The organism is Arthrobacter ginsengisoli, from assembly GCF_031456935.1.
GTDB lineage: Bacteria > Actinomycetota > Actinomycetes > Actinomycetales > Micrococcaceae > Arthrobacter > Arthrobacter ginsengisoli.
On record NZ_JAVDVQ010000014.1, the window covers coordinates 56144 to 99867 of the forward strand.

The 43724-nt window shown below is 67.8% G+C and carries 42 protein-coding genes and 1 pseudogene (1 of these 43 cut by a window edge); 16 read left to right on the forward strand and 27 right to left on the reverse strand.

Features of this window, described 5'->3' with window-relative positions:
- Both J2X01_RS15400 and J2X01_RS15405 read left to right on the forward strand, forming a co-directional pair.
- Positions 1-249 (forward strand): annotated as a pseudogene (locus J2X01_RS15400) (Gfo/Idh/MocA family protein); its annotated part reaches 63 nt to the left of the window's first position; the annotation flags it as partial.
- A gap of 3 nt (positions 250-252) precedes the next feature.
- The gene (locus tag J2X01_RS15405; RefSeq protein WP_310059341.1) at positions 253-942 is read left to right on the forward strand and encodes a Gfo/Idh/MocA family oxidoreductase; all 690 of its coding nucleotides are present in this window, start codon (positions 253-255) and stop codon (positions 940-942) included.
- 63 nt (positions 943-1005) lie between these two features.
- Here the strand turns inward: J2X01_RS15405 and tgt are convergent, their stop codons facing one another.
- From tgt to J2X01_RS15435, 6 genes are all read right to left on the reverse strand, one after another.
- Positions 1006-2304: a tRNA guanosine(34) transglycosylase Tgt gene (gene tgt, locus J2X01_RS15410; RefSeq protein WP_310059214.1), complete on the reverse strand. Its 1299-nt coding sequence runs from the start codon at positions 2302-2304 to the stop codon at positions 1006-1008.
- A gap of 33 nt (positions 2305-2337) precedes the next feature.
- Positions 2338-3063, reverse strand: a complete 726-nt coding sequence (locus J2X01_RS15415) for an SRPBCC family protein (protein ID WP_310059216.1) — start codon at positions 3061-3063, stop codon at positions 2338-2340.
- A gap of 48 nt (positions 3064-3111) precedes the next feature.
- On the reverse strand, positions 3112-4155 hold the full coding sequence (locus J2X01_RS15420; RefSeq protein WP_310059219.1) for a DUF6707 family protein: 1044 nt from the start codon (positions 4153-4155) through the stop codon (positions 3112-3114).
- A gap of 119 nt (positions 4156-4274) precedes the next feature.
- Positions 4275-4814, reverse strand: a complete 540-nt coding sequence (locus tag J2X01_RS15425) for an NUDIX hydrolase family protein (protein WP_310059223.1) — start codon at positions 4812-4814, stop codon at positions 4275-4277.
- A 43-nt stretch (positions 4815-4857) separates the two neighbouring features.
- The gene (locus tag J2X01_RS15430) at positions 4858-5532 is read right to left on the reverse strand and encodes an RraA family protein (protein ID WP_310059226.1); all 675 of its coding nucleotides are present in this window, start codon (positions 5530-5532) and stop codon (positions 4858-4860) included.
- Between the two features lie 77 nt (positions 5533-5609).
- Entirely contained in the window at positions 5610-6794 is a 1185-nt protein-coding gene (locus tag J2X01_RS15435) for a PucR family transcriptional regulator (RefSeq protein WP_310059230.1), read from the reverse strand.
- 187 nt (positions 6795-6981) lie between these two features.
- Here J2X01_RS15435 and J2X01_RS15440 point away from each other — a divergent pair, with 187 nt between their 5' ends.
- From J2X01_RS15440 to J2X01_RS15460, 5 genes are read left to right on the forward strand one after another with little or no spacing between them, the layout of a single operon-like run.
- The gene (locus tag J2X01_RS15440) at positions 6982-8319 is read left to right on the forward strand and encodes an MFS transporter (RefSeq protein WP_310059233.1); all 1338 of its coding nucleotides are present in this window, start codon (positions 6982-6984) and stop codon (positions 8317-8319) included.
- Complete coding sequence (locus J2X01_RS15445; RefSeq protein WP_310059236.1) at positions 8316-9941, forward strand: thiamine pyrophosphate-dependent enzyme; 1626 nt, start codon at positions 8316-8318, stop codon at positions 9939-9941. The genes J2X01_RS15440 and J2X01_RS15445 overlap by 4 nt, the downstream gene beginning before the upstream one ends.
- Before the next feature lie 12 nt (positions 9942-9953).
- Positions 9954-11375: a gamma-aminobutyraldehyde dehydrogenase gene (locus tag J2X01_RS15450; protein WP_310059239.1), complete on the forward strand. Its 1422-nt coding sequence runs from the start codon at positions 9954-9956 to the stop codon at positions 11373-11375.
- A 19-nt stretch (positions 11376-11394) separates the two neighbouring features.
- On the forward strand, positions 11395-13146 hold the full coding sequence (locus tag J2X01_RS15455; RefSeq protein WP_310059242.1) for an amidohydrolase: 1752 nt from the start codon (positions 11395-11397) through the stop codon (positions 13144-13146).
- 9 nt (positions 13147-13155) lie between these two features.
- The gene (locus J2X01_RS15460; protein ID WP_310059248.1) at positions 13156-14418 is read left to right on the forward strand and encodes a M20 family metallo-hydrolase; all 1263 of its coding nucleotides are present in this window, start codon (positions 13156-13158) and stop codon (positions 14416-14418) included.
- Between the two features lie 30 nt (positions 14419-14448).
- Here J2X01_RS15460 and J2X01_RS15465 read toward each other — a convergent pair whose 3' ends face one another.
- Complete coding sequence (locus tag J2X01_RS15465) at positions 14449-15234, reverse strand: VOC family protein (RefSeq protein ID WP_310059251.1); 786 nt, start codon at positions 15232-15234, stop codon at positions 14449-14451.
- A 90-nt stretch (positions 15235-15324) separates the two neighbouring features.
- On the opposite strand from J2X01_RS15465, the gene J2X01_RS15470 reads away from it, so the two are divergent.
- Positions 15325-15924, forward strand: coding sequence for a YdeI/OmpD-associated family protein (locus tag J2X01_RS15470; RefSeq protein ID WP_310059255.1), 600 nt, complete (start codon positions 15325-15327; stop codon positions 15922-15924).
- Between the two features lie 55 nt (positions 15925-15979).
- On the opposite strand, the gene J2X01_RS15475 is transcribed toward J2X01_RS15470, so the two are convergent.
- From J2X01_RS15475 to J2X01_RS15490, 4 genes are all read right to left on the reverse strand, one after another.
- The gene (locus J2X01_RS15475) at positions 15980-17161 is read right to left on the reverse strand and encodes an ABC transporter ATP-binding protein (RefSeq protein WP_310059258.1); all 1182 of its coding nucleotides are present in this window, start codon (positions 17159-17161) and stop codon (positions 15980-15982) included.
- Positions 17158-18750, reverse strand: coding sequence for an ABC transporter permease (locus J2X01_RS15480; protein WP_310059261.1), 1593 nt, complete (start codon positions 18748-18750; stop codon positions 17158-17160). The genes J2X01_RS15475 and J2X01_RS15480 overlap by 4 nt, the downstream gene beginning before the upstream one ends.
- 4 nt (positions 18751-18754) lie before the next feature.
- Positions 18755-19810: an iron ABC transporter substrate-binding protein gene (locus J2X01_RS15485; protein WP_310059264.1), complete on the reverse strand. Its 1056-nt coding sequence runs from the start codon at positions 19808-19810 to the stop codon at positions 18755-18757.
- A 163-nt stretch (positions 19811-19973) separates the two neighbouring features.
- Entirely contained in the window at positions 19974-21206 is a 1233-nt protein-coding gene (locus tag J2X01_RS15490) for a glycoside hydrolase family 76 protein (RefSeq protein ID WP_310059267.1), read from the reverse strand.
- A 134-nt stretch (positions 21207-21340) separates the two neighbouring features.
- Here J2X01_RS15490 and J2X01_RS15495 point away from each other — a divergent pair, with 134 nt between their 5' ends.
- Both J2X01_RS15495 and J2X01_RS15500 read left to right on the forward strand, forming a co-directional pair.
- Positions 21341-22171, forward strand: a complete 831-nt coding sequence (locus J2X01_RS15495) for an SDR family NAD(P)-dependent oxidoreductase (protein ID WP_310059271.1) — start codon at positions 21341-21343, stop codon at positions 22169-22171.
- Between the two features lie 83 nt (positions 22172-22254).
- Positions 22255-23394, forward strand: coding sequence for an acyl-CoA dehydrogenase family protein (locus tag J2X01_RS15500; RefSeq protein ID WP_310059342.1), 1140 nt, complete (start codon positions 22255-22257; stop codon positions 23392-23394).
- On the opposite strand, the gene J2X01_RS15505 is transcribed toward J2X01_RS15500, so the two are convergent.
- Positions 23391-24233 carry a DUF1684 domain-containing protein gene (locus tag J2X01_RS15505; RefSeq protein ID WP_310059273.1) on the reverse strand — a complete coding sequence of 281 codons (843 nt, stop codon included), beginning with the start codon at positions 24231-24233 and terminating at the stop codon, positions 23391-23393. The genes J2X01_RS15500 and J2X01_RS15505 overlap by 4 nt on opposite strands.
- Positions 24230-24841: a TetR/AcrR family transcriptional regulator gene (locus tag J2X01_RS15510; RefSeq protein ID WP_310059275.1), complete on the reverse strand. Its 612-nt coding sequence runs from the start codon at positions 24839-24841 to the stop codon at positions 24230-24232. The genes J2X01_RS15505 and J2X01_RS15510 overlap by 4 nt, the downstream gene beginning before the upstream one ends.
- 146 nt (positions 24842-24987) lie before the next feature.
- On the opposite strand from J2X01_RS15510, the gene J2X01_RS15515 reads away from it, so the two are divergent.
- The 4 genes from J2X01_RS15515 to J2X01_RS15530 all read left to right on the forward strand — a co-directional run bounded on the left by J2X01_RS15515 (position 24988) and on the right by J2X01_RS15530 (position 29459).
- On the forward strand, positions 24988-25668 hold the full coding sequence (locus J2X01_RS15515) for an NADPH-dependent F420 reductase (RefSeq protein ID WP_310059278.1): 681 nt from the start codon (positions 24988-24990) through the stop codon (positions 25666-25668).
- A gap of 149 nt (positions 25669-25817) precedes the next feature.
- Positions 25818-26144 (forward strand): hypothetical protein, encoded by a 327-nt coding sequence (locus tag J2X01_RS15520; RefSeq protein WP_310059281.1) that lies wholly within the window; start codon positions 25818-25820, stop codon positions 26142-26144.
- Between the two features lie 112 nt (positions 26145-26256).
- Positions 26257-29076, forward strand: a complete 2820-nt coding sequence (ppc, locus tag J2X01_RS15525; RefSeq protein ID WP_310059284.1) for a phosphoenolpyruvate carboxylase — start codon at positions 26257-26259, stop codon at positions 29074-29076.
- Positions 29077-29129: 53 nt separating this feature from the next.
- Positions 29130-29459: a GNAT family N-acetyltransferase gene (locus J2X01_RS15530; RefSeq protein WP_310059287.1), complete on the forward strand. Its 330-nt coding sequence runs from the start codon at positions 29130-29132 to the stop codon at positions 29457-29459.
- A 148-nt stretch (positions 29460-29607) separates the two neighbouring features.
- Here the strand turns inward: J2X01_RS15530 and J2X01_RS15535 are convergent, their stop codons facing one another.
- The 3 genes from J2X01_RS15535 to J2X01_RS15545 are packed head-to-tail and all read right to left on the reverse strand — an operon-like array spanning position 29608 to position 32606.
- Positions 29608-30366, reverse strand: coding sequence for an ABC transporter ATP-binding protein (locus J2X01_RS15535; RefSeq protein ID WP_310059289.1), 759 nt, complete (start codon positions 30364-30366; stop codon positions 29608-29610).
- A complete protein-coding gene (locus J2X01_RS15540; RefSeq protein ID WP_310059292.1) occupies positions 30359-31465 on the reverse strand; it encodes a FecCD family ABC transporter permease in 1107 nt (368 codons plus the stop codon). The genes J2X01_RS15535 and J2X01_RS15540 overlap by 8 nt, the downstream gene beginning before the upstream one ends.
- Positions 31455-32606 carry an ABC transporter substrate-binding protein gene (locus J2X01_RS15545; protein ID WP_310059295.1) on the reverse strand — a complete coding sequence of 384 codons (1152 nt, stop codon included), beginning with the start codon at positions 32604-32606 and terminating at the stop codon, positions 31455-31457. Before J2X01_RS15545 ends, J2X01_RS15540 begins: the two co-directional genes overlap by 11 nt.
- 141 nt (positions 32607-32747) lie before the next feature.
- On the opposite strand from J2X01_RS15545, the gene J2X01_RS15550 reads away from it, so the two are divergent.
- Complete coding sequence (locus J2X01_RS15550; protein WP_310059298.1) at positions 32748-33521, forward strand: DUF6390 family protein; 774 nt, start codon at positions 32748-32750, stop codon at positions 33519-33521.
- 35 nt (positions 33522-33556) lie between these two features.
- Here the strand turns inward: J2X01_RS15550 and J2X01_RS15555 are convergent, their stop codons facing one another.
- Genes J2X01_RS15555 through J2X01_RS15600 form a run of 11 tightly spaced genes read right to left on the reverse strand, consistent with a single transcriptional unit; the run spans position 33557 to position 42327 of the window.
- Entirely contained in the window at positions 33557-33814 is a 258-nt protein-coding gene (locus tag J2X01_RS15555) for a HypC/HybG/HupF family hydrogenase formation chaperone (protein WP_310059301.1), read from the reverse strand.
- Positions 33815-33866: 52 nt separating this feature from the next.
- Positions 33867-34421 carry a hydrogenase maturation protease gene (locus J2X01_RS15560; protein ID WP_310059304.1) on the reverse strand — a complete coding sequence of 185 codons (555 nt, stop codon included), beginning with the start codon at positions 34419-34421 and terminating at the stop codon, positions 33867-33869.
- The gene (locus J2X01_RS22055) at positions 34418-34537 is read right to left on the reverse strand and encodes a DUF6893 family small protein (protein ID WP_374724981.1); all 120 of its coding nucleotides are present in this window, start codon (positions 34535-34537) and stop codon (positions 34418-34420) included. The genes J2X01_RS15560 and J2X01_RS22055 overlap by 4 nt, the downstream gene beginning before the upstream one ends.
- Positions 34534-35928, reverse strand: a complete 1395-nt coding sequence (locus tag J2X01_RS15565; RefSeq protein ID WP_310059308.1) for a hypothetical protein — start codon at positions 35926-35928, stop codon at positions 34534-34536. Before J2X01_RS15565 ends, J2X01_RS22055 begins: the two co-directional genes overlap by 4 nt.
- Entirely contained in the window at positions 35925-36581 is a 657-nt protein-coding gene (locus tag J2X01_RS15570) for a DUF6084 family protein (RefSeq protein WP_310059311.1), read from the reverse strand. The genes J2X01_RS15565 and J2X01_RS15570 overlap by 4 nt, the downstream gene beginning before the upstream one ends.
- Positions 36578-37285, reverse strand: coding sequence for a DUF5947 family protein (locus J2X01_RS15575; RefSeq protein WP_310059313.1), 708 nt, complete (start codon positions 37283-37285; stop codon positions 36578-36580). Before J2X01_RS15575 ends, J2X01_RS15570 begins: the two co-directional genes overlap by 4 nt.
- 1 nt (position 37286) lies before the next feature.
- On the reverse strand, positions 37287-38252 hold the full coding sequence (locus J2X01_RS15580) for a NifU family protein (RefSeq protein WP_310059317.1): 966 nt from the start codon (positions 38250-38252) through the stop codon (positions 37287-37289).
- A 5-nt stretch (positions 38253-38257) separates the two neighbouring features.
- The gene (locus tag J2X01_RS15585; protein WP_310059321.1) at positions 38258-40051 is read right to left on the reverse strand and encodes a nickel-dependent hydrogenase large subunit; all 1794 of its coding nucleotides are present in this window, start codon (positions 40049-40051) and stop codon (positions 38258-38260) included.
- 26 nt (positions 40052-40077) lie between these two features.
- Positions 40078-41136 (reverse strand): NADH-quinone oxidoreductase subunit B family protein, encoded by a 1059-nt coding sequence (locus tag J2X01_RS15590; protein ID WP_310059323.1) that lies wholly within the window; start codon positions 41134-41136, stop codon positions 40078-40080.
- Between the two features lie 21 nt (positions 41137-41157).
- Entirely contained in the window at positions 41158-41994 is an 837-nt protein-coding gene (gene hypB / locus J2X01_RS15595; protein WP_310059325.1) for a hydrogenase nickel incorporation protein HypB, read from the reverse strand.
- A 3-nt stretch (positions 41995-41997) separates the two neighbouring features.
- Positions 41998-42327: a hydrogenase maturation nickel metallochaperone HypA/HybF gene (locus J2X01_RS15600; protein ID WP_310059328.1), complete on the reverse strand. Its 330-nt coding sequence runs from the start codon at positions 42325-42327 to the stop codon at positions 41998-42000.
- Between the two features lie 136 nt (positions 42328-42463).
- Here J2X01_RS15600 and nicT point away from each other — a divergent pair, with 136 nt between their 5' ends.
- Positions 42464-43597 carry a Nickel transporter NicT gene (nicT, locus tag J2X01_RS15605; protein WP_510183410.1) on the forward strand — a complete coding sequence of 378 codons (1134 nt, stop codon included), beginning with the start codon at positions 42464-42466 and terminating at the stop codon, positions 43595-43597.
- Positions 43598-43724: the final 127 nt, after the last annotated feature.

A 43724-nucleotide genomic window follows, 5' to 3' on the forward strand; every position in this document is an offset into this window, starting at 1 on the left:
CGGTCGCCAGGCAAACGCGTCGAGGTTGCCGCAGATTTCCCTGGGCTTCCCGTCTATGGGAGCCTTGCGGAGATGCTCGACGCCGGGGTGGACGCCGTGACCATCACGACGCCCCCGCACACGCGCCGGGAGCTGGTGCTGGCGGCCATTGCGGGCGGCGTCCACGTCGTGGCGGACAAACCGTTCGGCCCCGATGCGGCCGCAGGCCGGGAGCTTGCCGACGCGGCCGAGCGGGCCGGAGTGGTGCTGAACGTGTACCACAACCGCCGCCGGGACGCCGATATCCTCACGCTCGCCGGTGTCATTGCGTCGGGCGAACTCGGGGACGTGTGGCGGGTCCACTCGATCATGGACCAGGACGGTGCCACCACCCTCGAGACCGGCGCCACCGGCGGGCTCCTGCGCGATCTGGGCAGCCATCTGGTGGACCAGATGCTCTGGCTGTTGGGCCCGGCAACCCACGTCCACGGCGCCCTTGACTGGACAGACCGCTTCGGCGAAACCACCGACTGTGGCTTTTTCCTGACACTAAGGCACGCGTCCGGCGCCGTCTCCACGGTCTCGGCCAGCAAACTCAACCACTCCGCCACCCGTGAACTGCGCGCCTACGGCAGCGAAGGCAACTACCTTGCCTCGGGCGCCGACGTCCAGGCCGAGGCCCTGCGCGCAGGCCGCCGCCCGGCCGGGGAACCGACCACGTGGGGGATCGACGCCCGGGAAAACTGGGGGACGCTCGCCGTCGCCGGCGGCCGCTCACTGGTGGCCTGGGAGCAGGGCAATTATGCCGGGTTCTACACCGAGTTCGCCCGCGCCATCCGGGGCGGAGGACCCGGACCGGTGCCCGCCGCCGAGGGGATACGGACGCTGGAGGTCCTCGACGCCGCCCGGCGCAGCGCGCTGGAGAACACGGTTGTGGAGCTGGGCGGACAGGACCCGGTGTAGCGGGCGCCGTCGTCCGGTGCGAAACACACGAGGGCGCCGGAAACCTCGACGGCCGGGACGCTCCTAGGAGTAGTACTGGCCCAGGGTCTCGGCCTTGAACTCGAAGAAGTTGCCGGCCTCGATGGCGAGCCGGGCGTCGTCGACCAATTTCACAACGAAGCGCTCATTGTGGATCGAGATCAGCGTCGCCGAGACCATTTCCTTCGCCTTGAACAGGTGGTGGATGTAGGCCCGGGAGTAGTTCAGGCAGGCGTAGCAGTCGCAGCCCTCCTGCAGCGGGCCGAAGTCGCGCTTGTACATGGCGCCAGAGAGGTTATACCGGCCGGTGGGGTGGTAGAACGCCGAATTGCGGGCTACCCGGGTGGGGGAGACGCAGTCGAAGGTGTCCGCGCCGTTCTCGATCGCCGTGAAGATGTCGTCCGGCTCGGAAATGCCGAGCAGGTGCCGGGGTTTGTTCTCCGGCAGTTCCTCGTTGCACCAGCGCACGATCGTCCCGAGGTTTTCCTTCTCGAGGGCCCCGCCGATGCCGAAGCCGTCGAAGTTCATCGCGCCGAGGTCCCGGCAGGCCTTGCGGCGAAGGTCCTCGTAGTGCGCGCCCTGAATGACCCCGAAGAGCGCCTGGTAGGGCTTGCCGGCGCGTTCTTTGGTGAGCCTGAAGTGCTCGGTGATGCAGCGCTCGGCCCAGCGGCGGGTGCGTTCCAGCGACTCCTCCTGGTAGCCGCGGGAGTTCTGCAGCGTGGTGAGTTCGTCGAACGCGAACATAATGTCCGCGCCGATCTGGTGCTGGACGTTCATGGAGATCTCGGGGCTGAAGCGGTGCCGGTCGCCGTTGAGGTGGCTCTTGAACCACACGCCCTCCTCGTCCACGTGTGCCAGGCGTTCCTTGCCGGGGGCGACGGCGTCGTCCGGCCCTGAACTGTCCACCGACTTCATGTCGATGACCTTTTTGAAACCCGAGCCCAGGCTCATGACCTGGAACCCGCCGGAATCGGTGAACGTGGGCCCGCGCCAGTTCATGAACGCGCCCAGCCCGCCGGCCTCGTCCAGGATGTCGGCGCCCGGCTGCAGGTACAGGTGGTAGGCGTTGGCCAGCACAGCCTGCGCGCCGAGTTCGGCAATGGATTCCGGCAGCACGGATTTGACCGTGGCCTTGGTGCCGACGGCGATGAACGCCGGGGTCTGGATCTCCCCGTGCGGCGTGGCGATGGTGCCGGTCCGGCCCAGGAACTCCCCGCCGTTTGCGGCCACCTGCGCGGACGACGGTGAGCAGCTTTCGCTCAGGCGTTTGCCCACGCGGAAGGAAAACTCCGACTGCTGTGCCGGTAGCGGCGATGACACGGGTGATTCAGGATTGGCTGGCACCGTTCAAGTGTGCCAGTTAACAGCTTGCAACCCTTAGTGCAGCGGATCGGATGTGGGGTAGTTCTCAGCCCGCCACTTGTCCCAGTAGTTGCGGATGGACTCCAGTTGGTGCGCCCCGAGGTCGTAGGTCGAGACGATGACCAGGGACCCGCCTTCGGGCCGGATCTCCTTGATGGCCGGCTGGTCGGCCACGATCACCAGGCCCTCGCCGTGCTCCGCGTAGTGGTGGACCGTCAGGCCGACCTGGTGGTTGCTCCGGAACCAGACCCTGCCGGAGACTTGCTCGCCCGTGGCCAGGGTGAGCGAGTAGGGTTCGCCGGGCTTCGGAACGTCCGACAGTCCCAGCTGTTCGATGGCGGACCCCTCATTTCCGGGTACGGAGAAGAAGAAGGTCCGTCGCTTGCCGTGCGGATGCCGTTCCAGGGCGAACCGGAGTTGCTGGAGGAAGGTCAGCCAGCCCTGGGTGATGTCCTCGTCCCAGGCCGCCCACTCGGAATTGTGATCCACGGCGGCCCTCGTCACGCTGACTTCCGTGCCGGTCGGGACCGGTTTCAAGGTGAAGACGTCCCCTCCGTCGACCACCAGTGACGTGTGGTCGGCGCCTTCGACTACATTGGGGCTGAAGTAGATCTCGTTGATCTCGGCCGCCTGGTCGTCGGCTTCCCAGCCGTGCCATTGGGCAACTTTGGCGGGCTCGCGCAGCATCGTCCAAACGTGCTGCGCGTCGGAGTTGATCACAACGCTCAGATTGTTCGTCATGGGGTGAATCTACAACGCCCGGCCGCGACGGGGTAGGGGCCAAACGCCTCAGGAGCGGACGGACTCGAGTTCGTTGCCGATCCGGCGGTCCAGCTCCGGGGCGCCGATGGTTTCCGAGCCGCCGTGGGCGCGGAGGAACAGCAGTGCCTCGAGCCGCAGGAGCCGCCACTCGCGTTCCGCATCCGGGTTCGAGTTGTCCATCGAGCGGAAGATTTCCTTGTCGTACAGGTTCGGTTCGTTCAGCGACCGCTGCCGGACCTTGGCGTTGATCCGGGCCTTGAACTCATCCGTCTCCATGGCTTCGGGGGCGCGGAGGAACTTCTCGTAGACCGCAGCCCGTTCCTCCTGCCCGAGCTGCCGGCAGATATAACTGGACAGGGCGAGGGAGGCCTCCACCGACGCCCAGCGGCCGCGGTTGCCGTCGAACGGCAGCACGTTCAGCAGGTCGGCAACGGCGAGGGCGTTTTCGGCGTCCTTGAGGATGATGAACAGCTCCTGCGCCAGGTCCCGGAGGTCCTTGAGGCAGCTGCCGGACTTCGTGTTGATGCCCTTGGCCAGCCGTTCGCTGAGCAGCAGCACCCCCACCGAGCTCGGGTGTGCCTCCGCGGCGGCGTGCACCACGGACTCGGGCGTGCCCTCAAGGGCGGGGATCAGGGCCAGGTCCGCCTCGCTGGGACCGCTCACCGCGGGCGGCGCGGGCGGCAGGGGAGGGACGACGACGGCGGCGGGCGCCGAGGCGCCGTCGTTGGTGGCTTCGCCCCCGTCCCGCCCGTTGGCTTCGCTCCGGAAACGGTCCTCCTCCGCGGCCGGTTCGACGAGCTGCAGCGGGGGGCCGGCGTCCCCGGACGCGGGTTCTTCAGCCCCGGCGGCCGTTTCCAGAACCAGGACGGTGGAGGCAGCCGCGATCCGGAGTCCGCCGCCGCCGGTGAGGGTCGCCAGGACGACGGCGGGAGTGCCAAAATCGTCGGTTTCGACGGCGACGCGCTGGATTTCAGCGGAACGGTTGCCATCGGGCAGGAGCAGATGATCGCCGCTCTGCAGAGCTCCAGCCTGCTGTTCGATGTAGTTCGGGGCGGCTGGTGGGTGGGTCATCGGGAGTCCTTAAATTCTTTTACGGTCCGCCCAACAGTCTACAAAGGCATGCGTGCGAAGTCGGGGACGCAGCGCAACCCCCGGGCGTTCCCGGGCATTTCAGGCTGGCCCGGTGCCGGTCAGTTCCCGACGCCGGCGAAGGCGAGGGCCTGGCGGATCAGGGCGCCGCGGCCGCCGCTGAATTCCAGCTGGACATCCGAGCTCATGACTTCCTGCGGCGTCATCCAGGTCAGCTCCAGGGCGTCCTGGCGCGGGGAGCATTCTCCGGTGACCGGGATGATGTACGCCAGCGCGACGGCGTGCTGGCGATCGTCGGTGAACCCGGTGTGCGACGGGGACGGGAAGTACTCGGCCACCGTGAACGGCACCGGGCTGATGGGCAGCTGGGGGAAGGCCAGCGGGCCGAGGTCCTTCTCCATGTGGCGCAGCAGCGCCGCGCGGATGGTCTCCCGGTACAGCACCCGGCCGGAGACCAGCGTGCGGATCATGTTTCCGTCCGCGTCGGCCTGCAGGAGCGTGCCGACCTCATTCACAAACCCGAGCGGATCCAGCCGGACCGGGACGGCCTCGACGTAGACCATGGGCAGCCGGCCGCGCGCCTCGAACAAATCTTCTTCGGAGAGCCAGCCGGGGTTCGGGTCAGGAGTGCGAACATTCATGGTTAAGTTCTACCCCATCCGTGCCCGAACCCCGCGCCGTCCCTCAGGTCGCCAGCACCGATTCCAGCGGCTCGCCTGACGCGATCCGTGCCAAGAGCGCCGGTTCGGCGGCGTCTGACGCCAGCGCCCGCCCCAGAACGTCGGCCGCCGTCTTCGGGGACAGGACGATCACACCGTTGTCGTCGCCCAGCACCCAGTCGCCCGGATTGACGAGGATGCAGCCGCACTGCACGGGGTTGTTCACGGCGGAGCGGCCGCTATGGACTCGCTTGGTGGTCAGGCACGAGGTCCCGCGGGCGGAGACCGGCAGGCCCGTGGTGCGGAGCTCCAGGATGTCAGTGGCTACGCCGTCGTCGACGACGACGGCGGCGTCTTGGGCGGTGGCCGCTGCCGCGGTGACCGCGCCGACGGGCGCGTGCCGGTGGTCACCGGACATGTCCACGACCAGCACCGCGCCCGGGTACAGCTCCAGCAGGGACCTGTTCATGGCATAGGCGTCATTCTCCGCGATGCGCACTGTGACCGCGGGGCCCGCCACCTTCACGCCGTCGAGCAGTGACCGGATGGCCGGATCCACGAATCCGTCCTCCAGGAAATGCCCGATCGTGGGAAAGCTGACGGTGGTCCAGCGGCGTGAGAGGTGGTTTCTACCAGTTGAGCCATCAGTATCTCCAGATGGGGTGCGGGGGACGAGCGTCCAGTGCAAGGTAGTAGCCATCTATTCGGTGTTGTAGATCACAGCTCAATGGCGAAAATCCCACCAAAAAAGGCCCGAAGTGTGCGTTCACACAACTCTCAGGCCCACGCCACCACCAGCCGGGCCGCCTGGGCAGGAACCGTTAGGTCGATTCCGGTCAGTTCCTCGAAGCGGTTAAGCCGGTTCAGGATCGTGTTCCGGTGGCAGAACAGCTGCTCGGCCGTGGCCGTGATGTTCCCGGTGGATAAATAGTGCCGTACGGTCTCCGTGAGGCGTTCGCGTTCCCCGCCGCGGCATTCCTCCATCGCCTCATCCAGTTGGGCGGCGAGGTCGAGGCCCGCGTCCTGGAGGTTCTGCTGCGCGAGCCGGGTCCACGCGGCATCCGCGGAGACGGGCCCGGAATCGGCCGGGCGAAGCAGGGCGGCGAGGCTTTCTGCCGTGCGCGCGGCGGCGGGGAGGCTGCGCAGCCCGTTCACCTCCGGGACATACCCGCAGGGGATGTCAGCCAGGAGCGGAGGCAACTGCAGCGCCATGCTCCGCGTTGCCCGGGCCGGGCGCGGCGGCAGTGGCCAGAAGAGGTAGGTGTTTCCGCCGGATTCGTGGAGGAAGAGCCTGTGGCGCCGCTGGCCGGAGCCAAACTGGGTCGCGGCGGCACGGAGGCGGACTCCCGGTTCGCCGCTGGCAGCCACGAGGCCGCATCGGGAATCCGGGCCGATTCCCAGGGCTGAGCCGACCTGGGCGGAGGTTTCCGCCGAGAGCGTGCTTTGGTTGAACAGTCGGGCAATGAATTCGCGCTGGATGCTGGATTCCTCCTGCGCCATGCGGACGCGCTCAGTCAGATAGCTCATGTGTGTCCGGATCGCGAATTCGTCGACAACCCGCCACACCTGGTCCACCCGGGACGCCAGCAGTGCGGCGTCCTCCGGTGCGGCGATTTCCAGCAGGTCCGCCCACAGGATGCTGAAGTCCAACCGCACGGCAGATGTCAGGGATTCCGGCGGGATCCCTGCCCGGGCGCGCTTGGAACCGAGGTCCGAGGCGAAGGTGAGCAGTCCGACCCGGGCCTCGTCCTCCTGGCCGCCCCGCAGCCCTTGAATGAGCCGGCGGAACGTTTCCCGGGCAGTGTCCCGGATTTCCGGGATCGTCACCTGGCTGTCCCCGTACTCCGGGATTTGCCTGACCCGCGCCGTGAAGGACTGGGCCAGGGTGTCCAACCGCCCGTCCAGCCGGTCCACCAGTTCACTCCAGCGCACGCCATCGTTCGGGGATTCAAAATTGTGCATTCTCACATTTTAGGGGCGGAGATGCGTGGCGCAATGCTAGTTATTTTGGAAAAAGCTACTGACAGAATGGAACGAAGCGCCGAGTGATCCCAATCACAACCCGCCGGAGCGTCGCCGGAAGCGTCATCCAGAAGGGCGGGACCCAGCCGGCCGCAGCAAAGACCAGTCACATTTCTTTGGAGTAATCATGGCAAGTAGCGCAAGCAACGCCACCACCATCGCCAGCCCGCAGTCGCCCGCGGTCGTCGATGAGAGCGTGGCCAGGAAAGTCGCCCTCGCGGCCCTCGTCGGAACAGCGCTGGAGTGGTACGACTTCTTCCTGTTCACTACCGCCGCCGCCCTCGTGTTCAACGCGCAGTACTTCGTTTCCCAGGACCCCTTCGTTTCGGCGATGAGTTCCTTCGCCACACTGGCCGTGGGCTTCGTGGCCCGCCCGATCGGCGGCTTCATCTTCGGATCCCTGGGCGACAAGGTCGGCCGCAAGAAGATCCTGATGGTCACAATCGTGGGCATCGGCGTCGTCACCGGCCTGATCGGCCTGCTGCCCAACTACATGACCATCGGCGTCGCCGCCCCCATCCTGCTGGTCGCGCTGCGCATCCTGCAGGGCCTGGCCGTCGGCGGCGAGTGGAGCGGTGCTGTCATCATCGCCGTCGAAAACGCCCCCGTTGCCAAACGCGCCCGCTACGCGGCCCTGCCGCAACTCGGCTCCCCAATTGGCACCATCCTGTCCTCGGGCGGCTTCTTCGGCATGCTGTACCTGGTGGGCCAGGCCAACTTCGACGCCTGGGGCTGGCGGATCCCGTTCATTGCAGCGATCCCGCTGCTGGCCATCTCCATGTGGATCCGAAGCAAGCTCAGCGAATCCCCGGAATTTGAAGCGCTCATGGAGTCCGGCGAAACCGAGCACGCCCCCATCCGCGGCGTGCTGACGAAGAGCTGGCGACAGATCCTGGTGGGCATGTGCTCCGCGCTGCTCGGCATTGGCGGTTTCTACCTCATCACCAGCTTCGTGGTCTTCTACGGCACCAAGGTTCTCAAAATGCCGTACGAAACCCTGCTGCTCGGCTCTCTCCTGGCCGCCGTGGTGGAGATCTTCGCCCTGATCTGGGCCGGCCGCATGGGTGAGAAGTTCGGCGCCAGCAAAGTCATTCTCTGGGGCGGCATCGCGTCCGCCGTCATCGCTGTCCCCGTTTTCCTGGCCATCGACACCGCCAATCCCGTCCTCGTCATCCTGGCCATGATCGTCGGCGTGTCCACGCTGTCCATCCCGTATGCCGTGTCCGGAACGGCCCTCACCGCGCTCTTCGCCACGAGGGTCCGCTACACGGGCGTCGCCATCACGTCGAACAGCGCCGGCGTCATCTCCGGCTTTGTGCCACTCATCGCCACCGCCCTCGTGGCCGCCAACGGAAACTCGTTCTGGCCCGGCGCCATCATCCTGCTGGTGGTGTCCGTGCTGACCGCCCTGTCCGGACTGTTCCTGCCCGCACTGAGCATCGAAGAAGAAGGAATGAAGCATTGAGCACCACAACCACCGCCGGGCACCTGATCGTTGCCCAGCTCGAACGAGCCGGCATCCAGCGCGTCTACGGCGTCCCCGGTGAAAGCTTCCTGGACGTCCTGGACGGCCTGCACGGCTCCGCCATCGAAACCGTGGTGACCCGCCATGAAGGCGGCGCCGGGTTCATGGCCCTCGCCGAGGGCCGGCTCACCGAGCTTCCGGGCATCGCCATGGTGACGCGCGGCCCGGGTGCCGCGAATGCCTTCATTGCCATCCACACCGCGCACCAGGACGCCACGCCGATGATCCTGTTCGTCGGCCTCATCCCGGTCGCCGACCGCGGCCGGGAGTCATTCCAGGAATTCGACATCAACGCCTGGTTCGGCAGCACGGCCAAGAAAGTCGTGACGCTCGACGACGCCGGCTCCGACGCCCGCGTGGTGGACGACGCCATCTTCACAGCGCTCAGCGGCCGGCCGGGTCCCGTGGTGATCGGCCTTCCCGAAGACGTGCTGGTCCACGCCATCGAATCCGGCACCGTGGAGCCCCGCACCGTGGCCCGGACCGAACCTGCAACAGCGGACCTCGCCGGCCTCGAGGCGAAGCTGGCCGCGGCCAGGAAGCCACTGGTCGTGGTGGGCGGCGAAGGCTGGGACCAGGAATCCTCCGAGGCGCTGGCCGGCTGGGCCTCCCGCCACGGCATCCCCGTGCTCGCGGATTTCCGCGCCTACGACGCCGTCCCGCACAGCAGCGACGCCTACGCCGGCTACCTCGGCTACGCCCGCAGCGACGCCAACGCCCGCCGCCTCGACGAGGCCGATCTGCTGGTGTTTGTCGGCTGCGTCCGCGCCGACGTACTCTCCGACGGCTACAAGCGCGGACTGGATGCCGTCACCGTCGTCGTCCACCCCGGCGCCGACCTGCTGGGCCACTTCGGCCGGCTGGACCAGCACATCCCGGCCCACGTCGTGTCCTTCGCGAACGTACTCGCCGCCACGGAATCCGAGGTGGAACCCGTGGCCGGCTGGCTGACCGGGGCCCGCGCAGACTACGAAAAATTCTCCACCGCGCAGCCGGACGGTGGCACCGGTGTTGACCTCGCCGTCGTGATGGAAATCCTCAAGCAGGAAATGGACCACGACGCCGTCATCACCTACGGGGCCGGGAACCACTCGCTGTGGCCGGCCCGCTACCTTAGGCACAACACGGCGAACTCCCTTGCCGCGCCCCGCAACGGTGCCATGGGCATGGGGATCCCGGCGGCGGTGGCTGCCTCTCTGGCCTACCCCGGCCGCCAGGTGATCTCCGTGGCTGGTGACGGCTGCTTCCTGATGAACGGCCAGGAAATGGCCACGGCCATGGGCCATGGCGGGAAGTTCATCGCCCTCGTGGTGGACAACGGCATCTTCGCCACCATCCGCGAGCACCAGGAAGGCCACTACCCGGGCCGCCCCTCGGGCACCCACATGACCAACCCGGACTTCGCCGCGCTGGCCCGGTCCTACGGCGGCTACGGCGAACGCGTGGAGAAGGCCGAGGACTTCGGCGCCGCCTTCCGCCGCGCTGCCGAATCCGGGCTGCCGGCGGTCCTGCACCTCCCGCAGGACCCCGCCACCCGCTCACCCAAAACCGCCAGCAACTGACCGGAGCCCGCCATGATCACCCTGCACAACATCATCAACGGTGAGATCGCCCCCGCGGCGGACGGAACAGCTGCGGCCACCCTGCCGTTCTTCGACCCCACCACCGGTGCCCAGCTCGGCACCGCCCCGGACAGCGACGCCGACACGGTGGACCGCGCGTTCCAGGCCGCCCACACCGCCTTCCAGAGCTACAAGCGGACCACCCCGGCCGAACGCCAGGCCATGATGCTCAAACTCGCCGACCTCATCGAAGCCAATGTGGACCGGCTCCTGGACGCCGAGGTTGCCTGCACCGGCAAACCCCGCCCGGGCACCCGCGAAGTTGAGATCCTCCGCGGCGCCGACCAGCTGCGCTTCTTTGCCGGCGCCTGCCGGGTGGTGTCCGGGACGGCGCAGACCGAATACGTCCGCGGCTTTTCCTCCACCGTCCGGCGGGAGCCGCTCGGTGTGGTCGCCCAGATCACGCCTTGGAACTACCCGTTCATGATGGCCATCTGGAAGATCGGACCGGCGCTCGCCGCCGGCAACACCCTGGTGCTGAAACCGGCGGACACCACCCCCTGGTCCACCCTGGTGCTCGGCGAACTGGCGCAGGAGGCCTACCCGGCCGGCGTCGTGAACATCATCTGCGGCGGCCGCGGGACCGGTGCCGCCATGGTGGATCATGAGATCCCGGAAATGGTGTCCATCACCGGCTCCACCCGTGCCGGGGCGCAGGTGATGTCCGCGGCGTCGAAGACCCTCAAGGATGTCCACCTGGAGCTGGGCGGCAAGGCACCGGCGATTGTCTTCGCCGACACCGACATTGACCTGGCGGCCCGGGAGATCGCGCTCGGTGCATTCTTCAACGCCGGACAGGACTGCACCGCTGTGACCCGCGTGCTCGTGGAGGAACCGATCCACCAGGAGTTCGGGGCAGCGCTCGCCGCGGCGGCCGCGGCGCTGCAGGTCGGCGGCGACGCCGCAGACCTGGGTCCCCTGAACAGCGCCGCGCAGTTGGACCGGGTGGAGGGCTTTATGTCCCGGCTGCCCGCCAACGCGAAGATCCTTGCCGGGGGCAAGCGGATGGGCGCCGGCTATTACTTCGAACCGACCGTGATTGACGGAGTGTTCCAGGCCGACGAGGTGGTGTGCGAGGAAATCTTCGGACCCGTGGTCACCGTGCAGCCGTTCCGAAACGAAGCGGAAGCCGTGGAGCTCGCCAACGGGACCAAATACGCGCTGGCCTCCAGCGTCTGGTCGAACAATCACGGCATCGTCACCCGGGTGTCCAACGAACTGGACTTCGGCTCCGTCTGGATCAACTGCCACCAGGTGATCCCGGCAGAGGCCCCGCACGGCGGGTTCAAGCACTCCGGCACCGGCAAGGACCTGTCCGTCTTTGGCCTGGAGGATTACACCCGCATCAAGTCAGTCACCACCTCCCACCGCTGAGAGCCACGCTAGGTAACCCATGAAACTCGATCTGCTGCTGCGCAACGCGGACATCATCACCATGGACGGGCGCCGCCCGCATGCCACCTCGCTGGGGATCTGGCAGGGCCGGATTGTGGGCCTCGACGAAGACGTGGACGGACTGGAAGCCGCCGAGGTCCTGGACCTTGCCGGCGCCACAGTGACCCCCGGCTTCATTGATGCCCACTGCCACACCACCTGGTTCGGGCTCAGCCTTGGTGAACTGGACGTCTCCGCGGCGCGCGGATTGAACCAGCTCTACGCCCTGCTGGAGGCAGGCATCGCGGCAGACAGGTCCGCAGGACAAGAGACAGGGCCCGCGCCCGGCCCGGCCGGAGGCTGGCTCCTGGCCACCGGCTTCAGCCAGCAGCAGCACGGCGGCGAGTTTCCAGACATCACGGTCCTGGACCGGATCACCGGAGACCGGCCGCTGTTCATGCGGCACAACTCGGGCCACATGGCCGTCGTCAACACCGCAGCGCTGCGGCTGGCCAACGCTGAACAGGCGTCGTTCCCGGATCCCGACGGGGGCGTCATCGTCCGCGACGCCGGCGGGCGCCCCACCGGGCTGGTCCAGGAAACGGCGCAGCAGCTGATACAGCAGCTCATCCTCCCGTACTCCAGCGAGGCCATCGAGGAAGCACTGGATCGGGCCACCGGCCACTACGCCGCGGAGGGCATCACGAGTTTCACCGAGGCGGGGATCGGCGGCGGCTGGATCGGCCACAGTCCGGAGGAGCTGGCCGCCTACCAGCGGGCGGCCTCCGCGGGCAGGCTCCACGCCCGGGCGCAGCTGATGCCCGTTCTGGATGTGCTCCACCCGCTCGGCGGGCAGCACCCGCCGGACGCCCCGCGTGCGGGCCTGGACCTGGGCATCACCAGCGGGTTCGGCGACGACTTCCTGTCCCTGGGCCCGGCGAAGGTGTTCCTGGACGGTTCCCTGCTCGGCGAAACAGCGGCGGTCAGCCAGGATTACTGCAGCCACGGGCACACGGACAACACGGGCAACACCGGCTACTTCCAGGCGGAGCCGGAGGAGCTCCGGGGAAAGATCGAGGCCGTCTACGCCGCTGGCTGGTCGATCGCGGCGCACGCCATCGGCGACCGCGCCGTTGACCTCGCGATCGAGATCATCACCAGCTGTGCGGCGAAATACGGCCCGCGGGTGGTGCCCAACCGGATCGAACACGCCTCGATGACCAGGCCGGAACAGCTCCAACGGCTGGCCGCCGCCGGCATCGCCGTCACCCCGCAGGCCAGCTTCTTCGCCGACGGGGGGGACGGCATGACCGCCTCGCTCGGTCCGGAACGGCTCGGCTGGGCCTACCGTGCCGCGTCGTTCCTGACCGCGGGCGTGACACTCGCGGGCAGCTCCGACCGGCCCGTGGCGGACGGGAATGTGCTCCGCGGAATGCAGGCCTTCGTGGACCGGCGCACCGCCTCCGGCGCCGTTTTCGGGAACCCGGACGAGCGGCTCAGCCCGGTCCAGGCCCTGGCGGCGTACACCACCGGAGCCGCCGCAGCCACCGGAACGGCGCACCTTAAAGGCTCCCTGAGTCCCGGGAAACTCGCCGACTTCACCGTCCTGTCCGGGTCCCCGCTCTCCGCAGTCAGCATTGCGGACCTCAACGTCCTCGCCACCGCCGTCGGGGGCACCTTTACTTTCCAGGCGCCCGGCACCCACTCCCGTGCCGCGGGCGATTCTGCCCTGGCTACCCCATCCATCACCACCGCTACCAATCGTTCATAGGGGATCACAGTGACTACTCAGACGGCTTTCAGCACCCGCGACGCCGCATTCGTGCGGGACTTCCACATCATGAGCGAATTCGGCGCCACCGAGAAGGGCGGCGTGGAACGGCAGGCTGCCAGCGTGCCGGACGGCCAGCAGCGGCAATGGCTCAAAGGCCTGCTGGAAGCCCGGGGTTTCACCGTACGGTTCGACCGGGCCGGCAACCAGTGGGGCCTGTACGAGGCCGTCCCGGGTGCTCCCTTCGTGGTCGTGGGGTCCCACATGGATTCCCAGCCGACGGCGGGACGCTACGACGGTGCGTACGGCGTGCTCGCAGCGGCCCACGCGGCATTCCGGCTCGTGCAGCAGTGGGCCGCGGCCGGACCGGGAGGGCAGCCCCGGTTCAACATCGCAGTGGTCAATTGGTTCAACGAGGAGGGCTCCCGGTTCAAGCCCTCCATGATGGGCTCCTCCGTCTACACCGGGAAACTCGAACTCGACACCGCGCTGGCCACCACCGACGCGGCCGGAGTCTCGGTCCGCGAGGCACTGGACGCCATCGACTGCCGGGGCAACTACGACGGCCCCGAAGCCGCCTACTGCGCCGAGATCCACATTGAGCAGGGCCGGAGCATGGAGCGCGAAGGCGTCACCATCGGCCTGGTGAACTCCAACTGGGCGGCCAACAAATACGAGTTCGTGGTCCACGGCGAGCAGGCCCACACGGGTTCCACTGTGATCGCCGACCGGAAAGACGCGCTGCTGGGCGCGTCCATGATGGTGGTCGCCGCCCGGGAACTCGCCGACACTTTCCCCGGCGTGCTGCACACCTCTGTTGGGCAGCTGAACGTCTACCCCAACTCGCCGGTCGTGGTGCCTTCCCGGGTGAGCCTGCTGCTGGACCTGCGCAGCGCCGATGAATCTGTCCTTGCCGAGGCGGACACTCTGCTGCACGAGCGGATTGCCGGGATCGAGCGGCTGGCGAACGTCACGGTGGAACGCAACCACGCCCACTCCTGGCCCGTGACGCCGTACCAACCGGAAGGCGTTGAACTCGCGGCCAAGGTGGCGGCCGACCTGGGACTGGCGAACAAACAGGTCATGACCCTGGCCGGCCACGATTCGACCAACATGAAGGACCTTGTCCCGACGGTGATGCTGTTCGTGCCCAGTGTGGACGGGATCTCCCACAACGAGCACGAATACACCACGGATGAGGACATCGTGGCCGGGCTGACGATGCTCACGGAGGTTGTCAACCGGCTCTGCAACGGCGTGCTGGAGGACTGACCCCGGCAGGCGGTGCCGCGCGCCGCGCGCTCACCCAAGCGCCGGTGCCGCGGAAATCCAGAGGGGTGGTCGGACCGCCACACCGTCCGCGTCGGGGTTGGCCACATGCAGGGTCGGGATGGCGGACTCCTCGATGACCGCAGCCTCGTGTCCTGCCTCGCCGAGGCGTTCGCGCAGGGCGTTCAGGTCGCCGGCGTATTCGAAGCCCAGCCCGGCTTGCCCGCCCGCGGTGCTTGTTCCGAGCATCAAGACGCCGCCGTTTTTGGCCGTGAACGTCTCCGATTCAGCCGTGTCGGTGTCTGTGGTTGTGTCGACGTTGCCGACGGCGCCGCTGCCTGGAACCGGGCGGGGCACGGCGCCGATGTCACGCAGCGTCCGGGCCGCCGCTACGGCGTCCTCGGAGAACCAGACGCCGACGACGGCGAGGGCCGGGTCCGCGTCCGCTGAACCGCCCCAGCTGCCGTCGCTCGCGGGGGTGGCAGGGTCGGCCAGGAAACTGAATCCGTCCGCGGCGGTGATGCGGCAGGAGGGTCCGTGGTCCGCGTCGACGAGTTCCGCCGTGGTGCCGCCTTCGGCTGCTCCGGCCTCCTTGGTCCGCCGGGCAAATTCCTTGAGATCCCCGACCTCGACGCCGAGGGAGGTGGTGCCGTCCTCCGCCGAGCCCGCCTCGGCGAAGTGGAGCGCCAGGCGGCCGGATCCGGCGTCGAACTCCCGCCACGTGGGCTCGTCGACGGTCTTGGCCAGGCCCAGAGCGGCAAGCAGCCGCTCCCATTCATCAAGGCGGGAAGTGAAATGGATCGGACGGACACGCAGCATCGTTGCTCCTCAGGTGTGACGGATTCCAGCTCTCAGGGATATCGTGCCACCAAAGTACGGCAAGTGGTCAGTACCGGGCAGAATGGTGCCATGGCTGTTGAACTCGAGGAACTGCTGGTGAAAGACGCGGCGCAGTGGCGTGCCTGGCTGGAACTACACCACGCGGAGAGTCCCGGAGTATGGCTGGTGCTGCACAAAAAGGGTGGTGCCGTCACGGAGCTGGACTACGAGGCTGCGCTGCAGGAAGCGCTGTGTTTCGGCTGGATTGACGGCCAGGGCCGGCGCCGCGACGAGTGGAGTTCCTTCCAGCGGATGACGCGACGGGGACCGAAGAGTGTGTGGTCCGCCCGGAACGTGGAGCGGATCGGGCGCCTCGAAGCCGCCGGCAGGATGGCTCCGGCCGGGCGGGCCGCCGTCGAGAGCGCCAAAGCGGACGGCCGCTGGGAAACCGCCTACGCGGGAGCGGCGACGGCGGAGGTGCCCGAAGACCTCGCTGCGGCCATCGCCGCCGAACCGCGGGCGCAGGCGATGTTCGACGTGCTGACCTCGGTGAACAGGTACGCCCTGATTTACCGCACCAACGGGGTGAAGCAGGCCGCCACCCGGGAGAAGAAGATCGCGGGGTTTGTCGAGATGCTCGCCCGGCACGAAACGCCGTATCCGCAGACCAGACGCCCGCCGGTACCCTAAAGCCCAGGGCGCAGCGGTACTAGCCGCCAGGACCGCACGGCCCGACCCCGGTCAGCTAGGCCGAGGGCAGGTCTTCCATCGGGAAGGCCACGGCCTCGCCGACCACGCGGAGGCAGAGCTCCGTGCCCGGTCGGGCGATCGAGGCGTTCCAGTGCCGGATGGTGATGATTTCACCGCCGCCCGGGTACCGGTGGTCCGCCACGGCGCCTTCCGCCAGGACGGGCGGGACGGAAAGTTTGAGCCGGACGGTGGTTTCAGGCCCGAAGTAATCGGTATCCACTACAACGCCGCGGATCGGGCCGTCTTCGGCGATCCGGATTTGTTCGGGGCGCAGCATGAGCTGGACCCGGCCCTGTGCCGGGGGCCGGCGCACGGGGATGCCGCCCAGCGAACAGGTGGCCAGCGAACCCTCCATCCAGGCGTCGAGGATCACGGCGTCGCCCAGGAATTCGGCGGTGGCGCGGTCCGCGGGGCGGGTGTAGACGATGAAAGGGTTGCCGATCTGCGCCAGCCGTCCGCCCCGCATCACCGCCACCTGGTCCGCGAACGACAGTGCCTCGCCCTGATCGTGGGTAACCAGGATGGTGGTGACGCGGGCGTCGTGCAGCACCTTGCCCACAGCGCGGCGGGTGGCCACACGCAGGCCCGCGTCCAGGGCCGAGAACGGTTCGTCCAAAAGCATCAGTTCCGGCTCCCGGGCGAGGGCCCGGGCCAGGGCCACCCGCTGCTGCTGCCCGCCGGAGAGCTCGTGCGGGCGGCGTTTGGCCATCGACGGGTCCAACGAGACCATGGCCAGCAGCTCGGACACCCTGGCCTTGACGCCGCGGTGCCCGCCGGGGAGCCTGGCGGCGTCGAGACCGAAGGAAATGTTCTGGCCGACGCTCAGATGCGGGAACAGGGCGCCATCCTGCGCCACGTAGCCGACGTGGCGCTTGTGCGCCGGGACCCAGACGCCGTCGCCGGCGACCTTGGCGCCGTTGAGCGAAATGCTGCCCGTGTCCGGGTGCTCAAAACCGGCGATCAGCCGCAGCAGCGTGGTTTTGCCCGAGCCGGAGGGTCCCACGATCGCGGTCGTGCCGCCCTTCGTTACCGAGAGATTTACGCCCCTCAGAACCGCCTGGGAGCCGAAGTTCTTGGTGGCGGCATCGATTTCAAGGTGGCTGTTGGTGCTGGTAGCCACTGACGCGGCGACCCGCGGTTCCGGGAGCCGGGAAGGGCTGTGGTCGGTTTCGGTCACTGTCCCGCTGCTTTCTTGGACTGCTGGAAGAGGAGGTAGGTCATCGGCGCCGAAATCAGGATCATCAGGAGGGCGTACGGGGCGGCGCCGGCGTAGTCGATTTCGCTGCTCTTGCTCCAGAACTCGGTGGCGAGTGTGCGGGTGCCGTTGGGGGAGAGCAGCAGTGTCGCGGTAAGTTCATTCACGATCGCGAGGAACACCAGCGCGGCCCCACCGGCGGCGGCGGGGGCGGTGAGCCGCAGCGTGACCCGGAGGAAGGCCAGCAGCGGCGGTTTGCCGAGCGCCTGCGCGGCCTCGTCGAGTTCCTTCGGCGCCTGGGCCAGGCCGGAACGGATGTTGACCAGCGCGCGCGGCAGGAACAACAGCACATAGGCGGCGATCAGCAGCGCCGACGTCTGGTAGAGGTTCGGCGCGGCCTTGATGCTGACCGTCACAAACGCCAGGCCCACCACGATCCCCGGCATCGAGCTCGTGATGTAGTTGGACAGTTCCAGGGCCTTGCTGAACCAGCTGGGGTGCCGCACGGCCAGGTACGCCATCGGAAACGCGACGACGGTCGTGGCCAGGGCGCCGGCGAGGCCGTACACCAGGGTCTGCAGCAGGGCCGGCAGGAATTCCTCCGCGGCCCAAATTTCCGGGCCGCCGGAGTAGATCCAGCGCAGCACGAACGCCAGCGGCAACCCGAAGGCCAGCGCCGTGAGCGCGATCAGAAAAAGCTGGGCCGGGAGCTGGTAGGCGCGCAGCGGAAGACGCAGGGCGCGGGCCTGGGCGCCGGAGCCGATCCTGGCATAGCGGGCACTGCCGCGGCTGCGCACCTCCACCAGCAGCAGGATCAGGCACAGGAACACAAGTACGCTGGCCAGCATGTTCCCGGCCGTACCGTTGAAGGTGGACTGGTACTGCACCATGATCGCGGTGGTGAAGGTGTCGAAACGGATCATCGCGAAGGCGCCGTATTCGGCCAGCAGGTGCAGGGACACGAGCAGCGCGCCGCCGGTCATCGCAATCCGCAGCTGCGGCAGCACCACCCTGAAGAAGGCGCGCCAGGCGCCAAGGCCCAGGGACGCGGCGGATTGCTCGATGGCCGGGTCCAGCCGGCTGAGCGTGGCGGCGGCCGGGATGTAGACGAGGGGGAAATAGGACAGCGTAGCGATCAGCACTCCGGACCAGAGGCCCTCGAGCGACGGAATCGCGGAGACCCAGGCGTAACTGTTGACGAAGGCGGGGATGGCCAGCGGGGCGGCGAGCAGCACGGCCCACCACTTGTGCCCTTTGAGCTGGGTGCGTTCCACCAGCCAGGCACCGCCCACCCCGAGGATGAGGCACAGCGGCACCGTAGCCAGCATCAGCAGCACGGTGTTGAGCAGCAGCTCGCCGACGCGTTCCCGGAAGATCAGCTTCACGGCGGTGTCCCACCCCGTGGCCGCCGTCATGACGATGACGTAGCCCAGTGGAATCAGCGCGAAGAGGGCGATGAGGACCGCCAGGACAGAAATTACAGAAACGCCGAAAGGCGGGCGGGGGCGTTTGCCCCTGCCCGCCGTCGTCGTGCTCCCGGATGTTTCGGGAGCCGCCAGCTTGGTGGTCACGTGGTTACAGGAGTCCTGCCTTGGTCATCAGCTCGGTGACCTTTGCGGAGTTCAGCTTGGCAGGATCCACGGTGGGTGCCTGCAGTTCCGCCAGCGGGACGAGCTTCTCGTTGGCCGGGACGTTGGAAGCGATGGCGTACTCGAAGGAGGTGCCCTTCTGCAGGATTTCCTGGCCCTGCTTCCCGGTGATGAACTTGACGAAGGCCTGGGCCGCCGCCGCGTTCTTCGAGGAGTTCAGCACGCCGCCGCCGGAGACGGACACGAAGGCGCCCGGATCTTGGTTCTTGAAGTAGTACGGGGTGACGTTCTTGGAGTTCTCGCCGGTCTTGGCCTGGTCACCGTAGTAGTAGTAGTGGTAGATCAGTGCGGCGTCGACTTCTCCGGCGTTGACTGCCTTCATGGCGGTGCTGTTGCCCTTGTAGGCTTTGGAGTTCGCCTTCATGCCCTGGAGCCATTCCTCGGTGGCGGCTTCGCCCTTGAGCTCGAGCAGCGCGGAGACAATCGCCTGGAAGTCGGCACCGGACGGCGATGCTGCCCACTTGCCCTGCCACTCCGGCTTGGCCAGGTCCAGCATGGACTTGGGCAGCTGGTCTTCGGTGAGCTTGGCCTTGTCGTAAACCAGCACGGTGGAGCGGGCGGCGATGCCGGTCCACTTGTTGGTGGAGGGACGGAATTCCGCCGGCACCTGGTCGATCGTTGCCTTGTCGACGTCGGCGAAGAGCCCGGCGTTTTCCACCTGGGCCATGGCCGGGGAGTTCTCCGTGAGGAAGACGTCGGCCGGGGACGCCTGGCCCTCCTGGATGATCTGGTTGGACATCTCGGTGTCCGAGCCCTGGCGCATCGTGACCTTGACGCCGGTTTCGGCGGTAAACGCGTCCACCCACTCCTGGGTCAGGGATTCATGCTGGGCGTTGTAGACCGTGATCTCTCCGGAGATCTTGGCGTCAGCGGCGGCGCTGCTGCTGGGGGCCGTGGAGGTGCTGGAGCCACAGGCGGCGAGGCCGAGCGCGGCGGTGGCGGCAAGTGCGATACCTGCCAGCGCGTTGTTGCGGATCTTCATGGGGCTGCTTTCTGAAAGGAATGTCTTGGGAACCCTGCCCCTGTGAGCGGGGAAGTTAGGGCATGCTCACTAGGAAAAACTGTAGGTTAGCCAAACCTAAGCAACCAAGTCGAGAGCGGGTTTAGTGATCAGGATCACATCAATTACGAAACTATTGCGTGACTTAATTCCCGGCCGGAAGTTCCGGCGGTGACTCTGCCGCTGTCCGCGCGACCGCCGCGGCGGGGATCGACGCCGCGGCTTCCAGCACGGTCCACGCCTGCAGTTGGGTGGAAAGTTCGACGGCGGCGCCCGCCGGGTAGCCGCGGAGCGCGGGCAGCTCCGGGTGGGCGGAGAAAATGATCCGGCTGCCCTTGCCAGCCAGTGGCTCCCGGGCGGAGACGCTCCGTCGGCCCTCCCAGAACGCCTCGGCTGTGGCGTGCACCAGGGCCGCTGCCGTCTCCCGGGTCTGGGCCGGGAGCCTCCCGTCGGCGGCGGCCAGCGCCAGGTAGCGGGCCAGGATCCCGGTAAAGAGGCCGCCGTCGCCGCTTCCCTCGCAGCGCAGCACGGTGGCGCCGTGCCCCGCCATTGGGGCCGGGATGGTGAGGTGCTGCGCAACGGCCGCCACCAGCGACGCTGCCCGGGCCAGGTTCGCCGGACCGCCGAGCTCCAGCAGCGCGCCCAGGGCAGGCCCCTGGTTGTAGGAGTAGATCGTGCCCTCCAGGACTACCTCGCCGCCGGGTGTGATCCGCAGGCCGTCCCGGTACATGCCCAGTTCCGGGTCGAAAAGCCGGGCGTCCAGCCAATCCAGCAGGGCCTGCGCCTTGGTTGCCTGGCCGGTGCGGGCGTAGTACAGCGCCACCGGGGCCGTGGCCGGAGTGTTCTTGAAGTCCCGCTTCTTGCTCCAGAAGGTGCCGCCGCCGAGGTCGTCCGTGGAGGCGGAATCGAACTGCAGCGTGAGGTTCTGCAGGACCTTGGCATTGCGGCGCCGGCCGGCCGCTTTGCGGCTTTGCGTGGCGAGCTGCTCCAGCCGCAGCGTGGACAGCGCGAGCCACGCCATGTCGTCGTAGTAGTTGTTGACGACGGTGAAGAAGTTGCGCAGCCGGATCCCGGTGACCAGCCGGGAGGCGAGCCTGCCGGCGCTGGGCCGGTTCTCGCCGTCGAACCGTCCTCCGGGCCGGCTCCCGGTGCCGAGCTCGCGGCGGCCGGTGTCCACCAGGCAGTCCAGATAGTGCGCCTGCCACCAGTAGTGCCAGGGCCGGACCAGGTTCTTAAGCCGACCCGAGGGGCGCGCGACCGCGGCGAGGTGGGTTCCCGGCAGGAAGAAGAGCCGCTGCCCGAACATCCTGGTCACCGAGCGGGCCGCTTCGTCCGCGCGGAATGACCAGTCGGGGGCGGAAGCGTCTGCCGGGCTCATGGTTCCAGCCTAGTAGTGGCGGCGTGAAGGTGCGGAAAGCCCGCAATCCAGTTAACATTCACTAACTAATGTTCCCGGTCGGTTCGTGACGCTGCACACAGTGCCGGGGGGACGTTCCACATCAAGGAGGATGCATGGACATCGAAGGTACAGTTGCGCTGATTACGGGCGGGGCCTCAGGCCTGGGAGCTGCCACGGCACGGCGCCTGTTCGACGCCGGCGCCTCCGTGGTGCTGGTGGATCTGCCAGGTTCCGCCGGTGACGCCTTCGCCGCCGAGCTGAACGCCGGTCCCAAGGCCCGGGCGGAGGCCCCCGGCGGCAACCCGAGGGAGACGGCCAACAAGGCGGTCTTCGTTCCCGCCGACGTCACCAGCGAGGGGGACGTGCAGGCGGCCGTTGACGCGGCCGTCGCTCTCGGCCCGCTGCGGATCGTGGTTAACTGCGCCGGGATCGCCACCCCCGGCAAGGTCCTGGGCCGCGACGGTGTGCTGCCGCTGGAGGCCTTCAACCGGGTCATCCAGATCAACCTCGTGGGCACGTTTAATGTCATCCGCCTTGCCGCCGCCGCAATGGCCGCCACCGAGCCGGCGGTGACCGGGCTCGGCGGGCCGGAGCGCGGCGTCATCATCAACACCGCCTCGGTCGCCGCCTTCGACGGCCAGATCGGCCAGCCGGCCTACGCCGCGTCCAAGGGTGCGGTGCACGCGATGACGCTGCCGATCGCCCGCGAACTGGCGCGGTCGCTGATCCGGGTGGTTACCATCGCACCGGGGATCTTCGAGACGCCCATGATGGCGGGGCTGCCGCAGGAGGCCCAGGATTCCCTCGGGCAGCAGGTGCCGCATCCGTCCCGGCTGGGCCGCCCCGCCGAGTACGCAAACCTTGCCGCGCACATTGTGGACAACGCGATGCTCAATGGCGAGACCATCCGACTCGACGGCGCCATCCGGATGGGACCGAAGTGACGCGGCCCAGGCTCCTCGGTTCTGCCGCTCCGGCCGATTCCGTCGCGGGGCTGCCGACCGCCGATTTCTTCGACTTCGAGTCGATGCTCAATGCCGCGGAGCACGCCAAGCTGGCCGAACTGCGGGTGTTCCTGGCCCGTGAGGTGGCACCCTTTGCCGGTGAGTGGTGGAACACGGCTGAGTTCCCCGCCCACATCCTGCCGAAGCTGGCGGCGCTGGAGCTCAGTGCCCCGGCGCAGCGCGGCTACAGCCATCTGTTCGCCGGCCTGGTGATCGCCGAGATGACCCGGGTGGACACCTCGCTGGCGACGTTCTTCCTGGTCCACCACGACCTCTTTGTCGAATCGCTCTACGGCTTCGGCTCAGAAGAACAGAAGGCGCGCCTGCTCGACGACGCCGCCAGCCTCCGGACCACCGGCGCATTCGCGCTGACCGAACCGGAGCACGGCTCCGACGTTGCCGGCGGCATGGAAACCCGGGCCAGGCGGGTCCCTGGCGGCGCGGCCGACGGCGGCGATGCCTGGGTGCTCAACGGCGCCAAGCGCTGGATCGGCAACGGGACGTTTTGCGACTACCTCCTCGTGTGGGCCCGGGACGAGGCCGACGGCGGCATCCGCGGCTTCATCGTCGACGCGACGCTGCCGGGTGTGAACCGGAGCCGGATCGAGAACAAGATCGCGCTGCGCACGGTGCAGAACGCGGACATTGTCTTCACGGACGTGCTGGTGGCCGAGGCGGACCGCTTCGCCGGGATCAGCAGCTTCGAGGACACCAACGAGCTGCTGCGCGGCTCGCGGATCATGGTCGCCTGGCAGGGTGTCGGGCAGCAACTGGCGGCGTTCGACGTCGCCCGGCAGTACGCCGTCGAACGCCAGCAGTTCGGGCGGCCGCTGGCGAAATTCCAGCTGGTCCAGAAGCAGCTGGTGACGATGCTCGGGAACGCCGTGGCAAGCATGGGGATGATGGTCCGGATCGCGCAGCTGCAGGAGCGCGGCGCCGCGGACATGCCGCAGGTGGCGCTGGCGAAGTCCTACGTAAGTGCACGGATGCGTGAGACCGTGGCGATGGGCCGGTCCCTGCTCGGCGGCAACGGGATCGTTACCGACTACCGGATGGCCAAGATCTTTGCCGACGCCGAGGCGATCTACACCTACGAGGGTTCGTTCGAGATCAACACGTTGATCGTGGGCCGGGCCGTGACCGGGGTTTCCGCGATCGTCTAGAAGATGGCGGGCTCTTTCTCCCCGGCCTCGATCCGGTAGTCCAGGCTGTTGTTCTTCACCGGCATGGGGCATGTTCCGTACGGGGTGAAGGCGCTGGGGTAGTTGATGGCCCGGTTGAAGTCCAGGATCACCGTCCGGTTTCCCCGGGAGTCGACGCGCGGACGGGCGGTGGAGACCTTCCGCCACTCGTCCGTCGTTTCCCCGTTGGTCTCGTCGTGGAACGTGACCGTCAGGGCGCCGAGCTTTTCCTCTTCCGCCTGCAGGTGGAACTCGTGGTCCTTGCCGGGCAGCCGGAACACCAGCTCCCCGACCGAGCGGTGGACCCCGTCGACCAGCGGGTTGGCGGTGCCGATCGGGACGTCCACGGGCTCCGGATAGGGGAGGAAGCGGGCTTCGACCACCAGGTCCGGCCGGTAGTCAAAGGTGGGGACGCCGTCGAACTCGGTGAACACGGGCGACCTTGAGTCCCGGGTGCGGACGGCATACCTGCCGGCGCGCATGGCCAGTTCCACGAGGACCTGCCGGCCGTCCCCGCCGCCGTAATGGACCCACAGCAGCGATTCCTCATCAGCAAGCGTTGCCCTGATGGTGCCGTCCACGGGTTCCCCGGTTGCCGCGAGGGTCAGCCCGTCCGGCGCGGCGGCAGTGAGGAATGCCGTCGCGCCGCCCGTGGACCAGAGCCCCGGGACGAGTTCGACGGCGGCCGGCCGGTTGTCCAGCCACTGGAACGAGGTCAGCGTCAGCCAGCCGTAGTCGCTGGCCAGGGCCGTGTTGCGGCTTTCCCGGAAGCGCCGCCAGCGGGCGAGCAGGGCGTCAGGATCGGTCGGCGGGATGTTCATGGATTCCTCCCCAGGCCTGCGGCCACGAGTTGTGATGCGGTGTCGCGGGCAGCGGTGGCCGCCGCCGGGTCGGCGTCGAGTACGCCGCTGGCCAGGCCGCCGTCGAGCACCAGGGTGAGGCTGCGGGCGAGCCGGTCCGGATCCTGGGCCCCGGCCTGGTCCGCCAGATCCCGGATCCAGGCCCGGATGTGCTCCTTGTGCGCCACGGTCCGGTCATGGACGCGGGTTCCGGAGACAGACTCGGCGGCGGCGTTGATGAAGGCGCAGCCCCGGTAGCCGTCACGGCGGCAGGCGCTGGCCAGGGCGTCGAACAGCCCGACGAGCCGGGCCGCGGGGTCAGGGCCGGCGGCTTCCGCCGCGGCGTGCAGCTGACCGGTCCAGATGCCGTCGACCTTCTCCAGGTAGGCCAGGATCAGTTCGTCCTTGGCCGGGAAGTACTTGTAGAACGTGGCCTTGGCGACCCCGGATTCGGCGATGATGGTGTCGATGCCTGCCGCCCGGAGTCCGTGCGCATAGAACAGCCGGAAGGCCGTGGCGAGGATTTTGTCCCTGGCCTGGCCGGCGGGCGTGCGGGCGGCCGGCGTTGCTTTGGCTGCTGGCGGCGTCATGGCTCCATGGTACAGACAAGTCTGTCTATGGTTGCCCTAGACAGGTCTGTCTGATAGCGTCCTGCCCAGTAGTAGACGGATCTGTCTACCCCGGCCGTGCTGTAACGGGCCGCCGGAACGTAATTCAGCGAAAAAGCGAGGACACCATGAGGATTGCAGTAATGGGAACCGGAAGCGTTGGCCCCACGATCGCAGGGGCCCTGTCCGCGCTGGGGCACGACGTGGTGATCGGCACGCGCGATCCGCAGGCGACGCTGGCCAGGACCGAGCCCGGTGCCACGGGCGGACCACCCTTCGGGGCGTGGCACGCGGCGCACAGCGGTGTCTCGGTCGCCACCTACGCGGACGCCGCTGCGGCGGCGGACATCGTCATCAACGCCACCAACGGTGCAGGCTCCCTCGAAGCGCTGGCCGCAGCGGGAGCAGAAAACCTGGCGGGCAAGGTGCTCATGGACGTCGCGAACCCGCTGGACTTCTCCCACGGGTTTCCGCCGTCGTTGAACCCTGTGAACACCGACAGCCTCGCGGAGCAGATCCAGCGGGCCTTCCCCGAAGCCCGGGTGGTCAAGACCCTCAACACGATGACCGCCAGCGTGATGGTGGACCCGGCGAGCGTGGCCGGGGGCGACCACTCCGTTTTCGTCTCCGGAAACGACGCGGCCGCCAAAGAGGTCGTGGGCGGGCTGCTCGCGGGCTTCGGGCACCGGGACATCATCGACCTGGGCGACATCACCACCGCCCGCGGCGCCGAAATGGTCCTGCCGATCTGGGTGCGGATCTGGGGCGTGTTGGGCACTCCAGCGTTCAACTTCAAGATCGCCCGGTAGACCGTCACCCAACTCACTCGCAGCTGTGGCCGTTTTGGGCGTCCAAAACGGCCCACATTTGCGAGTCACATGGAACCCGCGGGCCGGGTTCGGGCGTGTGGTCGGGGCGCGTCTGGTTGGGCGGGTGCCGGTGCGCGTAGGCTGGCTGCATGGCTCTTGAAATCCTCGGGACCGTTCTCGCCTGCCTGGCGGTGATCGTCGGGTTCACGCTGGCGGGGATGGCCGCGCTGCGGCGGGGCGGGAGCCCGAAGGGTGCCACCGGTACGCTCGGCAGTGTGCTGGGCATGATGGACCCTGCCACCGGCGCACCCACCCGCCAGGAGGCGGCCGCGGCCCGGGAAGAGCTCAGGCAGCAGCGGCATGAATCCAGCCAGTCCGGCAACGGCCCGGATCACAGCGATCCCTACAGTGGCCGGATCATCTTGCCGGCAAGATCACGCGCCGAGCATCACGTCAAGGACCCCGACACTATTTGAGACGGATTCCGCCGCCGCCCGGACTCCGGGTAGCATCCTGTAGGAAGAAAGTAACCCGGCTCACAGTATCCAGCGCAGTGTACGAGCCAAGTTCCCTCGAGAGATGGTTTCCATGGCTGACACTGCAATGAATTCCGGCACCGATCTCGCCTCCGAACTACGCGCCGACGTACGCCGCGTGTCCACCCTGCTCGGCGAATCCCTGGTCCGCCAGCACGGCCCGGAACTCCTGGATCTGGTGGAGCAGGTGCGCCTGCTGACCAAGGAATCCAAGGAAGCGGCGCGCGGCGGTGCGGACGCCACCGGGCCGTGGAGCTCGTACGACGTCGTTGCCCAGGTCCGCGAACTGCTCGGCTCCCTGCCCCTTGAGCAGGCAACCGACCTGGTCCGCGCCTTCGCGTTCTATTTCCACCTGGCCAACGCCGCCGAGCAGGTGCACCGCGTCCGCGGGCTGCGCACCCGGCAGGAGAAGGACGGCTGGCTGGCCAGGGCTGTCAACGACATCGCCGGCCAGGCCGGGCCCTCGGTGCTGCAGGAAGTCGTCAACGAACTCGACGTCCGGCCCGTCTTCACCGCGCACCCCACTGAGGCCTCCCGCCGCTCCGTGCTGGACAAGGTCCGCCGGCTCTCCGACATCCTCGCCCAGAGCACCGCGGAGGGCACCTCCGCGCGCCGCCGCCAGGACCGCCAGCTCGCCGAAGTCATCGACCAGATGTGGCAGACGGACGAACTCCGCCAGGTCCGGCCCACCCCGGTGGACGAGGCCCGGAACGCCATCTACTACCTCACGGGCATCCTGGGCGACGCCCTGCCGGAGACGCTCTCCGACCTCTCGGAACTGCTCGGCGAACACGGCGTCACCCTGCCCACGGAGAGGGCCCCCATCCGCTTCGGCTCCTGGATCGGCGGTGACCGGGACGGCAACCCCAACGTCACCGCTGCCGTCACCCGTGAAATCCTGCAGATCCAGAACCAGCACGCCGTCCGGATCGGCATCGGCCTGATCGACGGGCTGATCTCCATCCTGTCCAACTCGACGGCGCTCGCGGGGGCGGACCAGGAGCTGCTGGACTCGATCGACGTCGACCTGGGGAACCTCCCGGGCCTGGACCGCCGGGTCCTGGAGCTGAACGCGCAGGAACCCTACCGGCTCAAGCTCACCTGCATCAAGGCCAAGCTGCTGAACACCGCCCGGCGCGTTTCGGCCGGATCGGCGCACGAGCCGGGCCGCGACTACACCGCCACCGCGGAACTCCTCGCCGAGCTCGGCCTCCTGGAGCGCTCGCTCCGGAACCACCACGCAGCGCTCGCCGCCGACGGCGCCCTGGCCCGGGTCCGCCGCGCCATCGCCTCCTTTGGCCTGCATCTGGCCACCCTCGACATCCGCGAACACGCCGACCACCACCACGACGCCGTCGGGCAGCTGATGGACCGCCTCGGCGGACCCGGCGTCCGGTACGCGGAACTTAGCCGTTCCGAGCGGCTGGAGGTGCTCGGTTCGGAGCTCGCTTCGCGGCGCCCGCTGTCCGGCCACCCGATCAAGCTCGACGGCGTCGCCGACGGCACTTACGACGTCTTCCGCGAGATCCGGCGGGCCCTGCGCACGTACGGCCCGGATGTCATCGAGACGTACATCATCTCGATGACCCGCGGCGCGGACGATGTCCTCGCCGCGGCGGTGCTGGCCCGCGAGGCGGGGCTGGTCAGCCTCTTCGGCGAGGCCCCCTATGCCAGGATCGGCTTCGCGCCGCTCCTGGAAACCGTGGAGGAACTGCGGGCCTCGGCCGAAATCGTGGACCAGCTGCTCTCCGACCCGTCCTACCGCGAGCTGGTGCGGCTCCGCGGGGACGTGCAGGAAATCATGCTCGGCTACTCGGACTCCAACAAGGAATCCGGGGTGATGACCAGCCAGTGGGAAATCCACAAAACCCAGCGCAAACTCCGGGACATCGCGGCGAAACACGGTGTCCGCGTTCGCCTGTTCCACGGCCGCGGCGGCTCCGTGGGACGCGGCGGCGGGCCGACCTACGACGCCATCATGGCGCAACCGAACGGCGTGCTGGAAGGCGAAATCAAGTTCACCGAACAGGGTGAGGTCATTTCCGACAAATACTCGCTGCCCGAACTCGCCCGCGAGAACCTCGAACTGTCGCTCGCGGCGGTCATGCAGGGCTCCGCGCTGCACCGCACCCCGCGCACCTCCGAGGACCAGCGCGAACGCTACGGCCACGTCATGGAGACCATTTCCGACGCAGCTTTCGCCCGGTACCGGACGCTGATCGATGACGCGGACCTGCCGGCCTACTTCATGGCGTCCACCCCGGTGGAACAGCTCGGGTCCCTCAACATTGGCTCCCGGCCGTCCAAACGGCCCGATTCCGGCGCGGGGCTCGAAGGTCTGCGGGCCATCCCGTGGGTGTTCGGCTGGACGCAGTCGCGGCAGATCGTGCCGGGCTGGTTCGGTGTGGGATCCGGGCTCAAGGCCGCCCGCGAGGCCGGCCACTCGGCCCAGCTGGTGGAAATGATGGACGGCTGGCACTTCTTTCGCTCAGTGCTCTCCAACGTGGAAATGACGCTGGCCAAGACGGATATGGACATCGCCGGATACTACGTCTCCACCTTGGTCCCGGAGGAGCTGCACCACCTGTTCCGTGCCATCAGGGCTGAATACGAACTTACTGTCACCGAGATCCAGAACCTGACCGGCGAGGTGCTGCTGCTCGACGCGCAGCCCACCCTGAAGCGCTCCCTGGAGATCCGCGACCAGTATCTCGACCCGATCAGCTACCTCCAGGTGGAACTGCTGCGCCGCATCCGAGCCGAGTCCGCCGCGGGGGAGAGCATGCCCAACGCCGAAATCGACGAACGCCTCCAACGTGCCATGCTCATCACGGTCAACGGCGTGGCGGCGGGCCTGCGCAACACCGGCTAATCCGACTGCCCCCGACCAACGTGACGGATCTTTCCCGGTGCAAGACTGTCTGCATGCCCACTTTCCTGGAGACGGAACGCCTTCTGCTCCGGCAGTTCACCCCCGACGACGCCGGGCTCGTGGAGCTGGACAGCGATCCGCGCGTGATGCGGTACATCACCGGCGGTATTCCGACCTCCCGGGGCGAGATAGAAGACGACTTCCTCCCGGCATTCCTCGCCTACTACCAGCGCTTTCCCGGCTACGGGTTCTGGGCCGCGCTCGAGCGGACGACCGGGGACTTCCTCGGCTGGTTCCACTTCCGGCCAGGCCCCGAGGATCCACAAGATCAGCCGGAACGGGGCCTTCGTCGCCGACTGGCCGGTGTGGGTTCCGGGCAATGAGCACGGCGACGTCGAGTACGCGGTCACCCGAGCTGAATGGGAGGCTGACGATTCCCGCTTTCGTCCCCAGTGACCCGCCGCTATCATCCCTGCCCGCCGCTATCACCCCGGCCGGACGGAAGACATTGCTGGGCACCCGCAACTCCAGCTAGGAGGCCCCGGGGAGGACCTCTCCGAACGGCACTACGACGGTACGGCGGGTTGTGCCGCCGTCGGAATACGGCAGTGTCCTGACGGGCACACCGTAGAGGGCCGTGAGTGCCGCGTCCGTGAGCAGCTCCTCAGCGGGCCCGGTCTTTGCGCCGCCGCGGCCCAGCAGGACCGCGCTGTCGGCCAGGGACAGGGCGTGGTCCGGATGGTGCGTGCTCAGCAGCATTGCCATGCCGTCGGCCATCAGTCCGCGCAGCAGTGACAGGACCCGCACCTGGTTCTTCAGGTCCAGGCCCGTGGCGGGCTCGTCCAGCACCAGCATCGGGCAGCCGGTGGCGATGGCCCGGGCGATCAGGACCAGTTGTTGCTCGCCGCCGCTCAGGGTCGGGAAACGGCGGTTCCGCAGCCCTTCGACGCCCACTTTCTCCATCGCGTCCAACGCCGCGGCCCGGTCCGCGGCGCCCGGCGTCCGGAAGATCCCCACCTGCCGCGCCCTCCCCATCAGGACCATGTCCAGGGCGCTGTAACCGAACGCGCTGCCATGGGCCTGCGGCACGTACCCCGCGCCGTCCGCCCGCCGCACCGTTCCTTCCGCGGGTTCCAGCAGACCGGCAGCGCACCGGACCAGCGTGGTCTTGCCGCTGCCGTTGGGGCCGAGCACCGCCGTGGCTGTGCCGGGAAGCACCCGGAATGTGACATCCCGGAACACCCACGCCTGCCGGGAGTAGCCGAAGCCCACGCCGTCCAGCTCAAGCACTTTCCCAGATCCTTTCCCGGTTCCGGCGGAGCAGCACGAAGAAAACGGGAGCGCCAATGAGGGCTGTCAGGACCCCCAGCGGGATCTCTCCCGCGGTCAAAGTGCGGGCTATGGTGTCCACCAGCACAATGTAGGCGCCGCCAAGGAGGAAGGACACGGGCAGGAGCACACGGTGGTCCGGGCCGACCCACATCCGGGCCAGGTGCGGCACCACCAGGCCCACCCAGCTGACCGCGCCGCTGACTGCCACCGCGCCGGCAACAATGAGTGCCACCGCCAGCAGCACCGCCCAGCGAAGTGGCCGCGGTTTCAGGCCCAGCGCCGCCGCGTCCTCGTCGCCAAGGGACAGCACGTTGAGCCGCCAGCGCAGCAGCAGAAGCACGACGGCGCCCCCCAGCACGGGGATAAGCGCCACGGCGACTTTCGCGTAGGTCGCCGTTGCCACACTCCCAAGCAGCCAGAAGACGATGGCCGGCAAAGTCGTGTTCGGATCCGCGATGTACGTCACCAAAGCCACCAGGGCCGAGAAAAACGAACCGGTAACCACCCCGCCGAGAACGATCATGAGCATCGGCGTTCCACCGCGGCCCGAGGTGATCAGGAAGAGCAGCCCCAGGGCCACCAGGCCAAAAGCAAAGGAACTGGCCACCAGCAGGAAGGTGCCCAGCCCGAGCAGCAGGGCCAGGGCGCCGCCGAAGGATGCACCGGCGGATACGCCGATGATCTCGGGACTGACCAGCGGGTTGCGGAAGATGGCCTGGAGTGCGGCGCCGCCAATCGCCAGGCCGCCGCCCACCAGCAGGGCAAGCAGGATCCGCGGCATCCGCACCAGCAGGACCACATTCTGTTCGGTTTGGCTGGCCTCGACCGGAAGAGGCACAAGCGGGGCGGCGAGGATCTGGACAACGTGCCCGAGCGGCACGTAGAACCGGCCCACGGCGAGCGCCACGAGACAGACAGCGGCCAGCATCATGGCGGCGATGACAACGGGTCCGAGGACCGCCGGGCCGCGTCCGCGCTCCGGGCTGCCGTGCTGGCCGGCTGCCCGGGGAGCCTGCGGACGGCGGTTCAGTTTCGCTGAGCTGGCTTCATCCAGCATTGAATTGTTGGTAGTCGGCGGAGCCGCTGTTCCCCGCGGTCCAGAGGATCTTGTCCAACTCTTCCGGCGTGGGTTCGTGGTTGTAGAGGAACCGGAAGTATTCGGTGACTTTGCCGCGCAGCCCGGAGCGGGCCTGGGGGAACGCGATATCGGAGAGCCAGTGCCACATGAGGGGAGACTCCTGGCCCGGGGGATCCCAGCGGTAGCCTCCGAGCGGCACCTTGTAGACGCGCCGCGTGCGCACGGCGGAGATGTCCTGCCAGACCGGATCCGAGTAGATGTCCTGGGGCATGGCCGCGTCGAAGTTGCCCAGCAGGATGACCTCGGGGTCCCACCTGAGGACCTGCTCCACGTCCAGGCCCACCATGCCGGCCCCGGGCAGCGGGTCCTGGCCGGTGGCGGGGTTGCTGCCGCCGACAAGCTTGATATAGAAGTCGTTGTAGGTATTGGCCGCCGCAGCTTTGAGCCCGCCGGTGAACCGGTTGAAGTAGAGAATGCTGGGACCCGCGGAGCCCCGGCCCGCCGCCAGTGTTTTGATCTCGTCAAGCTCCTGGTCGCTGCGGGCCTTGATCTGGGTGGCCCGCTCAGGTTTGCCCAGCATGGCGGCGAACATCGTCACCCAGGCGTCCACGTCCTCCTGCCGGCCCGTGTTTGTCAGGCCGATCACCGTCAGCCCGGCGTTCTCGAGCGGCTCGATCAGTTGCGCGTCCGACCACTGGATCACGACGTCGGGGTTCAGCGCACGCACGCTCTCGACATTGGGGGTGAAATCCTGCGTCGCGATGTCGTGGGGCAGGTCCAGCGCCTGCGGAAACATGCTGCCCATGATGCCGTCACGCATCGCGACCCAGGATGCGTTGTGCATCGCGCCCAGATGGTCGGCGCTGCCGTCGACGGCGACCAGCAGCGACGCCGCGGGCATCGGGATGGTCACCACACTCGTGACCGGCTGGGGAAACGTGACGGTCTTGCCCCGCTGGTCCGTGATGCTGATGCGTTCGGGCGCGGCGGTCCCGGTGTCACTGCCCGTGGGGGACGTTGGGGGAGGGACGGATGCTCCGCACCCGGTGAGGAGGGCTGCGGATCCGCCCGCGACCAATGCCTGAAGCACCGTGCGGCGGTTTAGATCGTCGACTCGCATGGCCGGACCCCCTATGCGTAGATTCTTCACAGGATCCGCTCGAAGGCAGAGGCTGTCAACGGGCAGTGCGGTCAGGGTCCCTTGCCGGGGCCAAGGCCCGGTGCTACGTTCGGAGGACCTTGTGCAGAAGGTGGCCAGCTCATGGTTGTTGACGGTGCCCAATTGTTTGTCCGCTATGCCTACCCGCCCAATTCGCGGGGCAGCTGCGGACCGCCGGACAGTGATGCGTTGCTGCACTACGGCCAGTCCGGCGTGACCGACCAGGGGCTCCGCGAACTGGCCAAAGGCTTCGCTGGCGCCTGGCCGTACCTGGAGTTGATCGCGGCCTCCACCGGCATCCGCGATCCGCTCGATTTCCGCGTCGTGGAGGCCTACTGGGTGGGGAACGGCCTCCTGGACTCGGTTGGCATAACCAACATCGGCAATTCCATGGAGGACCGGTTCAGGGCCCGCACCGGACGGCAGTTCCCGCACCTGGCGGAAGGCGTCCTGGCCGGCGGAGTTCCGCACCACAGTTTCCACGTCTTCGAGATCTACCCCTGGCTGGGCCTGCTCCACGACGACCGCCGCCATGCCACAGCCCTCAGCGTGCTCGACCGGTGCCGGATCCGTTGGGGCGAAGTGCTGGCCATCTCCGGCGACGACGCCGTGGTCCGGTCCCGGCCCCTGGTGTGGGACGGAACATCGCTGGCGGTGGGGGCGGCCGTGGTGGAGTCGGCGAAATACGCGGTGAACGGCACCGGGTTCGTGGCCGGACTGGCCGTCGGGGACGTGGTTTCGCTCCACTGGGACTGGGTCTGTGACCGGCTGTCCCCGCTACAGCTGCAGCGGCTGAAGCACTTTACGGCGCGGCACCTGCGGATCGCCAACAACGGCGTCGAACACCGCGGCGCCGCGATCGCGCTGGAACACTAGGCGCCGGCCGGGTTCCCGGGTTCCCGGGCGGCCGGCTAGCCGGCGTCGCCTTCGGCGTCCCTGGCCCGGCCCATCAGCTCCAGCCCGCCCATGGCCTGTTCCGCACCCTCGGAATCCACTCGCTCCAAGGCGAACCCCATGTGGATGAGGACCCATGTTCCCGGCTCCAGCGGCCCCTCGTCCAGCAGGCCGATGTTGATTTTCCGGCGCACGCCGGCAACGTCCACGAGGGCCAGCTGGTTGCCGTAGCCCTCGAGAAGTTCGACGACCTGGCCGGGGATTCCAAGGCACATGGCGGGCTCTCCTTGCTCTGCGGCCGGACTTGGCTCGGGTCCGGGTGTGGTTCTAGACAGGCTTGTGTTGCGCGATCAGTTCTTCGACGGCGGACAGGGCCCGCGGTATGGCCGCCGCCACCGGGCCGGTGAGGCCGATTCCTTCGGTGAGGTCCGCGGGGACGCAGCCTACGACGTAGGTCAGGGGCAGTTCCCCGCCGAGCGAGCGGAGCCGGCCCAGGACGGCGGCCGGATCCATGCCGTGCGGGTCCAGGGACGCGGCGCCGTCGAGGTCTTCGGGCCGTACCCGCAGCACCCGGATACTGCCCGGCGCTGCGACTGTGCCGGTGTCAGCGGCCGCGTTCGGCACCGGCGGGACGGTGTCCACGAGCACCAGGACGTCCACGCCGGCCAGCAGGTCGTAGGCCAGATGCATGCCGCGGATGCCGTAGTCCACGGCCAGCACTCCGGGTGCCGCCGGCCCTGTCTCGGCTGCCAGCCTGCGGGCGACCTCCGGACCGAAACCGTCGTCGCGCAGGAACATGTTCCCCACTCCTGCGACGAGGACGCGTGGTCCGTGGTCCGCGGTCCCGGTGGCGGGAATACCGGGCTGGAGTGATGACGTCACATCTGCCGCATCTTCAGGTAGCGCTGGATATCGGGGACCGACCGGATCCCGACGTACGCGGCCGCCAACGCCAGGGCCGCGAGCAGGCCGACGGTGGCCATTCCTACTGATTTCATTGTGGGTTTCCCTCTCCATCCTCGAGCGGTTCAAGTTCTTCGGGTGCGTAGTAGAAGGACCGGCCGTAGCCTTCATGAAGGTCCGCGGCCGGGTCCTTTTCGAGCACCAGGCCCACGTGGGTGCTGCCATCGACGTCGAAGTGCACACTGGTGACCCGCCCGGTCTGCCCGGCGAAAAAGAGATCCTGTGCGTCGGCGCGCCGGCTTGGATTCACCCTGACCCGGCTGCCACGGGCCACCGGCACGCCGTTGATGAGGACGGCGTCCAGGTGCGGCTGGACCAGGGCTTCGGATTCCGGCGTCCACCAGGCGGGTGGTTCCCCTCCGGCGCCGGAAAGGCTTCCGCGAGGTTCCGGGAAGTCCGTGGCGCGGGGATTGCGCAGGATCCCGTGCAGCTGCTGGAGCTCCTCCGGCGACAAAGACTCGCAGTGGTCGATAATCGCCGCCGCGCGGGGATCCGTGGCGCGGGCCTCGGACTTTTCCTCCTCGGTCAGGGTCAGCACACGCAGGGTGAGGATCTCGTCAATCTCGGTGGAGTCATAGAGCGCCACCGGGCTTTCCGGGGCCACTGCGGGGTGGTCGTAGAGAATGATCGGCGAGACCAGCAGCACGTCCGTCTGCCCTTCGGGACCGGCGAGGACGGGCCAGCACCGGTGCTGCTCGCAGTCCGCGGCGGCGTCCTGCGCCCAGCCGGGCGGGTCCAGCAGGGAGAGGAAATCGGCGTCGTGCAGGTTCAGGAGCAGGTGCGCGCCGATGAAGGAGGCGGCGATCGTGTCCTGCCGGTTTCCCGGCTCCGCCAAGGGCTCCGCGGTGTTGGCCACGGAGACCCGCAACCGCTGAAGTCCGCTCGGGAGACCGGTGCAGTCCAGCCTGATTTCCCCGCGGAGGGCGTGGCGGCGGCGCACCAGCCTCCCGGCCGTCCAGCCGGTGCTGTCGCTGAGTTCCTCGATCTCTTCGCCCGCCGGGACATCCACCGGCAGCAGCAGCGCTTCCCGGGCGGCCAGTTGCGCCACCGGAAAAGGCCCCAGGGTGATTTCCTGTTCAATTGCCTCGTCCCAGCTCAGCCAGCGGGAGGTGCCGAGGGCGAATTCCGGCACCGGGCTGAAGCCGCCGGCGTCGTCTGCTTTTTCTGCGGTACGGGTCTGCAGCTGCAAAAAGCGCAGGTGGACTTCCACTTCCGCGTGCGGTCCGGGGCTCAGCAGGCAGTCGGCGAACATTCCCGGTTCTTCCCCGGCGCCGGCCGCCGCGGCCCCGGGCGGCCCGAGGATGCCAAACTGCCAGCGGGCCTGGTTTTTCTGTGAGGAGGCGCGGTAGGGGTACAGCAGGTAGCCCTCGTAGAGGACAGCGTCCGCGACCGCCCTGGCCAGGCTCAGGCTCATGTTCAGGGTCATGGGAGCCGCTCACCGCCCACACCCGTCGCCGCAGCAGCCAGCAGGGACTCCACCGTGGCCTCCCAGGACGTCAGGCCGCGCGACGCCCTGTACCGGGACAGGGCGGCCAGTGCATCCCGGTCCAGCCGGATCCAGCCCGCATTGGGGAAATACTGGTCCATCAGCCCGTGCCAGGCCGACACCGGGAGCCGGTAGGAGGCTTCGAGGTCCCACGGGACCTGCTCCACCCCGAATCCCGCCTGGCCCTTGGTGAAGACGGTGCCGGAGAACAGCAGCTCCAGCGGGATGTCGCCGTCCCTGAGGGCGTGCAGGTACTTGGACGCCGCGACGTCGAAGTCAAACGTGCAGGGCAGCGGCAGGTCCGCTTCGGTGCTGCCCGTGAAGCCCTGCACCATGGTGCTGCACTGCAGCCAGAGGAATGATTTCAGCGTGGTGGGCCAGCGGCCGCGCCCGCCGAAGAGGTCCAGGAGCCCGCGTTCCTCCTCGTCCGCATAGCCCCGGCGCTGCGGCAGGATCCGCACCTGGCAGCGCAACGCGATGGCGTGGATGGTGGCGCCGGTGGACTCGGTCAGCCGGAGCCGGGCGGTCAGCTGCGGGGCCGCGGCGTAGGGTTCCGGCTGGATGTCGACGACGGCGAACGCCAGTTCGGTCATGGGGATCCTCCCGGCAGGGGCTCGCTCGTATCCTCCGGCGCCGGCCGGCTGCGGCTGTCCAGCCGGGCGAAAAAGGCGGCGAGTTGCTCGCGGGCCTCCTGCCCGCCGTCGAACCCGCGCCAGCGGCGGCGAAGCTGACCCACGAGTTCATAGCACGTGTCCACGGGGACGAGATGGCAATCGGCGCGGGAACGATCCGGTCCGGGGCCTCGGATCAGCAGCGCCTCCGTGTCCGGCGCCGCCACGGCAAGTGCCGGGTTTTGTGCCAGCACCGCGCCCCAGGCACCCAGCGGAAGCTCGGATTCGGTGGCGCCGGCGGGACCCGGATAGAAGGCAACGGTCCGGTCCAGTCTGGAACTGTGGAAGAAGAACGCCAGTCCCACGGGAATTTCCAGCTCGTCCCATTGGCCGGGGCCCAACGCGAAATCGGGAAAGAACAGATACCGGTCCGGCACCGAACGGTAGCGCAGATGGGCGGTGGCGTCGGTGAACAGGAGGTAGCACGGCCGGCACGTGCACATCATGGCGTGGCTGTCCAGGTCGACGACGTGCTGGTGTTCCTCCGGAATGGGTTCCCCGCACATCTCGCAGCGCTCGCCGGCGGGCGGCGCGGGCGGGCTGGACGCGATCCTGCGCAGCAGGGCGACCGGCAGCCCGCCGGGGCCGCGGGCCGGGCCGGTTTCGGTGCTGCGTCCTGCGTTCAATTCAGGCGTCCTGGCCGGAAACCACCGGCACCGCCACGGACATCACGCCGGACCGGACCAGGAGCGGCAGGGGGTCGAGGTGCAGGTTCCGGTCCTCCAGGCAGCTCCCGGCCTGCCGTACGTCGAAATGGGCGCGGCAGGAGGGGCAGCGCAGCAGCCCGCCGCCGGCGGGGGCGGCGAGGGCACGCTGGAGGGTGGCACCGGCCATCGACGCCGTGCACCGCGGGCAGTAGTCGCGGTAGGCATAGACGTCCTGCCCGGTCCGGCAGGCCAGCACCGGATACCCGCCCACCAGGAAACCGGCAACGTTGCCGGGCTCCAGCCCGGCAATCTCCGGCACGGGCTCCCAGGATCCCGCGGCGTGCTCCTGCCAGCTGCCGGCATCGCCCGGTCCGTGGCCTGCCGCGCCATCGTCGGGGTGGTTCAGCCGGACCAGCAGCGCGTCCACCGGGATCAGGGCCGGGACGGCCGGACGGGATTCCTCCTCGACCACCTCGATGGCCGTGACCTCCGGCGCCGCCGACTCGATCGCCTCCTCGACGGCAAATTTGAGCGTGACCGACGACGACGGGCAGCCCTGGCAGGTGCCGAGCAGCCTCAGCCGCACCGTGCCCGCCGGGCTGATGTCGAGCAGTTCGACGTTGCCGCCATGTGAGCCGAGGTAGGGCCGGACGCTGTCCAGCGCGGCAGCCACGCGTGTTTCCACGTCCTGGGGATGCAGCCCGTGGATCACCAGCAGGCTGGACACCAGTTCGTCGGCGGTCAGCGCGTCCAGCGTGCCGCCGTCGAGCTGTCCGCGGTCGTCCAGGATTTCCAGGATCCGGGCCAGCCCCGATCCGTAGAGGTCCGTCACCTGGCGGACCAGTTCCTCGGCGCGCCCGCGGGCCACCGCCCCGCCGGCTCCGAGGGCGTCGAGGAGACTTTCGATCCGGTCGCCGGCCTGCCGCGGCCGGTCCTCGCCAGGCATGGCGGTTATTCGCCGGTCAGGGTCTGGGTGGGGGAGTGCAGCTTCTCCAGGGTCTGGCCGTTGCCCAGGTACATGTGGACCCCGCAGGGCAGGCAGGGGTCGAAGCTGCGGACCGTGCGCATGATGTCGATGCCTTTGAAGTGCTCGCGGTCGTTCTCTTCGAAAATCGGCTGCCCCTGGACGGCGTCCTCGTAGGGGCCGGCGGTTCCTGAGGAGTCCGTGGGGCTGGCGTTCCAGGGGGTCGGCGGATACGGATGGTAATTGGCGATCTTTCCGTCGCGGATCACCATGTGGTGGGACAGGACGCCGCGCACGGCCTCGGTGAAGCCGCAGCTGATGGCTTCATCCGGGACCTCGAAGCTCTCCCAGGTCTTGGTGCGCCCGGCGCGGATCTCCTCCAGCGCCTTTTCGGCGAAGTGCAGCGCGGCGGCCGCGGCGTAGGCCTGGAAGTACGTGCGGGCCCGGTTGCGTTCCAGGGTGTTGCTCCACTGCGGGATGTTCCACTCGAAGGAAACAGGACCTTTCAGCGCGGTCTTAGGCAGGTTGATCTGGACGCTTCGGCCGGTGGCCTTGATGTAGCCGATGTCCACGAGCCCGGCGAGCGCCGTCGCCCAGAGGCGCGCCAGCGGACCGCCGCCGGTGTCCAACGCCAGGTTGTCCTGGCCGTCAAACCAGCGCGGCGACATCACCCAGCTGTATTTCTCCGCGAGGTCCCGCTTTTGCGGCCGCGGATTGGTGTGCTGGTTCCAAGGGTGCCGGCGGTCTACGGGATTGCCCAGCGGATCGTGGGTCACGAACATCTCCTGGTCTTCCCAGTCCTCGTAGTAGGAGGAACCGAGCATGATCCGGATGCCCAAATTGATCCGCACCAGGTCGGTCGTGACGAGTTTGCCGTCCACCACGACGCCGGGAGTGACGAACATCTTCCGGCCCCACTCGGTCATGTCCTTGTACTCGAAGTTGCAGTAGTCGGGATCCTGGAGCGAGCCCCAGCAGCCCAGCAGGGTGCGCCGTAGCCCCACCTGTTCGTAGCCCGGAAGCGCCTCGTAGAAGAAGTCGAACAGGTCGTCATGCATGGGGACGACCTTCTTCATGAACTCCACATAGCGCATGAGGCGGGTGATGTAGTCCGTCATCAGCTGGATGGTGGCAACCGTTCCGACCCCGCCCGGGTAGAGCGTGGACGGGTGCACGTGGCGGCCCTCCATGAGGCAGAACATTTCGCGGGTTGCCCGGCTGACCTGCAGCGCCTCCCGGTAGAACTCCCCGGTGAACGGGTTGAGCGAGCGCATGATGTCGGCGATGGTCCGGTAACCGTGCTCGCCCTCGTGCGGGGCGCGCGTGTTCTCCGCCTTGGCCAGCACGCCGGGGTTGGTTTCCGAGACCATCTTTTCGCAGTAGTCCACGCCGACAAGGTTTTCCTGGAAAATGTTGTGGTCGAACATGTACTCGGCGGCTTCGCCCAGGTTCACGATCCATTCGCCCAGGTTTGGCGGCTTCACGCCGTAGGCCATGTTCTGGGCATAGCAGGAACACGTGGCGTGGTTGTCGCCGCAGATCCCGCAGATCCGGCTGGTGATGAAGTGCGCGTCCCGCGGGTCCTTGCCCTTCATGAAGATGGAGTATCCGCGGAAGATCGAGGAGGTGCTCTTGCACTCCACCACCTGGTTGTTCGCAAAGTCGATCTTGGTGTAGATGCCGAGGCTGCCGACGATCCTGGTAATGGGGTCCCACGCCATCTCCACCAGATTGTTGTCACCCGTTCCGCTTCCGGAAGGCATTGGAATCGTTGAGGTCATGTGCTTCACCTGTCTGGAAATGGGTGCTACCAGGTGCGACGGGCACCGGTAAGGAGCTCGGTACCGGGCCGGCGCCACTTGGGCTCCTGGTCCAGGGTGTGGGTGGTGATTCCACGCAACGCCCTGATGGCCGAGCCGTACGGGCGGATGGTACTGGTGGAGAGTTTGCCGCCGGGGGGCTCGTCCATGAAAGGCATGAATTTGTCCGGGAACCCTGGCATGGTGCAGCCGATGCAGATGCCGCCGACGTTCGGGCAGCCGCCGACGCCGTTCATCCAGCCGCGCTTGGGCACGTTGCACTTGACCACCGGGCCCCAGCATCCGAGTTTGACGATGCATTTGGGGGAGCCGTACTCCGTGGCGAAGTCACCCTGTTCGTAGTATCCGGCCCGGTCACACCCCTCGTGGACGGTCTTGCCGAAAAGCCAGGTGGGCCGCAGCGCGTCGTCCAGCGGAATCATCGGCGCCTGGCCGGTGGCCTGATAGAGCAGGTAGGTCATCGTTTCGGAGAGGTTGTCCGGCTGAATGGGGCACCCCGGGACACAAACGATGGGGATTCCGGCCTTGGACTTCCAGTCGTAGCCGAGGTAGTCCGGCACGCCCATGGCCCCGGTGGGGTTGCCCGCCATCGCGTGAATGCCGCCGTAGGTAGCGCAGGTCCCGGCCGCGATGATGGCGGTGGCCTTGGGGGCCAGACGGTCCAGCCATTCGCTCGTGGTGATCGGCTGGCCGGTCTCGAGGTCGTTCCCGAAGCCGCACCAGTAGCCCCCCGGGCCGTGGAGCTTCTCGTTGGGGATGGAGCCCTCCACCACCAGGACGAACGGTTCCAGTTCGCCGCGGTCCGCCTTGCGGAACCATTCCAGGAAGTCGTCGGCCCCTTCCTGCGGGCCGCACTCGAAGTCGATCAGAGGCCAATGCATGGCAATGCGCGGCAGGCCGGGCAGGGCGCCAAGGGCGATCTCCTCGACACTGGGCTGGGTGGCCGCCGTCAGGGCCACGGAATCGCCGTCGCAACTGAGGCCTGCGTTGATCCACAGCACGTGAATAAGGGTTTCTTCGGCCTTCAGGGAAGTTTCAGTAGGCATCGTTGCCTCTTTCGGAGGCCCTTACGGGCTCAGTGTTTCCGTCAAGGATCCGGTCAACGTGGATGACCGGGAACCGGTTCCGTCGAGCCAGTCATACCAGCCGGCGAGGCCATCGCCGGTGGTGGCCGAGAGGACCAGGAAATCGGTGCGCGGATTGATCTGCCGGGCCCTGCGCCGGAACCCGTCGACGTCGAAATCAACGTAGGGGAGCAGATCCGACTTGTTGATGATCACCAGGTCGGCTGCCCGGAACATGTGCGGGTACTTCTGCGGTTTGTCATCACCTTCCGTCACGGAAACGACTACGACTTTGGCTGCCTCGCCCAGGTCAAACAGCGCAGGGCAGACCAGGTTGCCCACATTTTCGATAAACACCGTGGACCCGGCCGCCGGATCCAGGGCATCCAGCCCGCGCCTGAGCATGTCGGCGTCCAGATGGCAGCCGGCTCCGGTGTTGATCTGGACGACGGGCCGCCCCACCGCGCGGATGCGGTCCGCGTCCAGGGACGTCTCCTGGTCACCCTCGACGACGCCGGCCCGCAGGCGCTCGCCCAGGTCCGCGAGCGTGCGGACCAGCAGGGTGGTCTTGCCTGCGCCGGGCGAACTCATCACGTTCAGCGCCCGGATTCCGCGGCCTTCCAGCCAGCCCCGGTTCCGCGCCGCGAGCAGCTCGTTCTTGGCGAGCAGGCTCTGCTCCAGCGGGATGGTTTCCGTGTGGTGAACGTGCGGGTGCGCGTCGTCGTGGGTGTGCGGGTGGTCATGCTCATGCGGGTGCCCGGCCGACAGTGCGCTGGAGGGTTCTTCAACTGTGGAAACCCTGATGTTCGTCTCGTCGCCGCATCCGCATGTTGTACACACTTGTTAAGCCACCTCCACCGACACGAGCATGAGTTCGCGGCCGCTGAGGACTTCGACGTCGGCACTTCCGCAGGGACACAGCAGGATCAGATCGTCCAGCCCGAATTCGTCGTGGCAACTTCTGCACCGGGCCAGGCCCGGTGGTTCGTCGATCATCAGCTGCGCGCCGGCCAGCGCAGTGCCCGCGGAGGCCACATCAAAGCAGAAGCGCATGGCATCAGGAAGGACACCGGACAACGGTCCCACCTGCACGTTGACCGCAGTGACTTTCCGCTCGCCAATACGGTCGAGAACGGCTTCAACAAGGCTCTGGGTAATGGAGAGTTCGTGCATGGCGGCACTCCTTCCTGCCAAGATAGGCGCGCGCCGGATAAAACACAACCACCCGAGCGGACCCCGGCGTATACTTCCGCTAAAGCGGCCATGCCAGCATGGAAGATGGGCCGCAAGGGGAACCCGAGGCTGAACCATGAAGCAACCGGAGGTTACGCGTCGAGGCCGACTCCACGGCGCGCACAGAGCCCTTTCAGGCCGGGAATGGGCATCGGTCGGTGGAATGGCTATGTTCGTCGGGTTCCTCCACGTCCTGGGCTGGGGCGTCTTGGCAGGAGTGGCAGACCCGCAAACCATCCCCGTTGGTTCTGCCGGAGTCTTTGGTATCGGGCTGGGTGTGGCCGCCTACACGCTGGGCCTGCGCCACGCTTTCGACGCCGACCACATTGCCGCGATCGACAACATCACCCGCAAACTCCGTGCCGATGGCAAGCGCAGCATGTCGGTGGGCTTCTGGTTTTCACTGGGCCACTCGAGCATAGTGTTCGGCCTGTGTGCCCTGCTGGCCGCCGGAATCCGCAGTCTGGCGGACCCGGCCGTCCACGGGACATCGGAGCTCCATTCCTTTCTGGGCCTGGTGGGCACAACAGTCTCCGGCGTTTTCCTGGTGTGCATCGGCGTCCTGAACCTGGCGGTGCTCCGGGGCATTATCAAATCCGTGCTGCTGATGCGGAAGAGTGGAAACTCCGGTGAAGACCTGGCGGGGCAGGCGGCACCGCCGGGATTGCTGTTCCGGGTGTTCGGAGGCGTCACCCGCCTGGTCACCCGTCCGTGGCACGTGTACGGCGTCGGATTGCTGTTCGGGCTGGGCTTCGACACCGCCACCGAGGTCAGCCTCCTCATACTGGCCGGCGGCGCGGCGGCTTCCGCACTGCCCTGGTACGCGATCATGACGCTGCCCGTGATCTTTGCCGCGGGGATGAGCCTGCTGGACTCCCTGGACGGTTGCCTCATGAACTTCGCCTACGGCTGGGCAGTGTCCCGGCCCGTCCGCCGGATCTATTACAACATCGTCATCACGGCGCTGTCGGTGGCCGTGGCGCTCGGCATCGGCTCCATCGAGCTGATCTCCATCCTGGTGGAACGGGCCGGGATCAGCACCGGACCGCTGACCGCCATCGGCGGCATCGACCTTGACTCGGTGGGGTACACAGTCGTCGCGCTGTTCCTGGGGACCTGGGTGCTGGCCATGGGGGTCTGGCGGTTCGGACACATTGAGGAACGGTGGACGGCTCCGGCCAGCAACCTGGACGCCGGCAACCAGAGTTGAGCGGGCGGCGGCCGGCACCCGATGCATCTAGATGATTAAGTCCTATTGGTTTTAGTGGTCGTAGGCGATGAGTGAGCGCTTGCGGGGTGCGTTGATGCGCCAGTTGTGCCAGATGCCGGCGGCAAGG

Bases quoted from the DNA above. Each gene is read 5' to 3' on its own strand.
- J2X01_RS15415 (WP_310059216.1), bottom strand. From the start codon at position 3,063: ATGACGAACAATCTGAGCGTTGTGATCAACTCCGACGCGCAGCACGTT.
- J2X01_RS15420 (WP_310059219.1), bottom strand. From the start codon at position 4,155: ATGACCCACCCACCAGCCGCCCCGAACTACATCGAACAGCAGGCTGGA.
- J2X01_RS15425 (WP_310059223.1), bottom strand. From the start codon at position 4,814: ATGAATGTTCGCACTCCTGACCCGAACCCCGGCTGGCTCTCCGAAGAA.
- J2X01_RS15430 (WP_310059226.1), bottom strand. From the start codon at position 5,532: ATGGCTACTACCTTGCACTGGACGCTCGTCCCCCGCACCCCATCTGGA.
- J2X01_RS15435 (WP_310059230.1), bottom strand. From the start codon at position 6,794: ATGCACAATTTTGAATCCCCGAACGATGGCGTGCGCTGGAGTGAACTG.
- J2X01_RS15440 (WP_310059233.1), top strand. From the start codon at position 6,982: ATGGCAAGTAGCGCAAGCAACGCCACCACCATCGCCAGCCCGCAGTCG.
- J2X01_RS15450 (WP_310059239.1), top strand. From the start codon at position 9,954: ATGATCACCCTGCACAACATCATCAACGGTGAGATCGCCCCCGCGGCG.
- J2X01_RS15455 (WP_310059242.1), top strand. From the start codon at position 11,395: ATGAAACTCGATCTGCTGCTGCGCAACGCGGACATCATCACCATGGAC.
- J2X01_RS15465 (WP_310059251.1), bottom strand. From the start codon at position 15,234: ATGCTGCGTGTCCGTCCGATCCATTTCACTTCCCGCCTTGATGAATGG.
- J2X01_RS15470 (WP_310059255.1), top strand. From the start codon at position 15,325: ATGGCTGTTGAACTCGAGGAACTGCTGGTGAAAGACGCGGCGCAGTGG.
- J2X01_RS15485 (WP_310059264.1), bottom strand. From the start codon at position 19,810: ATGAAGATCCGCAACAACGCGCTGGCAGGTATCGCACTTGCCGCCACC.
- J2X01_RS15490 (WP_310059267.1), bottom strand. From the start codon at position 21,206: ATGAGCCCGGCAGACGCTTCCGCCCCCGACTGGTCATTCCGCGCGGAC.
- J2X01_RS15495 (WP_310059271.1), top strand. From the start codon at position 21,341: ATGGACATCGAAGGTACAGTTGCGCTGATTACGGGCGGGGCCTCAGGC.
- J2X01_RS15500 (WP_310059342.1), top strand. From the start codon at position 22,255: ATGCTCAATGCCGCGGAGCACGCCAAGCTGGCCGAACTGCGGGTGTTC.
- J2X01_RS15505 (WP_310059273.1), bottom strand. From the start codon at position 24,233: ATGAACATCCCGCCGACCGATCCTGACGCCCTGCTCGCCCGCTGGCGG.
- J2X01_RS15510 (WP_310059275.1), bottom strand. From the start codon at position 24,841: ATGACGCCGCCAGCAGCCAAAGCAACGCCGGCCGCCCGCACGCCCGCC.
- J2X01_RS15515 (WP_310059278.1), top strand. From the start codon at position 24,988: ATGAGGATTGCAGTAATGGGAACCGGAAGCGTTGGCCCCACGATCGCA.
- J2X01_RS15520 (WP_310059281.1), top strand. From the start codon at position 25,818: ATGGCTCTTGAAATCCTCGGGACCGTTCTCGCCTGCCTGGCGGTGATC.
- ppc (WP_310059284.1), top strand. From the start codon at position 26,257: ATGGCTGACACTGCAATGAATTCCGGCACCGATCTCGCCTCCGAACTA.
- J2X01_RS15530 (WP_310059287.1), top strand. From the start codon at position 29,130: ATGCCCACTTTCCTGGAGACGGAACGCCTTCTGCTCCGGCAGTTCACC.
- J2X01_RS15540 (WP_310059292.1), bottom strand. From the start codon at position 31,465: ATGCTGGATGAAGCCAGCTCAGCGAAACTGAACCGCCGTCCGCAGGCT.
- J2X01_RS15545 (WP_310059295.1), bottom strand. From the start codon at position 32,606: ATGCGAGTCGACGATCTAAACCGCCGCACGGTGCTTCAGGCATTGGTC.
- J2X01_RS15550 (WP_310059298.1), top strand. From the start codon at position 32,748: ATGGTTGTTGACGGTGCCCAATTGTTTGTCCGCTATGCCTACCCGCCC.
- J2X01_RS15555 (WP_310059301.1), bottom strand. From the start codon at position 33,814: ATGTGCCTTGGAATCCCCGGCCAGGTCGTCGAACTTCTCGAGGGCTAC.
- J2X01_RS22055 (WP_374724981.1), bottom strand. From the start codon at position 34,537: ATGAAATCAGTAGGAATGGCCACCGTCGGCCTGCTCGCGGCCCTGGCG.
- J2X01_RS15565 (WP_310059308.1), bottom strand. From the start codon at position 35,928: ATGACCCTGAACATGAGCCTGAGCCTGGCCAGGGCGGTCGCGGACGCT.
- J2X01_RS15570 (WP_310059311.1), bottom strand. From the start codon at position 36,581: ATGACCGAACTGGCGTTCGCCGTCGTCGACATCCAGCCGGAACCCTAC.
- J2X01_RS15580 (WP_310059317.1), bottom strand. From the start codon at position 38,252: ATGCCTGGCGAGGACCGGCCGCGGCAGGCCGGCGACCGGATCGAAAGT.
- J2X01_RS15585 (WP_310059321.1), bottom strand. From the start codon at position 40,051: ATGACCTCAACGATTCCAATGCCTTCCGGAAGCGGAACGGGTGACAAC.
- J2X01_RS15590 (WP_310059323.1), bottom strand. From the start codon at position 41,136: ATGCCTACTGAAACTTCCCTGAAGGCCGAAGAAACCCTTATTCACGTG.
- J2X01_RS15600 (WP_310059328.1), bottom strand. From the start codon at position 42,327: ATGCACGAACTCTCCATTACCCAGAGCCTTGTTGAAGCCGTTCTCGAC.
- nicT (WP_510183410.1), top strand. From the start codon at position 42,464: ATGAAGCAACCGGAGGTTACGCGTCGAGGCCGACTCCACGGCGCGCAC.